At 64.2% G+C, this 53,940-nt stretch carries 61 protein-coding genes (2 of these 61 only partly in view); 39 read left to right on the forward strand and 22 right to left on the reverse strand.

Annotated features, from left to right (window positions below):
• A protein-coding gene (locus P9254_RS14770; protein ID WP_278056725.1) for an SMP-30/gluconolactonase/LRE family protein crosses the window boundary here: on the reverse strand, positions 1-10 show its beginning. The gene continues 890 nt to the left of window position 1, outside the view; only the first 10 of its 900 coding nucleotides appear in the window; its start codon is at positions 8-10; its stop codon lies beyond the left edge, outside the window.
• Between the two features lie 105 nt (positions 11-115).
• Between P9254_RS14770 and P9254_RS14775 the strand changes: the two genes are divergently transcribed.
• The 7 genes from P9254_RS14775 (at position 116) to P9254_RS14805 (ending at position 6,563) form a co-directional block, all read left to right on the forward strand.
• On the forward strand, positions 116-835 hold the full coding sequence (locus tag P9254_RS14775) for a FadR/GntR family transcriptional regulator (RefSeq protein WP_095778886.1): 720 nt from the start codon (positions 116-118) through the stop codon (positions 833-835).
• Positions 835-2,037 (forward strand): mandelate racemase/muconate lactonizing enzyme family protein, encoded by a 1,203-nt coding sequence (locus tag P9254_RS14780; protein WP_278056726.1) that lies wholly within the window; start codon positions 835-837, stop codon positions 2,035-2,037. Before P9254_RS14775 ends, P9254_RS14780 begins: the two co-directional genes overlap by 1 nt.
• Positions 2,038-2,076: 39 nt before the next feature.
• A complete protein-coding gene (locus P9254_RS14785) occupies positions 2,077-3,054 on the forward strand; it encodes a sugar ABC transporter substrate-binding protein (protein ID WP_278056727.1) in 978 nt (325 codons plus the stop codon).
• Between the two features lie 156 nt (positions 3,055-3,210).
• Entirely contained in the window at positions 3,211-4,188 is a 978-nt protein-coding gene (locus P9254_RS14790) for an ABC transporter permease (RefSeq protein ID WP_278056728.1), read from the forward strand.
• Positions 4,189-4,191: 3 nt separating this feature from the next.
• Positions 4,192-4,923, forward strand: coding sequence for an ATP-binding cassette domain-containing protein (locus tag P9254_RS14795; protein WP_278056730.1), 732 nt, complete (start codon positions 4,192-4,194; stop codon positions 4,921-4,923).
• A 10-nt stretch (positions 4,924-4,933) separates the two neighbouring features.
• A complete protein-coding gene (locus tag P9254_RS14800; protein WP_278056731.1) occupies positions 4,934-5,692 on the forward strand; it encodes an SDR family oxidoreductase in 759 nt (252 codons plus the stop codon).
• Positions 5,679-6,563: an aldose 1-epimerase gene (locus tag P9254_RS14805; RefSeq protein WP_278056732.1), complete on the forward strand. Its 885-nt coding sequence runs from the start codon at positions 5,679-5,681 to the stop codon at positions 6,561-6,563. Before P9254_RS14800 ends, P9254_RS14805 begins: the two co-directional genes overlap by 14 nt.
• Positions 6,564-6,798: 235 nt before the next feature.
• On the opposite strand, the gene dinB is transcribed toward P9254_RS14805, so the two are convergent.
• Together dinB and P9254_RS14815 are read right to left on the reverse strand one after the other, a co-directional pair.
• The gene (gene dinB / locus P9254_RS14810) at positions 6,799-8,061 is read right to left on the reverse strand and encodes a DNA polymerase IV (RefSeq protein WP_127403184.1); all 1,263 of its coding nucleotides are present in this window, start codon (positions 8,059-8,061) and stop codon (positions 6,799-6,801) included.
• Positions 8,062-8,457: 396 nt separating this feature from the next.
• Positions 8,458-8,838: a cupin domain-containing protein gene (locus P9254_RS14815; RefSeq protein ID WP_278056734.1), complete on the reverse strand. Its 381-nt coding sequence runs from the start codon at positions 8,836-8,838 to the stop codon at positions 8,458-8,460.
• A gap of 422 nt (positions 8,839-9,260) precedes the next feature.
• On the opposite strand from P9254_RS14815, the gene P9254_RS14820 reads away from it, so the two are divergent.
• Entirely contained in the window at positions 9,261-9,452 is a 192-nt protein-coding gene (locus P9254_RS14820) for a hypothetical protein (RefSeq protein ID WP_278056736.1), read from the forward strand.
• A gap of 127 nt (positions 9,453-9,579) precedes the next feature.
• Here the strand turns inward: P9254_RS14820 and P9254_RS14825 are convergent, their stop codons facing one another.
• A complete protein-coding gene (locus P9254_RS14825; protein ID WP_067001023.1) occupies positions 9,580-9,864 on the reverse strand; it encodes a hypothetical protein in 285 nt (94 codons plus the stop codon).
• Between the two features lie 483 nt (positions 9,865-10,347).
• On the opposite strand from P9254_RS14825, the gene P9254_RS14830 reads away from it, so the two are divergent.
• Positions 10,348-10,584: a hypothetical protein gene (locus P9254_RS14830; protein ID WP_067001071.1), complete on the forward strand. Its 237-nt coding sequence runs from the start codon at positions 10,348-10,350 to the stop codon at positions 10,582-10,584.
• A gap of 23 nt (positions 10,585-10,607) precedes the next feature.
• Here P9254_RS14830 and P9254_RS14835 read toward each other — a convergent pair whose 3' ends face one another.
• Positions 10,608-11,825, reverse strand: coding sequence for a TadE/TadG family type IV pilus assembly protein (locus P9254_RS14835; protein WP_278056739.1), 1,218 nt, complete (start codon positions 11,823-11,825; stop codon positions 10,608-10,610).
• A 280-nt stretch (positions 11,826-12,105) separates the two neighbouring features.
• On the opposite strand from P9254_RS14835, the gene P9254_RS14840 reads away from it, so the two are divergent.
• From P9254_RS14840 to P9254_RS14860, 5 genes are all read left to right on the forward strand, one after another.
• A complete protein-coding gene (locus tag P9254_RS14840; protein WP_127240499.1) occupies positions 12,106-13,341 on the forward strand; it encodes a pilus assembly protein TadG-related protein in 1,236 nt (411 codons plus the stop codon).
• A gap of 5 nt (positions 13,342-13,346) precedes the next feature.
• Positions 13,347-13,799: a TadE/TadG family type IV pilus assembly protein gene (locus P9254_RS14845; protein ID WP_278056744.1), complete on the forward strand. Its 453-nt coding sequence runs from the start codon at positions 13,347-13,349 to the stop codon at positions 13,797-13,799.
• Complete coding sequence (locus tag P9254_RS14850; protein WP_278056746.1) at positions 13,789-14,199, forward strand: TadE/TadG family type IV pilus assembly protein; 411 nt, start codon at positions 13,789-13,791, stop codon at positions 14,197-14,199. The genes P9254_RS14845 and P9254_RS14850 overlap by 11 nt, the downstream gene beginning before the upstream one ends.
• A gap of 430 nt (positions 14,200-14,629) precedes the next feature.
• On the forward strand, positions 14,630-15,568 hold the full coding sequence (locus P9254_RS14855; RefSeq protein ID WP_164896086.1) for a hypothetical protein: 939 nt from the start codon (positions 14,630-14,632) through the stop codon (positions 15,566-15,568).
• 757 nt (positions 15,569-16,325) lie between these two features.
• Positions 16,326-16,733, forward strand: coding sequence for a hypothetical protein (locus tag P9254_RS14860; protein WP_127240495.1), 408 nt, complete (start codon positions 16,326-16,328; stop codon positions 16,731-16,733).
• Positions 16,734-17,029: 296 nt separating this feature from the next.
• Here the strand turns inward: P9254_RS14860 and P9254_RS14865 are convergent, their stop codons facing one another.
• From P9254_RS14865 to P9254_RS14875, 3 genes are all read right to left on the reverse strand, one after another.
• Complete coding sequence (locus P9254_RS14865) at positions 17,030-17,377, reverse strand: hypothetical protein (protein WP_278056748.1); 348 nt, start codon at positions 17,375-17,377, stop codon at positions 17,030-17,032.
• Between the two features lie 389 nt (positions 17,378-17,766).
• Positions 17,767-18,018 carry a polymerase gene (locus tag P9254_RS14870; protein ID WP_127246733.1) on the reverse strand — a complete coding sequence of 84 codons (252 nt, stop codon included), beginning with the start codon at positions 18,016-18,018 and terminating at the stop codon, positions 17,767-17,769.
• A gap of 316 nt (positions 18,019-18,334) precedes the next feature.
• Positions 18,335-19,186: a DUF1236 domain-containing protein gene (locus P9254_RS14875; protein ID WP_095824574.1), complete on the reverse strand. Its 852-nt coding sequence runs from the start codon at positions 19,184-19,186 to the stop codon at positions 18,335-18,337.
• A 221-nt stretch (positions 19,187-19,407) separates the two neighbouring features.
• Between P9254_RS14875 and P9254_RS14880 the strand changes: the two genes are divergently transcribed.
• Both P9254_RS14880 and P9254_RS14885 read left to right on the forward strand, forming a co-directional pair.
• Positions 19,408-19,710, forward strand: coding sequence for a DUF1236 domain-containing protein (locus P9254_RS14880; protein WP_067001081.1), 303 nt, complete (start codon positions 19,408-19,410; stop codon positions 19,708-19,710).
• Between the two features lie 260 nt (positions 19,711-19,970).
• A complete protein-coding gene (locus P9254_RS14885) occupies positions 19,971-20,189 on the forward strand; it encodes a hypothetical protein (protein ID WP_067001044.1) in 219 nt (72 codons plus the stop codon).
• Between the two features lie 156 nt (positions 20,190-20,345).
• On the opposite strand, the gene P9254_RS14890 is transcribed toward P9254_RS14885, so the two are convergent.
• Positions 20,346-20,699, reverse strand: coding sequence for a DUF982 domain-containing protein (locus P9254_RS14890; protein WP_245322363.1), 354 nt, complete (start codon positions 20,697-20,699; stop codon positions 20,346-20,348).
• Positions 20,700-20,902: 203 nt separating this feature from the next.
• Between P9254_RS14890 and P9254_RS14895 the strand changes: the two genes are divergently transcribed.
• From P9254_RS14895 to P9254_RS14905, 3 genes are all read left to right on the forward strand, one after another.
• Entirely contained in the window at positions 20,903-21,202 is a 300-nt protein-coding gene (locus tag P9254_RS14895; RefSeq protein ID WP_067001089.1) for a DUF1236 domain-containing protein, read from the forward strand.
• Between the two features lie 72 nt (positions 21,203-21,274).
• Positions 21,275-21,484, forward strand: coding sequence for a hypothetical protein (locus tag P9254_RS14900; RefSeq protein ID WP_067001047.1), 210 nt, complete (start codon positions 21,275-21,277; stop codon positions 21,482-21,484).
• A gap of 104 nt (positions 21,485-21,588) precedes the next feature.
• On the forward strand, positions 21,589-21,840 hold the full coding sequence (locus P9254_RS14905) for a DUF2934 domain-containing protein (RefSeq protein ID WP_278056750.1): 252 nt from the start codon (positions 21,589-21,591) through the stop codon (positions 21,838-21,840).
• A gap of 93 nt (positions 21,841-21,933) precedes the next feature.
• Here P9254_RS14905 and P9254_RS14910 read toward each other — a convergent pair whose 3' ends face one another.
• From P9254_RS14910 to P9254_RS14920, 3 genes are all read right to left on the reverse strand, one after another.
• Positions 21,934-22,266: a hypothetical protein gene (locus tag P9254_RS14910; protein ID WP_082980647.1), complete on the reverse strand. Its 333-nt coding sequence runs from the start codon at positions 22,264-22,266 to the stop codon at positions 21,934-21,936.
• Positions 22,267-22,392: 126 nt separating this feature from the next.
• The gene (locus P9254_RS14915) at positions 22,393-22,740 is read right to left on the reverse strand and encodes a hypothetical protein (RefSeq protein ID WP_278056751.1); all 348 of its coding nucleotides are present in this window, start codon (positions 22,738-22,740) and stop codon (positions 22,393-22,395) included.
• 82 nt (positions 22,741-22,822) lie between these two features.
• Positions 22,823-23,911, reverse strand: coding sequence for a nucleotidyltransferase family protein (locus tag P9254_RS14920; protein ID WP_278056753.1), 1,089 nt, complete (start codon positions 23,909-23,911; stop codon positions 22,823-22,825).
• A gap of 464 nt (positions 23,912-24,375) precedes the next feature.
• Between P9254_RS14920 and P9254_RS14925 the strand changes: the two genes are divergently transcribed.
• Together P9254_RS14925 and P9254_RS14930 are read left to right on the forward strand one after the other, a co-directional pair.
• Entirely contained in the window at positions 24,376-24,519 is a 144-nt protein-coding gene (locus tag P9254_RS14925; RefSeq protein ID WP_164747276.1) for a hypothetical protein, read from the forward strand.
• A gap of 124 nt (positions 24,520-24,643) precedes the next feature.
• Positions 24,644-24,889: a hypothetical protein gene (locus tag P9254_RS14930; protein WP_278056755.1), complete on the forward strand. Its 246-nt coding sequence runs from the start codon at positions 24,644-24,646 to the stop codon at positions 24,887-24,889.
• Between the two features lie 88 nt (positions 24,890-24,977).
• On the opposite strand, the gene P9254_RS14935 is transcribed toward P9254_RS14930, so the two are convergent.
• Together P9254_RS14935 and P9254_RS14940 are read right to left on the reverse strand one after the other, a co-directional pair.
• Positions 24,978-28,880: a tetratricopeptide repeat protein gene (locus P9254_RS14935; RefSeq protein ID WP_278056757.1), complete on the reverse strand. Its 3,903-nt coding sequence runs from the start codon at positions 28,878-28,880 to the stop codon at positions 24,978-24,980.
• A 199-nt stretch (positions 28,881-29,079) separates the two neighbouring features.
• Positions 29,080-29,712 (reverse strand): S24 family peptidase, encoded by a 633-nt coding sequence (locus P9254_RS14940; protein ID WP_067321658.1) that lies wholly within the window; start codon positions 29,710-29,712, stop codon positions 29,080-29,082.
• 80 nt (positions 29,713-29,792) lie between these two features.
• On the opposite strand from P9254_RS14940, the gene P9254_RS14945 reads away from it, so the two are divergent.
• The 6 genes from P9254_RS14945 (at position 29,793) to P9254_RS14970 (ending at position 33,672) form a co-directional block, all read left to right on the forward strand.
• Positions 29,793-30,113 (forward strand): hypothetical protein, encoded by a 321-nt coding sequence (locus P9254_RS14945; RefSeq protein WP_245433098.1) that lies wholly within the window; start codon positions 29,793-29,795, stop codon positions 30,111-30,113.
• Complete coding sequence (locus tag P9254_RS14950) at positions 30,110-30,421, forward strand: hypothetical protein (protein ID WP_278056759.1); 312 nt, start codon at positions 30,110-30,112, stop codon at positions 30,419-30,421. Before P9254_RS14945 ends, P9254_RS14950 begins: the two co-directional genes overlap by 4 nt.
• A 103-nt stretch (positions 30,422-30,524) precedes the next feature.
• On the forward strand, positions 30,525-31,322 hold the full coding sequence (locus P9254_RS14955) for a GcrA cell cycle regulator (RefSeq protein WP_278056760.1): 798 nt from the start codon (positions 30,525-30,527) through the stop codon (positions 31,320-31,322).
• A 265-nt stretch (positions 31,323-31,587) separates the two neighbouring features.
• Positions 31,588-32,556, forward strand: coding sequence for a hypothetical protein (locus P9254_RS14960; RefSeq protein WP_278056762.1), 969 nt, complete (start codon positions 31,588-31,590; stop codon positions 32,554-32,556).
• A 277-nt stretch (positions 32,557-32,833) separates the two neighbouring features.
• A complete protein-coding gene (locus P9254_RS14965) occupies positions 32,834-33,433 on the forward strand; it encodes a DUF6456 domain-containing protein (protein WP_278056764.1) in 600 nt (199 codons plus the stop codon).
• A 71-nt stretch (positions 33,434-33,504) separates the two neighbouring features.
• Positions 33,505-33,672: a hypothetical protein gene (locus tag P9254_RS14970; RefSeq protein ID WP_164747022.1), complete on the forward strand. Its 168-nt coding sequence runs from the start codon at positions 33,505-33,507 to the stop codon at positions 33,670-33,672.
• Between the two features lie 644 nt (positions 33,673-34,316).
• Here P9254_RS14970 and P9254_RS14975 read toward each other — a convergent pair.
• Together P9254_RS14975 and P9254_RS14980 are read right to left on the reverse strand one after the other, a co-directional pair.
• The gene (locus P9254_RS14975) at positions 34,317-35,582 is read right to left on the reverse strand and encodes a DUF763 domain-containing protein (protein WP_278056766.1); all 1,266 of its coding nucleotides are present in this window, start codon (positions 35,580-35,582) and stop codon (positions 34,317-34,319) included.
• A gap of 120 nt (positions 35,583-35,702) precedes the next feature.
• The gene (locus P9254_RS14980) at positions 35,703-36,020 is read right to left on the reverse strand and encodes a hypothetical protein (RefSeq protein ID WP_095801564.1); all 318 of its coding nucleotides are present in this window, start codon (positions 36,018-36,020) and stop codon (positions 35,703-35,705) included.
• Positions 36,021-36,304: 284 nt separating this feature from the next.
• Here P9254_RS14980 and P9254_RS14985 point away from each other — a divergent pair, with 284 nt between their 5' ends.
• Positions 36,305-36,658, forward strand: coding sequence for a cupin domain-containing protein (locus tag P9254_RS14985; protein ID WP_095778861.1), 354 nt, complete (start codon positions 36,305-36,307; stop codon positions 36,656-36,658).
• A 257-nt stretch (positions 36,659-36,915) separates the two neighbouring features.
• Here the strand turns inward: P9254_RS14985 and P9254_RS14990 are convergent, their stop codons facing one another.
• Positions 36,916-38,928, reverse strand: a complete 2,013-nt coding sequence (locus P9254_RS14990; protein WP_278056767.1) for an acyltransferase family protein — start codon at positions 38,926-38,928, stop codon at positions 36,916-36,918.
• A gap of 361 nt (positions 38,929-39,289) precedes the next feature.
• Here P9254_RS14990 and P9254_RS14995 point away from each other — a divergent pair, with 361 nt between their 5' ends.
• From P9254_RS14995 to P9254_RS15020, 6 genes are all read left to right on the forward strand, one after another.
• On the forward strand, positions 39,290-39,832 hold the full coding sequence (locus P9254_RS14995) for a hypothetical protein (RefSeq protein ID WP_067322371.1): 543 nt from the start codon (positions 39,290-39,292) through the stop codon (positions 39,830-39,832).
• Positions 39,833-40,010: 178 nt separating this feature from the next.
• Positions 40,011-42,086 (forward strand): AI-2E family transporter, encoded by a 2,076-nt coding sequence (locus tag P9254_RS15000; protein WP_278056769.1) that lies wholly within the window; start codon positions 40,011-40,013, stop codon positions 42,084-42,086.
• A 400-nt stretch (positions 42,087-42,486) separates the two neighbouring features.
• Positions 42,487-43,419 carry a hypothetical protein gene (locus tag P9254_RS15005; RefSeq protein ID WP_278056770.1) on the forward strand — a complete coding sequence of 311 codons (933 nt, stop codon included), beginning with the start codon at positions 42,487-42,489 and terminating at the stop codon, positions 43,417-43,419.
• Between the two features lie 157 nt (positions 43,420-43,576).
• The gene (locus P9254_RS15010; protein ID WP_082953784.1) at positions 43,577-43,669 is read left to right on the forward strand and encodes a hypothetical protein; all 93 of its coding nucleotides are present in this window, start codon (positions 43,577-43,579) and stop codon (positions 43,667-43,669) included.
• A gap of 102 nt (positions 43,670-43,771) precedes the next feature.
• A complete protein-coding gene (locus tag P9254_RS15015; RefSeq protein WP_082953785.1) occupies positions 43,772-43,864 on the forward strand; it encodes a hypothetical protein in 93 nt (30 codons plus the stop codon).
• Positions 43,865-44,172: 308 nt separating this feature from the next.
• Complete coding sequence (locus tag P9254_RS15020; protein ID WP_156751039.1) at positions 44,173-44,310, forward strand: hypothetical protein; 138 nt, start codon at positions 44,173-44,175, stop codon at positions 44,308-44,310.
• 782 nt (positions 44,311-45,092) lie between these two features.
• Here P9254_RS15020 and P9254_RS15025 read toward each other — a convergent pair.
• The gene (locus P9254_RS15025; protein WP_278056773.1) at positions 45,093-45,986 is read right to left on the reverse strand and encodes a LysR family transcriptional regulator; all 894 of its coding nucleotides are present in this window, start codon (positions 45,984-45,986) and stop codon (positions 45,093-45,095) included.
• A gap of 134 nt (positions 45,987-46,120) precedes the next feature.
• Between P9254_RS15025 and P9254_RS15030 the strand changes: the two genes are divergently transcribed.
• Positions 46,121-47,554, forward strand: coding sequence for an MFS transporter (locus P9254_RS15030; protein WP_278056774.1), 1,434 nt, complete (start codon positions 46,121-46,123; stop codon positions 47,552-47,554).
• Positions 47,555-47,864: 310 nt separating this feature from the next.
• Positions 47,865-49,442: an alpha/beta hydrolase gene (locus P9254_RS15035; protein ID WP_278056775.1), complete on the forward strand. Its 1,578-nt coding sequence runs from the start codon at positions 47,865-47,867 to the stop codon at positions 49,440-49,442.
• A 95-nt stretch (positions 49,443-49,537) separates the two neighbouring features.
• On the opposite strand, the gene P9254_RS15040 is transcribed toward P9254_RS15035, so the two are convergent.
• Complete coding sequence (locus tag P9254_RS15040) at positions 49,538-49,939, reverse strand: low affinity iron permease family protein (RefSeq protein WP_278056777.1); 402 nt, start codon at positions 49,937-49,939, stop codon at positions 49,538-49,540.
• A 294-nt stretch (positions 49,940-50,233) separates the two neighbouring features.
• Here P9254_RS15040 and P9254_RS15045 point away from each other — a divergent pair, with 294 nt between their 5' ends.
• Together P9254_RS15045 and P9254_RS15050 are read left to right on the forward strand one after the other, a co-directional pair.
• Positions 50,234-50,425: a hypothetical protein gene (locus tag P9254_RS15045; RefSeq protein ID WP_278056778.1), complete on the forward strand. Its 192-nt coding sequence runs from the start codon at positions 50,234-50,236 to the stop codon at positions 50,423-50,425.
• Positions 50,426-50,528: 103 nt separating this feature from the next.
• On the forward strand, positions 50,529-50,840 hold the full coding sequence (locus tag P9254_RS15050) for a hypothetical protein (RefSeq protein WP_278056779.1): 312 nt from the start codon (positions 50,529-50,531) through the stop codon (positions 50,838-50,840).
• A 207-nt stretch (positions 50,841-51,047) separates the two neighbouring features.
• Here P9254_RS15050 and P9254_RS15055 read toward each other — a convergent pair whose 3' ends face one another.
• On the reverse strand, positions 51,048-52,016 hold the full coding sequence (locus P9254_RS15055) for an Lpg1974 family pore-forming outer membrane protein (protein WP_197504256.1): 969 nt from the start codon (positions 52,014-52,016) through the stop codon (positions 51,048-51,050).
• Between the two features lie 109 nt (positions 52,017-52,125).
• On the opposite strand from P9254_RS15055, the gene P9254_RS15060 reads away from it, so the two are divergent.
• Positions 52,126-53,034: a sulfotransferase domain-containing protein gene (locus tag P9254_RS15060; RefSeq protein WP_278056781.1), complete on the forward strand. Its 909-nt coding sequence runs from the start codon at positions 52,126-52,128 to the stop codon at positions 53,032-53,034.
• 10 nt (positions 53,035-53,044) lie between these two features.
• Here the strand turns inward: P9254_RS15060 and P9254_RS15065 are convergent, their stop codons facing one another.
• The gene (locus P9254_RS15065; RefSeq protein ID WP_278056782.1) at positions 53,045-53,500 is read right to left on the reverse strand and encodes a MaoC family dehydratase; all 456 of its coding nucleotides are present in this window, start codon (positions 53,498-53,500) and stop codon (positions 53,045-53,047) included.
• Positions 53,497-53,940, reverse strand: the final stretch of a protein-coding gene (locus P9254_RS15070) for an NAD(P)/FAD-dependent oxidoreductase (RefSeq protein ID WP_278056783.1). The gene runs 852 nt beyond the window's last position; 444 of the gene's 1,296 nt are visible here — the last part of the coding sequence; its start codon lies off the right edge, out of view; its stop codon occupies positions 53,497-53,499. The genes P9254_RS15065 and P9254_RS15070 overlap by 4 nt, the downstream gene beginning before the upstream one ends.

The following is a 53,940-nucleotide window of genomic DNA, read 5'->3' on the forward strand; positions in this document are numbered from 1 at the left end:
TCTCGTGCATGGGGCGCCTCGGGGCAGGGTGTCAGAAAATCAGCTTGACATATATCTTTAAGCCGAAATATGAGCAATTCAACATCAACCTGTCATACAGGTGTTGAGGAAACGCATGCAAGAGCAGACGGACCCACCGGATGAACCGAGTCCTGGCCTGGTCAGCACGGCGATTCAGGCGATAACCCAGCACATCCGCTCGGAAGGCCTGGCGCCCGGCGATCCGCTGCCCAGCGAGGCCGCCATGACGCGCCAGCTCAACGTTTCCCGAACGGTCGTGCGAGAGGCCTTCCGCTCGCTGTCGGCGATGCGGCTGATCGACATGAGCGCCGGGCGCCGCGCCACCGTCGCCAAGCTCGACACCGGCGCCATGTCGATGGTGATCGAGCATGGCATCACCACCCAGCAGATCAGCGTGCAGCAGGTCTATGACGTCAGGCGCACCATCGAGATGCGCACCGTGGCGCTGGCCGCGCTGCGCCGCACCAACGCGGAAGCCGCGGCGATCGCCCAGTCGGCCCGGCTGATGCGCGAGAGTTGCAAGAGCCCCGAGACCGTCATGGAGCATGACATCGCCTTCCACGAGGCGATCGCGGCGGCCTCGCACAATCCGGTCTTTTCGCTGATCGTCACCGCCTTCAGCGGCGTGACGCGGCGCACCTGGGTCATCGGCTGGCGAACCCGTTCCTCCGACGAGGACCAGCTCAAGATGATCAAGGGCCATGAGGACATCGCCGACGCCATCCTCAAGGGCGATCCGCGGCTTGCGGCCGAGCATATGGCCGAGCATTTCGACAAGAGCGTCAAGGCGCTGATCGACGCGGGGATAGCCTGATGAAGATCCGCGCCATCGAGACCGTCCGCATCGAGGAACGGCCCAACCTGCTCTGGGTCGAGGTTCATACCGACGAGGGCATCACCGGACTCGGCGAGACGTTTTATCTATCGCGCTCCGTCGAGGAATATCTGCACGAATATGTGGCGCCCAGGGTGATCGGCCGCGATCCGCTGGAGATCGATCTTTTGGCCGCCGATCTCGTCGGCTATCTCGGCTTCCGCTCCAGCGGCGCCGAGGTGCGCGGCAACTCCGCCTTCGACATCGCGCTGTGGGACATTTTCGGCAAGGCCACTGGCCAGCCGGTCGCGCAGCTGCTCGGCGGTTTCAGCCGTCGCTCGATCCGCACTTACAACACCTGCGCCGGCACCGAGTACATCAAGGACGCCAAGGGCCAGACGACGGCCAATTACGGCATCGGCGCCGGGCGCGATTACGACGATCTCAACGCCTTCCTCACCCGCGCCGGCGAGCTGGCCGAGGAATTGCTCTCCGACGGCATCACCGCAATGAAGATCTGGCCGTTCGACCACGCGGCGGAGAAGACGCGCGGCAACGACATCTCGGCGGCCGACTTGAAGGCGGCGCTCGAGCCTTTTGAAAAGATTCGCAAAGCCGTCGGCGACAAGATCGACATCATGGTCGAGTTCCATTCGATGTGGCAGCTCCTGCCGGCGATGAGGATCGCCGAGGCGCTCAGGCCCTACGCCACCTATTGGCACGAGGACCCGATCCGCATGGACAGCCTCGGCGATTTGAGGCGTTACGCCGCCGCCAGTCCGGCGCCGATCTCGGCCTCCGAGACGCTGGGCAGCCGCTGGGCTTTCCGCGATCTTCTGGAGACCGGAGCGGCCGGGATCGTCATGCTCGACATCTCCTGGTGCGGCGGTCTGTCGGAGGCGCGCAAGATCGCTTCGATGGCCGAGGCTTGGCGGCTGCCGGTGGCGCCGCACGACTGCACCGGTCCGGTCGTGCTCGCAGCGTCCACCCATTTGTCGCTCAACGCGCCCAACGCGCTCGTCCAGGAAAGCGTGCGCGCCTTCTACCGCACCTGGTACCGCGACTTGGTGACGGCGCTGCCCGAGGTGAAAGACGGCATGATCACCGTGCCGCCGGGGCCTGGGCTCGGGCTGGCGCTCAGTCCCGATCTTGGCAAGGCCTACACCGTCCACCGCCGCGTCAGCAACCAGACGGACATTTAGCCCAAGGCGCACATCTAAGATCCATAGGGAGGAACAAACATGAGAAAACTGACAGCAATGCTTCTGCTCGGCGCCGCCCTTATCGGCGGGCAATCGGCCGCCAAAGCCGACGGGCTCAACATCGTCTTTACCCATCATTCGTCGGCCTCCAACACATTCTGGCAGGCGGTGAAGAAAGGTTTCGATGATGGCTGCGCCAAGGTCGAGGCCAACTGCAACATGGTCTTCACCCAGACCGAGGGATCGATCGAGCAGCAGGTCGCGAACATGCGCGCGGCCCTTGCCGCCAAGCCCGACGCGCTGCTCACCTCCATCGTCGACGACCATGCCTTCGACGATGTCATCAAGGAGGCCCGCGACGCCGGCGTGGTGGTGATCGCCGTCAACGTCGACGACACCGAAGGCGCCAAGGGCAATGCGCGCCAGGCCTTCATCGGCCAGGGCTTCAAGCCAGCCGGATACTCGCTCGCCAAGGCGATTTCCGAGAGCTTCCCGAAGGATGGTCCGATCAAGGTGCTGGTCGGCATCTCGGCGCCGGGCCAGAACTGGTCGGAAACCCGCGGCGCCGGCGTCATGCAGTTTCTCGAGGAGTACAAGGCCGCTCATAAGGACCGCGACCTTTCGTGGGAGCGCATCGACAGCGGCACCGATCTCGCCATCACTTCCGACCGTGTCGGCGCCTATCTCAACGCGCATCCCGACACCACCGCCTATTTCGACACCGGCTTCTGGTGCGCCGGTGTGGCGCGCGTGCTGGCCGATCGCGGGCTCGCGCCGGGCAAGGTCCTGCTCGGCGGCTTCGATCTCGTGCCGGAAGTGCTGCAGCAGATGCAGAAGGGCTATGTCCAGGCGCTGGTCGACCAGCAGCCCTACATGCAGGGCTTCATGCCGGTGATGGAAGTCTATCTCAACAAGAAGCTCGGTCTTGCGCCTTCCGACATCGACACGGGGCAGGGCATCGTGCGCCAGAAGGACGCCGATGCGATCATGGCGCTGTCCGCGCAGGGTATGCGCTGAGGTCGCATGCCTTTGAGATTGGCCGAGACGCCCGTCACCGAAATGCTGGCGGGACATCACCCCCTTGTCCTGCCGGACCGTCCGGCAGGACAAAGGGGGGTGTGAAGGAACGCGGCGCCACAGTACCTTTCACAATCACCGCACCGGAGCCTTTCATTGAAGCGCCTGTTCAAGACCTATCTCGAGAAGCCGGAACTGGCCGGGCTGATCCTCCTGGTGCTGCTCATCGTCCTGTTCCAGGTCCGCTCCCACGGCGTGTTCCTGAACCAGGACAATCTGCGCGGCATCCTCGGCATCCTGCCGGAGGCCGGCCTCGTCGCCATCGGCGTTACCATCCTGATGATCAGCGGCGAGTTCGACCTGTCGGTCGGTTCGGTCTTCGCGCTGATGCCGATGACGATGGCGGTGCTGATGGTGCAGGGCTGGCCGTTCCCGCTGGCGCTGCTCGCCGGGCTGCTCGCCTCGGCGGCCATCGGCTTCATCAACGGTTACGTCACCATCCGCTTCGCCATCCCGAGCTTCATCACCACGCTCGGCATGCTGTTCATGGCGCGATCGCTCACCGTTGTCATTTCCGGCGGCTTTCCGCCGCTGTTGCCCGCCGACCTGCCGACTTGGCTGTTCACCTCCTTCGTCGGGCCGGGCAACATGTTCCGCATGTCGTTTCTGTGGTTCGTGGCGGTCGCGGTGCTGACCTCGCTGATGCTGTCGCGCACCAATTTCGGCAACTGGATCAAGGCTACCGGCGGCTTCCTGCCGGCCGCCGCCGCGATGGGCATCCCGACGGCCAGGGTCAAGATCGTCTGCTTCATGCTGTGCTCGGTGCTCTCGGGCTTCGCCGGCATGCTGCAGGTGCTGCGGCTGGGGTCGCCGCTGCCTTCGATCGGCGAGGGGATGGAGCTGCAGGCGGTGGCATCCGCCGTCATCGGCGGCGCCTCGCTCGCCGGCGGCATCGGCACCGTCATGGGCGGCATCATCGGCACGACGCTCATCCGCGTCATCGACAACGGCCTTGTGCTCAGCCATGTCGACGCCAACTGGTTCAAATTCGCCATCGGCTTCCTGACCATCTTTGCCGTCGTCGCCAATGCCTGGATGCGCAAGCGCGCCAAGGCCATCAAGATGGAGGGCTGAGCCGTGAGCGATGCCATCATCTCTGTGCGCGATCTGCACAAATGGTATTCCGGCGTGCATGCCCTCAAAGGCGTCACGCTCGACTTCAAGCGCGGCGAGGCGCTCGGCCTGGTCGGCGACAACGGCGCCGGCAAGTCGACCTTGATCAACATCCTGTCCGGCGTCCATCGGGCCGACCAGGGCGAGATCAAGGTCGAGGGCAGGGAGGTCAGCATCGCGACGCCGCGCGACGCGATGGATCTCGGCATTGAGACCATCTACCAGTACAATTCCATGGTCCCCACCATGTCGATCGCCCGCAACCTGTTCATCGGCCGTGAGCCGATCCGGTTCTCGATCCTCGGCGTAGGCATCCTCGACCAGAAGAAGATGGCCGAGGAAAGCGTGCGCGCCATCGCCAATGTCGACCTGCATCTGCGCTCCCCCGATGCGCTCGTCGGCGAGCTCTCCGGAGGCCAGCGCCAGGGCGTCGCGATCGCGCGCGCCATGCACTTCAAGTCGAAGGTGATGATCCTCGACGAGCCGACCAATCACCTCTCGGTCAAGGAGACCAACAAGGTGATCGGCTTCGTGCGCGGCCTCAAGGAACAGGGAGTGACGGGCGTCTTCATCAGTCACAACATGCACCACGTCTTCGAGTGCTGCGACCGCATCGTCGCGATGGCGCGCGGCGAGATCGTGCTGGACAAGCGCATCGGCGACACCTCGATCGACGAGGTCCATTCTGTCCTGTGAGGGTTAGGCAATGAAGGCGCTCGCTGGTCGTAAAGTGTTGCTGACGGGCGGCCTCGGCTCGCTCGGCCGGGCCCAGGCGGTGACGCTGGCGCGGGCCGGCGCGCGCGTGCTGGTGCTCGACCGCCCCGACATCGGCGATGCCGAGCAGACGGTGGCGGGACTTGCCGGGCAGGCCGCCGGGGGCGATATCGCCTTCGTCGGCTGCGATCTCAACCGGCTGGCCGAGGCGGAAGCGGCCGTTGCCGCGCTGGCGGCGAAGGAAGGTGGGATCGATATCCTGATCAACAACGCGGCGCTGATCATCAACCGGCCGTTCGAGCAGTTCTCGCTGGCCGAATATGAGGATCAGATCCGCGTCAACTCCTCGGCCGCCTTTGCGCTGGCGCGGGCCTGCGCGCCGGGCATGAAGGCGAGGGGCTACGGCAAGATCGTCAACTTCTGCTCGATCACGCTCAACGGCCGCTGGGACGGCTACGTGCCCTATGTCGCCTCGAAGGGCGCCATGCTCGGTCTCACCAAATCGCTGGCGCGCGAGCTCGGGCTGCATGGCATCCGCGTCAACGCCGTGTCGCCCGGCGCGGTGGTCTCGGAGGCGGAGGCGCGCGTCTTCGGCGACCGGTTGAAGCAGTACAATGACTGGATCCTCGAGAACCAAAGCCTCAAGACGCGCATCGAGCCTGAGAACATCGCCGACCTCGTGCTGTTCCTCGTCTCACCCGCCTCCGACATGATCAGCGGCCAGAACATCGCCATCGATGGCGGCTGGTGAGGATATGGCCGGCGCGGTCGAGCTGAACGACGGGCAGGCGAGGCTGGTCCTGGCGCCTGAGAAGGGCGCGGCGATCGCGCGCTATGACGCGCTGGTGATCGGCAGCGCGCCGGTTCCGCTGCTGAAGCCGGGCGATGGCACCGGCACGTCCGGCTGCCAACTCCTGGTGCCGTGGTCGAACCGCATCTCCGGCGGCGGCTTCACTTTCGACGGCCGCTTCCACGCGGTCGCGCCGAACGTTCCGGGCGAAGCCTTTCCGATCCACGGCGACGGTTTCCAGAAACCGTGGCGGCTTGCCCGCCGCACGGACACCGAGGCGGAGCTGGTGCTCGACGAGGGCGCGATCGGTCCTTACCGCTATGCTGCTACCGTGACCTATGCGCTGCGGGACGGCGCGCTGGAGGCGCGGCTGACGGTGGAGAACCGCGCCGGCATGCGCCTGCCTTACGGCCTCGGTTTCCATCCGTGGTTCCTGCGCGGCGACACAACCCTGCTCGAGGCCAAGGCCGGGCGTGTCTGGCTGGAGGACGAGCGCCATTTGCCGGTCGGCGTCGTGCCGGTGAGCGAGCGCCCGGCCTGGGATTTCTCGCGCTCCATCCCGCTGCCGTGGGACTGGGTCAACAACGCCTTCGACGGCTGGAATCGTCGCGCCTCGATCACGCAGCTCGAGGAGGGGATCGGGGTCACGCTCACCGCCTCGCCGGAGCTTGGCGTCTATATCCTCTATTCCCCGTCATCCGACGCCGACTTCTTCTGCTTCGAGCCGGTGTCGCACCCGGTCGATGCGCATCACGGCGAAGGGCTGACGGTGCTTGAAGATGGGCAAACGATGAGCGCGGCGATGCGGCTGGACTGGGCGGTGGCGGGTTGAGGGCAGCCGACCGAGCGCGTGATCTCAACCCTTGAGGGGGAGATGGCCGGCAGGCCAGAGAGGGTCGTCTCACATAGATCGCCAGCATTGTCTTCGTCGCCGACGACGCCGGCGTTTCACGCGCGGCGACGCCCTCTGTCGCCTTCGGCGACATCTCCCCACAAGGGGGAGATCGGACGGCGCGTCGGCTTTCGCCAATCTCCAGCGCCGCAGAGCAGATGCCGAAGCACCTCCCTCACAGCTCCTTCTCCGCCAGCTCCCTGAATTCATCCGGCACCGAGCGCGCTGCTTGCAGCGCGACGGTGCCGTAGCCGACGGCCTGCTTGCCGAAGCGCTGGCGGATCTTGTCTATGGCGCGGTCGGCGCCGAAGCGGGCGAGGCCTTTGCGGCTGCCGGGCTTCAGCTTCTCGTCCGCCAGGCCGAGCGGCAGTTCGAGCTGCAGCTCGGCATGCTCTTCCAGATGCGAGACCGAGATCGCCAGCAGCGAGATTTCCCGTTCGCCCGGGTGAGCGGCGAGCACGCCTCTGACCAGCTCTTCCGCGACGTCAGCGAGCATGGTCGTCGCCTGGATCGGCTGCTCCAGCGTCACCGAGCGCGTGACCGCGCGCATGTCGGCAAAGCGCACGCGCACCGTCACCGTGCGGCCGGGCCGGTCCTTGGCGCGCAGGCGGCTGGCAACGCGGTCGGCAAGATGTAGGAGCGTCGGCACGAAGACGCGCGGCAGCGCCGGTTTGCGGCCCAGCGCCGACTGCGCGCCGGCCGAATGCGCGCGGCGATGCGTCTCCAGCCGGCGCGGGTCGCGGTTCCAGGCAAGGGCCGCGAGCTTCTGGCCGGCGGCATGGCCGATCAGCCGCTCCAGCGCGCCGCTATGCGTGCGCGCCAATTGCCCGATGGTCTCGACGCCGATCTCGGCGAGCCGCGCTTTGGTTGCCGGACCGACGCCCCACATCAGCGACACCGGCAAATCGTGCAGAAAGGAAAGCTCGGTGCCAGGCTCGACCACCACCAGCCCGTCGGGCTTGGCCACCTGCGAGGCGATCTTGGCGAGATGCTTCGTCCGTGCCACCCCGATCGAGATCGGCAGGCCGAGCTCGCTCTTCACGCGGCGGCGGATGGTTCGCGCAATTTCGTCCGGCGGTCCGAACAGATGCGTGCAGCCGGCGACATCGGCGAAAGCCTCGTCGATCGAGATGCGCTCGACCAGCGGCGTGAAATCGTCGAGCACCTTGATCGCGGCGTCGCCGAGACGCTGGTATTCGCCGAAGCGGCCGCCGACGAAGATGAGCTGCGGACAGAGCTCGCGCGCCCTGCGGCCGGGCATGCCGCCGCGCACGCCAAAAATCTTCGCCTCATAGGAGGCGGCAAGCACTACGCCGCCGCCGACTGCGATCGGCTTGCCGCGCAGCGACGGGTCGAGCAGTTGCTCGACCGAGGCGTAGAAGGCGTCGAGATCGGCATGCAGGATCGTAGCGGCCGAAGCGGCGTTCGTGGCGGCCATCGCGCTCCCGGCTCCATCCATCCGCTTTGCGGCATCGCAGCATTAGCAGCAACTGTTGTAAGCGGTAATGCGTGTGAACATAAAGAGAACAAAAGGAGTTTCCTGTCAAGCGGCAAGCTGGGGATGAGAACATGTGCAACCCGTCACAACCAAGGGCTTTGACCGGTTGCGCCGGTGTGCTCCCCTTTGACGGGTTGACCGCGAGACCAGGGAGGGGCGCGAAGGATCGCGGCCCAAAACTGCGTCATGCTAGACGAAGTCAGGAGCCGAGCGACGCGCGAACACCAGGATGACGAAGTGCGGCCGAGCCGGAGATCCAGGTTCTGAGACGATGGCGGGACAGCGCCCGCTCTGATCGTCCCCATGGGGGATCGGCTGTCCCTTGGCCGACAGCCCCTAGACCGGCTTGGCGTATTGCTCGGCGCTCAGCACCTCGATGCATTGGAACGGCTCATTGCCTTCTACCCAGGCGTCATGCCCGGGCGGGATTGTATAGGAGGTGCCGGCCTCGAAGGTCTTCTGCGTCCCGTCGTCCATGCGTATGGTGATCGTTCCGGACACGACATAGCCGACATGCGAGACCTGGCAGCTGTCGGTCTTGACCACCGGCTTCACGCATTCGGACCATCTCCAGCCCGGCTCCATGTTGAGCCGCCCGAGCGTGTAGCCCGGCAGCCGCACCACTTCGACCCGGGTCTTGGCGGGCGAGCGAACCTCGTCGGGATTGTTATGCGACTTGGATGCGAGGTTGGTGACCTTCATTGCAGCTTCGGCCATGGCATCCTCCCATTTCCAAGGATTGCAAGCGGGGCCTGACGCGCGATCGTCGGCGACCGCTGCTGGATTGATACGACTTTCGATGAATGATTGCTAATGTAATTGCCGGGCGTGGCGCGAAATCGATTTTGCCGCGCAGGCCCTATTGCAAGCACGCTCTGCCGGTGTTTTGCTGTTCCTTGCGCCTGGCACGACGGTGGTTGAGGGGCCACCCCGTTTCTCGCTCCTTGGGGAGAATCCTGTGAACCCTCGGCAAGTGAATTTCGCCAATAGTGCGGCGGCAAAGCCAGGCCCCGTCCGCGATAGTCCATATTCATTTCCGCTCGCGGGCGCGCGCTCACCGCGCCCATCGAAACCGCCATAGGCGAGGCCAAGCCGGATGGAAGGCGATACTCGAAAAATCAGAAAAACTGGGAGGAATCATGCTTCATCAGGTAGGGAAAACGGAAACCCGTCCGCCGGTCGGGGCAGGGCGCCGCACTCCGCCGGCGCTTCGCCAGTGCTGCGACAACTATATCTGTCCGACCTGCGATCAAGTCGTCGAACTGACGGATTTCCGCCAGGTCGTCTGGCATCAAAGGCCGGGCCATCGGCCGATGGATTTGGATGACTGAGCGGACCTGCCCAAGAAAAGAGGGCCCGAGAGAAAAAGGGCCCGCGCCTTCCAGAGGAATGCGCGGGCCGAAGCTGGAGTAGCCATTCGATAAACGCGCAGCCGGCCTGCCGGTTGCGTCAGGCGGATCAGCCGCCGTTGGCCGGAGCCGGGGCCGGAGCCGGTGCGGCCGGTGCGGGTGCCGGCGTCGTCGACGGTGCCGCAGGCGTCTCCACCTTGGGCGCCTCGACCTTCGGCGCATCGAGCTTCACATTGACATCCGTCGATCCGCCACCGCCGGTGCGGCCACCGACATTGATGATGCCGGTAAAGAACAGCAGGGCCACGATCGCGATGATGGCAAGAACGATCGCCACTGCTGTGCCGGCGCCGCCCCCGCCACTGGTGTTTACAACTGTAGGTCTGTCGGCCATGGTTTCCTCTCCTTTGCCGATTGGGATGTCGTGGCAACGGCGCCAAAGCTGGAATGTTCCTGCTTTCGGGCCACGGTCCCTTGTCAGGCGGGACCTGAGGCCGCACCTTTGAGCGCAGAGGTCCGAATGGGCGATTTCTGGAAACAAGTAGGCCCACAACTCATTGTGGCACAACCGTCGAGTAACGTCCCTTCATCGGCGGTTTGAAAGTGGAGTTGCCCGCCATTTCCTGCGATGTGGCGGGCAACTCCCACAATCCCGCAGTCTGCCGAGATTCGCGAACCTGTTCGCCGCGCTTTTGCCGGTCGATCCAAACGACCACAGGCGTGCGCGACGTACTTTTAAGCCCTGCCTGCCGCTTCGCTCGATCTCAGCGCGGGCCGCCCAGGCTGTCGCCAAATCATGATGCACCACTCCGAGCGGAACCCGGCCGCCTGTCACGCCGTTGACTTCCGCGAAGGGATCCTGTGGGCGGAGGCCGCCATGGACAGCTTCGAACTGATCGATCTTCTCTGCGTCGTCGACGCCTGCGCCAGCGATGGCGCGGCTGGGCGCCTTGTTTCAATGTCGAGAGCCGTCGAGGAACTGCGCGTCTTGACCGGTGACTTCGTCTCGTCCGATGAAGCGGCGGCGAACGCGTTGAGCCAGGTGGCGCTGCAGCGCGGCTGCGCGGTGTTGTTCGACGAACAGCCCGGCGCCGATATCGTCGGCGAGTACTGATTTCCCCTTGAGGCAGAGCGGCGCTATTTCACCAGGGTGATCATCCTGCCGGCATACATCTCGCGATTGCCGAGCTCGGCCGCGCAGTCCGATTTCACCGCCGAGTTTCCGGTCATGCCTACGGTATTGCCGACCAGCCGCAGGCAATTGCCCTGCGCGTTCATGTCCGAATTGCCGGCATAGGAGATCGCCGCGTCGGGGGCATAGATGAAGCCGCTGACCACCGAGCCGGATCCGCCGTTGATCGTCAGCGCCGAGGTGTTGCCCTTGGCCTGGAAGATAGTGATGCCCGCATAGGGGCCACTGGTCGGCGGCGAGAGGTTCACCTGCTCATTGGCATTGATGTAGAGCTGCGAGCCTTCCATCAGGAAGATCGTCACGCCCTGGCCGGTGAGGCTACCGTTGCCGCCGGGCTTTATGGTGACATTGCGCAGGATGTAGACGCCCGGATTAAGCGTGATCTTTCCTGACCAGGTCTTGTCGCAATAGGTGCCGGGCGAAAGCGTGACCGTCTTGCCGTTCGGCATCGATTGGCACATGCCGTAAGCGGGCGGGGTGACATTGGCCAACGGGTCGAACGATGCGTACTGGTTTTCGAGCGGTGCGTCGCACGAGAGTGTTGCGTTGGGCGGCGTTATCCCCGAGGTCGAGCCGACCGTCGAGACGCATGCCGCGCTGAGCAGGGCCGAGCCGCCGCGGTCGATGGCGTCGGCCGCGTCCGAGTTTGCGGCGATCACGCAGCCGTTCATCGCGACATTGGTCGAGCCCTGCAGGTTGACGGCGGAGCCGACATGCGGATCGAGCGCCAGAACGCACGCTTGCGCCCCGGGTTTGACCTCGACGGAGGCGGAGCGGGTCGCCTGCCAGGCCGGCGCGCCGCTGATGAAAGCCGCACGGCTGATGCTCGACGACAGGGCGATGGTGTAGCCGCTCGGATCGCCGCTGGCCGCTGCCTGGAAGGCCCCGACGCTGCCCGAATATTCGCCGGCATCGGCGACGCTCAGATTGGCTGAGAAGAAAGTCAGGCCGAGCTGGCGCACATCGCCGGCCGACATGGTCGGTTGGTATTTCGTGCCCACCGCCAGCCCGGCTGCGTCCAGCGAGTTCTGCAGTTGCGCCGCGTCGTCGCTCGTGCCGGCCACATCGACGGCGCCGGCCACGACAAGCATCAGCGGCACCATGGCGATTGCGGTCGCCAGCGCGAAATTGCCGCGCGTCGAAGCCCAGAACCGTCTGATCATGGCAGCACCCCTCGCCGGAAACGGCAGAGACACTACTCCAGCCGTCTCTACGACCGATTTCCGAAAAAGATAAAATGCAGCAAAAGCTAAAATCGCTGATTTATCCGCAGCTTGACCTAACGTCCTATATAGAGTGGGACCTAAGTCTGAGTCGCGGCCGCGCAGGACGGTAAATATGCATACAAGGGTCTGAAAATCGCAAGTCGAGGAAAAAAATTAGCCATTCGTTTATCGCCGGGTGTTGAACGTGGTGGCTGGGATAGCTTGGGCGCGCTCGGCCATGAACACATTCGGTCGGATTTTCAGACAGTTCGTCTCCCGCCGCCTGCGACGCGGCGAGAGCGGCAATGTTGCGACGATCTTCGCGCTCACCCTGCCGATCGTCGTCGGCGGGGCTGGGCTCGGCGTCGAGACGTCCTACTGGTACTATTCGAGCCTGAAACTACAGGCGGGGGCGGATGCGGCCGCCTATGCCGCCGCGTTGGAGAAAGTCGCCGGATCCGACAAGCCCACGATCGTGGCGGCCGCGACGCAGTCGGTCGCCTCGAACGCATTGGCCGCAGCAACCGTCGTCGTCAATGACCCGCCGACCTCGGGGCCGAACACCGCCAAGAAAGCTGTCGAGGTGATCCTGACCCAACAGTTGGACCGGCTGTTCACCCAGATCTTCACGCAGGGCAAGGTGTCGGAGAAGGCGAGGGCGGTGGCGCTCATCACCGAAGGCTCCAATGCCTGCGTGCTGGCGCTCAGCAAGTCGGCTGGCCAGGCGGCGCTCTTTTCCGGCAGCACAAGCGTCAAGCTCAAGGGCTGCTCGGTCATGTCGAATTCGATCGCCAACGACGCCATCAAGGTGCAGGGATCGGCGGGGCTCCAGGCCGATTGCCTGATCTCGGTCGGCGGCATGGTGCTGAACAATCCGGTGACAACTGACCCCGTGAACTGCAAGGCCCCGATCACCCAGGCCCTGCCGGCATCCGACCCCTTTGCCAACCTGCCGGCACCCGCCGTCAGCAACCAATGCCAGAACGGCAACAAGACGGTGCTGAGTCCCGGGACTTACTGCAACAACCTGAGCCTCAGCGGCAACGTAACGCTTTCTCCCGGCGTGTATGTCCTCCAGGGCAATCTCAAGATAAACGCCAACGCCATCATCCAGGGCAACGGCGTGACCATCTATATGGCCGGCAGCAGCACCGTCAGTATGAACGGCAACGCCACGGTGACGCTGAGCGCGCAAACCTCTGGCCCTTATTCCGGCGTGCTGTTCTACGGCGACAGGACGGGCACCGCGGCGCAGAGCACCTTCAACGGTACAGCGAACTCGCTTCTGACCGGCGCCATCTACTTCCCAAGGCAGCAGGTCAACTATCTCGGCAATTTCTCGGGCCAGAACGGCTGCACCCAGGTCGTGGCCGACACAGTTCAATGGTCCGGAAATTCGACCATCAACCAGGACTGCACGGCCTACGGCATGGGGGGCATCCCGGCCGCCCCATCCGTGCGGCTCGTCGAGTAGCAATCATGGTGCCGCTGGCGATCCGCTTCCACAAAAACCGGTGCGGCGCGGCAGCGGTGGAGTTCGCGCTTGTGCTGCCGGTGCTGGTTGCCGTTCTCTTCGGCGTTGCCGACGGTTGGTCCTACGTCACCAACTCGCTCGCGATGCGGGCCGGCGTGAAGACGGCAGCCAATCTTGTGCTGGCCGGCGCCACCGACGAGAGCGCTACCCAGACCATCCAGAGCATTGCGCTCGCGAGCTGGGAAAAGAAGCCCGACGATGCGGCGGTAATCGTGAGCCGCAAATATATGTGCGGGGCAACGGAGGTCGCGTCAAGCTCCACTCCGTGCGCCGGATCGAGCATTCCATCGATCTACATCTACATACAGGCGTCGGGCACCTGGACTCCGCCTTTCACCTTCGGCGTCTTCCCGGGCAATAGCGCGCTCAGCCATCAGCAGGTGGTCCGTGTCCGCTAAGCAAAAAACCAGGCTGTTTGCCAGCAACGCCTCTGGCGGCGCCGCGATCGAGTTCGCGCTGATCGTGCCTTTCCTGATCATGCTTCTGTTCGGCATCTTCGCCTTCGGCTGGTCGATGAACAACGAGTCCAGCGTGCGCTATGCGCTCGAAGCCTCGGCGCGCTCCCTGCAGCTCGACAGGACGCTGACCCAGGCTCAGATCCAGACGATCGCGACGCAGAAACTACAGGCGCTCGGCTTGCAGAACGTGACAGTTACGATCACCACCGACCCGCCGAGCGGCGGCTTCAAGATGGCGCATGTCAGCGCCAGCTATGCCTTCGTCATCAACTTTCCCTATTTCAGCGATTTTCCGATCAATTACTCGACCACTGTCACCGTGCCGCTGATCAACAGCTGAAGCACGTCTCCCCAAAGTGGGACTTCGTTTCGGGTCAAAGCCAGGGCTAAGCTTAACAAGCTGTGTGGGCCGAAAGATTGCGACACGCTTCAGGGCATGCCGAGGAAGAATATATAAGTATATATCTGGGATTGGCCGCAAAGCGGGATAAGAACACCTCGGTAGCGCGCCCCAAGCGCTGGTGGCATCACCGCTCCCGCGGGTTGCCCGAAACGATGCCGCGCACGTCCGAAAATCGCCTTTATAAACAGGCGTCTTGTACTCCTCGACGGACGCTGGCCGCATAGCGTTGGGCCCATGGTCCGACGGGAGGTGGGCCTTCATTGTTCCAGAGGGCGGACCTGGCCTTAGCCCATTTATTTACGCAATAATTTCAGCAAGTTAACAGGTGTTCAGCAGGATTTCCGGAGCTGCTTCTCGGGATACTCTCTTGCCGCCACCGAATTTGTTTAAAAGTTACTCCAAGCCGTTAGGGAAATCTCATATGACGCGATCTAGCGGTTGGGCATTGGTGGCGATTCACCTGCGGAGAAACATGATGACAATCCGGAAAACACTTTTGGCTTCGCTTGCCATTCTGGCGCTCGCGGCTGCTCCCGCACTCGCCGGAGCCGGCGGCAATGGCGGTGGCAACGGCAATGGCGGCAGCCATGGCGGCGGCAACGGCAATGGCGGCGGTAACGGCAATGGCGGCGGTAATGGCAACGGCGGCGGCAACGGCGGCGGCAAGGGCCAAAGCAGCAACAGCGGCGCCTCGCACGGCAAGTCGGCATCGGCAAAGGCCGCCAAGTCGCAGGTCGACGATGCAACCGATGACGACACGACGGACGATACCACTACGGCCGCCACCCCGAAGGAGAAGAACATCCATGCCAAGCTCGGCCGGCTGAACTCGCTCCAGCGCAACATCAATGCCTACATGAATTCCAAGAGCAAGAAGTTCGCGGGCATTCAGGCTTATGTGACCCAGGCCGCCGTAGCCCAGAACGCGCAGGCCAAGCTTGACGCGGCAAACGCGAAGCTGGCCGCCGACCAGGCCCAGCTCGGCACGCTCACCCAACAGCTCGCCGACCTCAATGCAACAGACACGACCAACATGACGGCCGAGGAAAAGGCGGCTTTCGATGCGCAGGTTGCCGACGTTCAGGCGCAGATCGACGCCCAGAACGCCGCGATCGCCGCTGACACCCAGGCGGTCACGGATGCCCAGGCCGCGGTGACCGCTAACCCTGCCCCCGATGACGCCACGCTCGACGCCGCCCTGCAGGACATGGCCAACAAGCCGGTCGATCAGGAGGTGACGGACTGGGCCAAGGACGTGCTGGCCGACAAGATCGACCAGGCGGCCGCGGCGACGTCCACGCCATAAGGCACACGCGGCGAAGCTGCCGCAGTGGAGTGCATGCATGCCGCCGGGGCGACCCGGCGGCATTTTTGTTTGGCTTGACGGCAATGCATTCGCACACGGCAACAGACCAAGTGAGGCCAGGGGGAATTCTGGTTGCGGCGAGCAGAAACGCCACGCCGAGGCACAGGCGGAGTTCAAAAAAAGGCTCGCCGTTGAGGCGAGCCCAAAAGTAGCAAAAGCCGAGGTGGTCAGACGGCTTCTACCCGCGTCCGAAGGTTAACATGCGGGGGTGTACCGACCGAATAACATTAGTTAAGGAATAGCTAAAAATTCACGGCGTCCGCATCGCTGGAAGCCTTTCGTCGGTTTTGGTCGGCGTTGTGCCACGTGTTTGAAACGGTGGCAGAACCGACGGCGGTGACGCAGACCGGGTAGTCGAAAATCGGCGCGCCGAAAACGAGTTTGACCGGGAGCTGCGTGGTCAGCTCCCGGCCCCCGGTTGCCACCCCCGAGATCTCGCTGTGAATGTCGTACTACGATATAAAAGCCGGCGTTGGAATGGGAACGGGCAATTTCTTTTGCGAGCCGCCCTGCATTGGGGAAAACAACTGCAGGCCCGGGAGCGCTGCCCCGCCGCCGCCGACCTTGCGAGTCTTTTTGCCTCGCCTGACGCTGTGCGCAATGCACACCAAAACTTCGCTGTCGTGTGGCTAATATGCATTGCGGTGTGTAGACTTAGCGGGTGAGGGATTTCACAGGGCATTGGGAGGACAACAAAATGCCACGGGTTTCGGAGCTTTTCTTCAAGACGGCCATCATCTTTCTCATCCTGGGCATAGCCGCGGGGTTGCAGATGGCGATTTCGGGCGACCACGGCGCCTTCCCGGCGCACGCCCACATCAACCTTCTCGGCTGGGTGACCAGCGCGATCTTCGGCGGTTACTACGCGCTCAATCCGGCCAAGGCCGAGCGCCGCATCGCCATGATCCACTACGGTCTCTACACGGTTGGCCTCGTGATCATGCTGCCGGCGCTCTACTGGATGCTGGCCGCAGGCCATCCGGAGATCGAGCCGGTCGTGGCGATCGGCTCGCTGATCGTCGCCGCCGCGGTGCTGACCTTTGCCTTCATCGTCTTCTCGTCCGCAGAGACGGTGCGCTCGGCCACGGTCGCTCCGGCGCAGTAACGGTGCACCCAACAGCGCGTCGCCTGAACCGGCCCAGTGCGACGCGCTCAATTGCTCGATCGCACGCGGCCAAGATCGGCCGAAGCGCCTCTTCGTGTCCTGTGTGGCGGAGCAGGGAGCGAAGCGACGCGGCGCAAACTGCAGGCCGTAAGCTCAGAGCGTTACGACGGTGCAGGATTCTGCCGCGCTGCGTTCCTCGACGAGGTCACAGCGTGGGTTCTCGGGTCTTTGCTCCGCTTCGCGTCGCTACGCCCAACGATGACGGCGTTGGGGCTTCGGCCGGACGCTGAGCCGCCTTACGGCAGCAGCCTCGGGAACAGCCGCGAGATCAGCGCGTGGACGATGCCGTCGCGCTCGAAGGGGCCGGGCAGCTTGGCGGGGGCGCCGGCGTCGCGCGCCTTGCTCTCGTCCGTGGCCCGGCCTTCGGCTTGCACGAGCCACAGCACGGCCACGAAGTAGCCTGCCTGCAGCACCACGCCCGCCAGGAACGTCCAGCCAAGCGACTGCCAGACGGACCCGGTGGACATGAAGGTCCAGCCGAGAACCACCAGAAGCGTTGCCGTCATTCCCACAAGAAACTGCGGAAAATACATTTGCCCAACCGAGCGCCGCGACCAGTTAGGGTCTTCGACGATCTCGCCCATTGCTCTACCCATTTTGACCCTTGCACCTTTTCCGCCAGGATCGCAAGACTTCACGCAGACCCCTTGCCATAGGTCTTAATTCCGGCCCGCCGAAGGACCTACGCCTGAGGAACCCAGCCGAGGCCGATTCCGTTCCCTCGCGGAACAATGATCAGGAGTGGCTAATGGACGGCAGCGTCTACGAGGCGCGCTGGCTTGTTGCGCCTGCAACGCGCATCGTCTTCGCCGCTGCCGCAATGCTGCTGAGCTGACGCCCTCTGACGATCGCCGCAGTGCCCGCCCGCCGAGCACGTCCCTTCATCGGCGGGAGGCCGGCCTCTCCGCCTTTCCGCGAAAGGAGTGGAGGGTTAGCTCTGACTCCCATTTCGGCCGGATCACGTCGCGGCCGGCTAGGGGCTGGCCCACCGGCTATCGGGATTGGGCCTTGGCTGCACCATTCTTGTATCGAAGGCGTCGGGCAGGCGAACGTGCGCCAGTGCCCTGACCGATCCCGTTCTCAGGGCATCCGGCGGCAAGAGGATGACCATCTTGGCCTCGCGATCCGGCCAGAGTGGTCTGCCGCCGGTGAAGAACACAAGCGCCACAACGCAGATCAGAAGAACGGCGGCGAACAGGTTCGCAATGATCTCTCCGAGTTGCATGCAGCACCCCCCAAAAGGAGCACCCGCCGCATCGCAGGTAGCGGCGGGTGCAACAGCAACCGACGATGAAGGGACCTATGCTCGCCAGTCATGACTCCAACAAGATAACTGCCTGTATGTTTCGAGAGGGGGACCAATGCCCTGCCAAACCAGACCTCAGTCCGACGGCTGTGTTGCGGCGAGGGCGGGCGATAAGGCTTGGACGGGGCTGCCCCGGCCTCGGGAAGGGGCGTTTGCGCCCGCGGCTGAAGCGACATAAGAAAAGCCCGCCATGCCATGCGGCACGGCAGGCCTCCTGTCTGAAATGCTGTCTGGATCAGGCCTCCAGGATCACGACGATCTTGTAGGTGTCCGGATCCACGATCACGATGCGCCCGTCGGCCAGCACGAAATACATATAGGTTTCGTAAGCCGGGACGATCTTGACGATGCGGGCCGGCAGGCGATGCAGCCGGATCTTTTGCCGCGGAACCTCGACGCCGATCGAGATGTCGAAGCTGACATCGCGAACCGGTTGGACGTTGGTCTCGCGGATGATCTGCGTGATCTGCGTCCGCTGCTCGACCGTCACATTGGTGATCGAGGCCGTCTTGTCCTGGTCGGTCTGGACGTTGCCCTGAGCGTTCTGCTCAGTGGTCGTACCGGTCTTGCCCTGAGCGTTCTGCTCGGTCTGCATCTTGGTGGTGCCCTGGGCGTTCTGGTCGGTGGTGGTGCCGGTCTTGCCCTGAGCATTCTGCTCGGTCTGCACCTTTGTGTTGCTGTCAGCATTCTGTTCGGTGCTGGTGCCGGTCTTGTCCTGGGCCTGCTGTTTCTTCTTCAGCGTGGTATTGTCCTGAGCGTTCTGCTCAGTCTTTGTGTCGGCCTTGCCCTGCGCCTGCTGCTTCTTCTTCAGCTGCGTATTGTCCTCGGCGTTCTGCTCGGTGCTGGCGCCAGCCTCGCCCTGGGCATTCTGCTCAGTCTTCATCTTGGTGGTGCCCTGGGCATTCTGCTCGGTCTGAGACTTCATCTTGCCTTGGGCCTGCTCGCCAGCCTTGCCGCCCTTCGGGCAGTCGGCCTGGCCGGCGGCACAACTATCGCCGCCGCTCGGCTGCACGGACTCGGTCTGCGCCATCGCGGCGCCGCAACCAACGCCGAGCGCGATCATGCTCGTGATCAGAAGATGCTTCATCTGATTTCTCCTCGGAAAGTCGGTCCCTTCGTTGGTTTAACACGACTTGGAAGGCATTGTTCCGAGATTGTTTTGCCAAGCGGCGGCGGCGTTCTTACGCCGGCGGATGCGCGGAATTTTGCAGGAACAAGCCGCGGTCCTCGGCGTTAGGACGGTGCCGATCGGCTGTGGAAATCGCAGGCGCAGCAGAGGAGGCGATTGACCACACAAAGGAGACGACCATGAAAATGCACATCACCACCGCCGCCGCGGCCCTCCTGCTTCTCGCCGGCGCTGGCGCCGTCGCTGCGCAGGACACCGTCGTGATCGCGCCCGAGCAGGAAACCGTCATCAAGGAATATGTGCAAAAGCAGCCGCTGGCTTCGGTGAAGGTTCCCGGCATCGAGCTGAACATCGGCAGCACGCTTCCCGAGACGGTCGAACTGCACGAGGTGCCGAACGTCAAATATCGCTATGTCGTGGTCGATAACCGGACTGTGATCGTCGACCCCGGCACGCGCAAGATCATCAAGGTGCTCAATTAACCGATAGCGTAATCGGCCGAACGGATGGCCCGCCGCCGGTCACGGCGGCGGGCGGTTAACGGAAAATTATTAATTTACGATATGCTAACGGAACCTTTGACCCACACCCAAGTTGGGCGCTTTGGGTCAAATCTGTCTCATAGGCAACACAAACCAGTGGCAGAAACAAACCTGTCTCATAGGCAACACAAACCGGTGGCAGAAAGCAGAATCGGGCGGCGGCGAACAGGCATGGGCAGGGGCGAGGAGGACTAGTTAACATGTCGAAACGAGAAATCGGAACATCCCGCTCGCTCGGGATGCGCGTCGCCGAGTTGCGGGCCAGGATGGAAGACGCCCACATCACCGCACATGAAATAAAGACCTTCCAGAAGGTCGCGGCCATAATGGGGGGCGGCGATGGCTCCCTACGCATCGATGCGGACGATCTGATCGCCGCATCTTTCCTCACCGAGTCGTGCGAAGCTTCGCTGAACTGACAGCCGTCATCGATGTCGCCTGGCTGCCGTCCAGCACTGGGCGGCAGTGAGCGGCGCTACGCCGCTTGGCGCGACAAAAGCCTTCGGCCGCGAGGGCTTTTTCGATGATGCTTGGTTCGATAAGCCCGATCCTAAGGCCCGGACTTCAGCAGCCTGTCACGCCAGCGGCCATTGCCGGCGCTGCTGGCTTATGCTCCTGGCCTTGAGACGTCTGATCTTGGCTTCACGTAGCGCGGTGACCGGGTCGACGCCGGTCCACAGAATGCCGGCCTTCTGAGCGAATGCCACGAAGGCCTGCCGCGCTTCCCCAAGTTTCCTCTCGCCTGTCCGCGCTGCCTCGCAGGTCTGCACGGCCGCGGCATAACAGTCGCCGCGCATCGCCGGCGGCCATTCTTTGAGGAAATTCTGCATCGCCGCCAGGGAAGCGATCTCGCGCTTGAAACCGGCCCCGACTGCGATCGCCACCGGCGCGCGGAGCGGCATGTCGCTTGTGATGTGAACTGCAGTCATGGCGGGCCTTTGCTGGTCGAATTTATTCAATTCAAACAATGCGAAGCTGCCCCGGCGGTTCCGCCGGCAACAATCAATTAGGCGCCGCAGACGGAACAAGACCCCAATGCACGCGTTTGCCCCGGGAGCTCCTATGTTCGACCTGCCAGGTTTCCGCGACGGCGGAGGCGGGCGGAGCTCGCCAACACAACAGGAGACTTATGATGAAACGCACCCTTATTCCTGCTGTTGCCGGCCTTGCTCTGATCGCCGGCGTAGGCTTTGCCGCTGCGGACCAGATCATCGTCACGCCGGAGCAGCAGACTGTCGTCAAGGAATATGTCCACAAGCACCCGATCGCCTCGGTCAACATACTGGGGCTGGAACTGGGCGTCGGCTCGACGGTGCCTGACACGGTCGAGCTGCGGGAGGTGCCGGACGTTCAGTACAGATATGCCGTGGTCAACGATCGCACTGTCCTGATCGATCCTGGTACACGCAGGGTCATCCACGTCATCGAGTGATTACGCTTACGAGCCCCGATCCTCCCGCCATGCCGGCGGGGGGATGCCGGCTCCTAGGAAGGAGTCGCAGCCATGCATCACCCCCATGTCGAATCAGTCGACTGTGCAAAGGCGGTCGACCAGCTTCTGGCCGAACGCCGCACTGGCCTCTTATCGATGAAGGAAGCGATTGGCCTGCTGCGCAGGCGCACCGGAACCGAACGCTCTGACGCCGATTTAGCCGCATTGATTACAAAGAAGGCGGCGTATCTGGGCGTTGCGATCGTCTCCGACGTGCACTGAATCGCTGCCGAAGTTCAGGCACCTACGCGTCGATGCGCAAGACGCCACCGGAAAATTCAGCTAATGTTTCCGTCGGGGAGCGGCCCCACTCAAAGGAGGCGACAGTGACGGACGACAAGCAGGAACGCATTCGCCGGCGGGCGCACGAGATCTGGGAGCAGGCCGGCCGGCCAGAAGGCGCGCATATGGAGCACTGGGACCAGGCGGCCGCCGAGATCGACGCCGAAGTAAAGCCGAAGTCCAAGGCCGCGCCCAAAAAGACGGCCGCCGCCAAGCCGAAGTCGGCCAAGGCCGAAACGCCCGCCAAAGGCCCCGCCAAGGCCAAGGCTCCTGCCAAGCCGAAAGCCAAGACCTGACCCCAGCGGCCGTTCCGCCGCTGCCATCCGCACAATCGAAATGTAGCAAGCCCGCGCCCGAAGATTTAGGGCGCGGAGGTGGAGGCTAAACGGCTATCGCCTCCCTTGCTTTCTGGCGTATTGCGCAACGGCGCAGAGGAAAGCCAGCGCGGCGGTATCGCAGGCCGCCCGCGACGGCGACGGACCCTTGGCAAAAAGCACCGCGTCCGCGATCGGGATCGTCAGCCCATGCTTCCTGGCGAATGAGGTGACTTCGTAAGGCTGATCGTCGGCTGGTGCGCCGATGTCGATTTGCTGGTCTATCAAACGAGTTCCTCCCTGGTACGCGACTATGCCTTCCTTCGCCCGAAAGGAATTAACTACCGGCCGCTCGCCCGCGTCCACCAATTGGCAATTGTGTGAAACGATACATTTGTCGAGGTGCATCCGAAGGTTGCAAAATGGAATCTCTGCACCCGGCGCGGGCGGAAACCATTCCGTCGCCGCGCTCCTTCGCGCCCCTCTGGTTTCGTCGCGTTTGGTGGTTCTTCCTCCGCGAAGAAGGAAGACATCTCACTCCCAGGCATCGCTCGATTTTGCGAAGCGCACGCCCGCCGCAGTCATCGCGCACTCGCATTCGCTGACCAGCCTGAGGTTCCTCAAATATCGCGCGATCGTTTCGGGCAGCCAGGCCTCGCAGGCTTCGACATAGGCGCGGCCGTGCACCAGCGTGCCGGTCGAAAGCCGGTCGTCCTTCTCCGCGATCACCTTCAGATATTGCCGGATGAAGCGGACGTCGTCGGCGATGTCCTGGCTGGCCATGCGCCACGCGCCGGCCAGGCGTTCGCGCTCGGCGAGCGGCAAAGGCGAGAGCAATGGGCGGGAAAGGTCGGCGAAAGCGGCATGGTTCGCGGTGTTCAAGGATATCCCCTCAACGAAGGGCAATATCGTACTTTATGTACGAAAAGTAATCAAGCGCCTTTCGTACAATTTGAACGATAATTCACTTTGACCGCATCATGAAACCGTCGAGCTCGATGCGCGCTTCGTCGAGCGCCTTGCCGAGGACCAGGTCCACCACCTCGCGCCTGTCCGGCTGAAGCAGTTGCAAGCCTTTGCGCAGCGCCTCACGCCATGCTTCGCCCCGGTTCCACGCTTCCGCGAAGGCATGGGCGAGGTCGTCTCGCCGACGCGTATTCTCGAGCGCCTCGACCAGCAGGCTAGCTTGATGCAGGTCCTTCTCCCGCTTGGCGGCAGCGCTTCGCTCGCGTCGCGCCGCGACGATCAGCTTGTGGACCGCAAAGCGTTCGGGCGAGGGGACCAGCACCGGCACGCCGGAGCGGTGGAGCAGCACTGCCCGCACCGGGTCGCGGATCAGGAAATCGAGGAAGCGCAAGGGCTGCGCCGAGGCGCCGCCCAGCGACGGCATCGGGCTGGCATGGTCGGCATGCTCGTCGCTGCCTCGGTTCGGGGTGAGGAGTTCTATGCGATAGCGCGAAGCATTCTCGAACTGCGTCGTGCGCCCCGCATCGGTTCGGTGCGGGATTTCCCGGAATGTCGGGTCGACCGCCTTCAGCACCTCGATGAGCGGCGGCATGCTGTCGTCGACTTCGGCCGAGACGGAATGGAACTGGGCAAAGTCGGCATCGCCGGTCTGCAGCGCGGCTCCTGGCAGTTTGACGCCGAGATGCCCTGCATAGGTCTGGAAGGCGACGGTGCCGACGAGCACCGCGCGCAGGCGGAAGAGCCCGGCCTTTTCCAGCGCCTCGACGACGTCGCCATTGAAAGCATCGGGCCCCGCCAGGCCGGCGTCGCGAACCAACGTGGAGACCAGCTTGCGGCGAGCTCTGAGATCGTCCTTGATCTCCTTGAAGGCCGCGACCCTTTTGGCGATCTCGGGATCTTCCGCCGGGCCGACATAGCGCCTGGACTTTTGCGGCCGCGTCTCTTCGAAATACCAGTAGTCGCGGCCTTTCACCGGCACGCGCACGAAATTGCCTGCCGTCGAGAAATCGGTCTCGAAGGAGGCATCCAGGCTGCGCTGCACCAGCTCGGCATAGAGGGTACGATAGGCAAGATCGATGGTCTTCATGGCCGCTCCCGGGCGTGCGCAGCGTTATAAGAAACCTGCAGTTTTCTTATAACTGGGCCTTATTCGGCGAGATTTCAAGAGCGTTATAAGAAACTGGTAAAAATCTTATAACGACCGGCATCTCCTAAGAGAGATGGGCCACTCTTCTGCGGATTGGGGAAACGGTTTGCCCGGTGCGGTCGACGTCACGCCCGAAGACTCGACCTGGAAGGCGTTGAGGCCGGGCTTGGAAGCTTGGAGCAGCGCAGCTTCCGTTACGTCGATTACGGCTGCCGGACGAGCACACTACCTTGATCATTTCCGGAAACGCGTTCCTTGGCGCCAACCGACAAGCCGCCGCTGCTTTTTTCGAGGGACGCGGGCCGGCTACGCCTTCGCCGTCGACCGCGCGAAGCACGCAGGCGACCCGCTGATCGCGGCGAACAAGGACACGCTCACAACCCGGCGCTGAACGACCGGCATTTTTGAAGGGTGCTAACGGCGCCATCGGCACCATGGACATGGCGAAGATGGAAGCGATGGGCGGGTATTTGTTTGCCTCGGGAATACTGCTCGACCGCAACGGCAAGGCGTTGAAGGAAAGGCCATACTTCGAGACCTACCCGTAGCGCAGGTAATTGTTGCAGTGGCCGGCGTTTCGCGCGCCATGACATGATTGAGCATGTCGAGTTGCGCCGAAAGCGCTTGCGAGACCGCGCTGTCCGGAGCTGAAAGCAGGAGCGGTGCATATCTGTGCCGCAGATCGGCGACCGCCTGTCTGCTGGTATTGCGCACTTCTGTTTGGCTTCCGGTCTGGGCGGCGGCAGTGATCTTGCGCAGCATCGCATCGTAGTTATCCGGAAATTCGCGTGCGATAGCCTCAACGATCTGGAGATCCTGCTTCCGGATCTAGGCATCGATGTAGGCGGTGGTCACAGGCTGGGGCGGCTTCGCCACCGACTCATGGTGATATCTGCCGCCGCCGAACATCGCTGGTAGCACTTTTGCCTCAACGAAGCTCAAAGGGGACGACCGCCTCCACCTGCAACCATTTCCAACGCGACATCCGCCCCTCTAAAATGCCTGTCTAGTTCAGTCCGAGGCTCAGCGCCTTCTTGCGGTCGGCCTCGGCGCGCTTCAAATCGCCCTTAGCTCTCCAGGAATGTGCCCTCAAATCGTAGGCGTCGGCATATGTCGGGTCGATCTCGATAGAGCGGCTGTACTCGGCGATGGCGCCATCGTGGTCGCCTTGGCTTTCCTTGATTGCACCTAGACCGAAATGGGCGCCAGCGCTCTTCTTCCGGTCCAGGCTGATCGCCTTGTTGAAGTCTCGCGTTGCGCTGTCGATGTCCTTTTTTGCCGCATAGGCAAAGCCGCGATCGATGTAGAAGCGCGCGACTTTGGGATCCAGTTCGATCGCCTTGTCGAAGTCTGTCATCGCACCCTCGTAATCGGCCTTCTCCAGCCTTTTGGTTGCCCGTCCGTAGTAGGCCATGCTCCAACTCTGATCGATCTCGAGGCCTCGGTCATAGTCGGCTAACGCCCGGTCAAGCTCGTTTTTTTTCCCCCACAAAGCGGCACGCCCAAAATAGGCATCGCTGCTCTTCGGCGCGAGTTCGATGACCTTGCTGAAATCTGCAATGGCGCCATCATAGTCATGGGTGTCGGTGCGGACCATCGCCCGTCCGCGATAGCCGGCGGGGTTTTTCGGATCGAGCGCGATGGCCTGTTCGAACGCGGTCGTGGCGCGTGCATACTTGCGTTTCTTGTACCAGACGTAGCCGTGGTCGACGATGGTCTTCAACTTGCTCTGGTCAGAGCCGACAGGATCGCTTCCGGCTGACTTGCGTTTGGCCGCCACGGCGAGCTTGCGGCCCTCCTCGGCTAGGGCCAGCCTTGGATCCAGCTTGAGCGCCTGGTCGTAGTCCGCAATCGCCTGGTCGTAATCGCCGTTGGCGAGCCAGGCGCTGCCACGCCCGAAATAGATTGGCGCAGAACTGGGGTCGATCTTGGCCGCGCGGCTGAAATCGGCGATCGCTCGATCCAGTTCGTTCTTCTTGCTCCAGGCGACGGCGCGGCCGAGGTAAGCTTCGACGTAGGCAGGATAGAGTTCGATCACCTTGCCGTAATCATCGATGGCCGCGTCATACTTGCCCTTCGCTACCAGCGACATGCCGCGCCCCAGATATGCGGACGCCATTTTCGGATCGAGCGTGATGGCTTTGTTGTATTCGGCAATGGCGCGATCAAATTTGTGCCTCTTGTAGAGGGCATCGCCGAGATCGGTGAAAGCCTTGAGCTTCTTCGGATCAGGCCCGCCGGCTTCGGCCGCGACATCGCCTTTTCCTCTTGCCGCGTCGGCCGCCTTGCGGCTGACCAGGTAATCCGGATTGTGCGGGTCGAGGTCGATTGCCCGGTCGAAATCGGCGATGGCGCCGTCATAGTCCTTCCTGTCGGCCCGTGCCATGCCGCGCCCATAATAGCTGGCGGCGTCTTTCGGATCGATCGCGATCGCTAATGAATAGGCGGCGATCGCCCGCCCGCCGTCGCCCTTGGCGTGCCAGGCCATGCCCTTGCAAAAGAACGCGTCGCGCGCCTTCGGGTCGAGCGTGGCGGCATGGCCGCAATCGGCAAGCGCGCCCTCGACATCGCCCGACATGGTTTTGGCCATCCCCCGGCGAATATGGGCCGAGACCAGATCCGGAACGAGCTGGATCACCCGATCGTAGTCGGCGATCGCTAGGTCGTAGGCGCGCTTGGCGGCCAAGGCCTTGCCGCGGCCGAAATAGGCGAATGGGCTACTGGGGTCGAGCGCGATCGCCTTCTCATATTCTGCGATGGCATGGTCATATTTGCCCGCGTCCGAAAAGGTGTCGCCGCTCTGCACCGCGCTCAGGACACGTGGGTCGGTCGCCTCGGCCGCCTCCAGCATCTTTGAAGCGGACAGTATTCGCGTTGGGCTCGCTTTGCCTTGGCCGAGTTGCTTGGCCAAGGTTTCAACGGCGGCCGCAACAGAGGGCTGCAACTGTTGCATGCCCACTGGCGGCGCCGGCCTGTTTTCGCCAACGGCAGCCTGCTCGTCACAGGTTCCAGTCCGCTTCAGGTCGAGTTCGATGGCACGCCGGCAATCGACTGCCGCGCCGGCCTGATCGCCCTTGAGCATCCGGGCGCGGCTGCGACCGAAATAGGCGTCGGCGTTTTCGGGATCGAGGCTGATGGCCTTGTCGAAATCGAGCAATGCGCCGTCGACGCCATATTTCGACAGCCGCATCTGGGCGCGCTCGAGCAGGATCCTGGCGGTCGCCGGATCCCTGCCTGGCTTCGCGGCGGTCGGCTTGCCTTGCTCGCCGGGCAGGTGTTCCCTGCACGTGGCTGCCCGCTTCGGGTCGAGCTCGACGGCTCGCCGGCAGTCGCCGACGGCGAGGTCGAAATTGCCAAGCAAAGCCTCCGCGATGGATCGGTGGTAGTAGGCATCGGCGTTGTAGGGATCGAGGCCGATGACAAAGCTGAATGTATCTATCGCGCCCTTGGGGTCGACCTGCATCTGCTGCAACCCCGATTTCATATTCCAGTCGATGGCGGCGGAATTGTCGCGCTTGGCATAGAGTTGCGGCGGCTCATACGTGGGAGGCGCGATAGGCTTGGCCGCCTGCGGCTCAACTGGGATTGGGACATGAGCCTGACTGGTCGTAGCGCCCGGTGACTGCAGCACGGGTTGCCCCTCGGCCCTGCGCTTGCCAATCTGGACGCTCAGTCTTTCCTTTCGGTAGTCCGCGTTGGCCGGGTCGAGCGCGATTGCCTTGTCCAGGTCCGCTATTGCCTTATCAGGATCGCTCGCCTCCCAGACAAGCGCCCTCTCGAAATACGATTTTGGATCGTCGGAACTGATGGAAATCGCTTTGTCGAGATCGGCAAGCGCCTCTTTCGAATTGCCGACTCGAGCCATAGTCATGCCGCGCACGCGGTAAGCCGGGGCGTTGGCCGGGTCGCGGCGTACGGCTTCATCCAGATCGGCGATAGCGCGGGCATAATTCTTCTTTAAGCCCCAGCTCTTGGCGCGGTTGAAGTAGAATGCGGAACTTGCTGGATTGAGCCGGATCGCCTCGTCGAATGCGGCGATGGCGCGGGTATGGTCGCCCTTTTCCTGCCATTCTATGCCGACCGCATTTTGGGCGGTGGCGGTTTTCTCGCCACCTCCGTCGCGCGGCTCGCCAAAAGCCTCGGCGATCCGGCGTGAGCAATCACGCCCTTTGTCTGCATCGACGCCGGCGATGTGCTTGCAATCGGCTTCCGCGCGCCTGCGCTCGCCCTTGGCGATCCATGAAAGTGCGCGGTCATGGTAAGGCGTGATGGGGTCCGCGCGGACGCTCTCTGCTTTGTCATAGTCGGCTTGGGCCCGCGTGGCGTCGCCCTTGTCCTCCCAGGCGACGCCGCGCACGCCATAGGCCATCTCGTTGGCGGGATCGATGTCGATCGCCTTGTCGCATTCGACAATCGCACGGTCGTGCTCGCCTTTCTTGTTGAGTGCCCTGGCGCGGTCGGCATAGAGGTTGGCATCGTCCGGCGTGAGCGCGATTGCGCGAGTGTAGTCCGCGACGGCTCGCTCGAAATCTGCCTTGCTCTCCCAGGCAATGGCGCGATTGGTAAAGGCGGGCACGTATGTCGGATCAAGCGCGAGCACGTCGGTCATGTCGGCGATGACGCGGTCGATATCGTTCTTCTGCGTGTAAGCCAGGCCACGCCAGAAATAGGCGTTAACGCGAAGATCGGGAATCTCGGCGCTGTCCTCGGCGATGGGCGTGCAGGCGCTAATCTGCTGGTCGGCGGAGAGGGCGCCGTCGCTGAAGCAAGTAGCGTAATCCTTGCTCTCTGCGAGGGCCGGACTGCGAAGCCCGCCAAGCGTCACCACTATTCCCGCCGGCGCCAAAAGCGGGCCAAATGAAAGCCATGCAACGAATGCGCGGGTGAACGCGCCGGTGCGGCGTGACATGTTTTGATCCTCCCCCCGGAGTTGCCGCGGCAGCGGCTGCAATTGCCTATATAGTTCCGTTTTTGTTCCGAAATGCAAGCAGAAATTGCGAACGCTATCCTGTGTTCGCTCTCGGCCAAAGAACGCAACCCTCAAAGCCTGGCAACGCGAAGTTCTTCTTGTTCTTCGTTGAGCGACGGTTTCTCAGCGAGATTGTCTCTCACATATCGATCATTGAGCGCTTGACCCGCCCGATGATGGTGATCGCGCCTTCGAGCTCCGGCGGCGGGATGTCGAGATAGGACGCCGGCTGGAAGGGCGGGGTGTCGTTCGGGCGGTAGCGCTTGTAGGTGGCGCGGCCGGTTTCGTCGGCGATCACATAGCAGCCATTGGTCACCAGCCGCTTGTCGCGCAGGTTGACGAAGATGATCGAATCCGGCGGCGAGATCTTGTTCATCGACGGTCCGTCGACGCGCAGCGCAATCCACTCGCCTTCCTCGAGATCGGCGGTGGGGATGGTCGGGTAGTCCGAAAGGTTGACCACGCTGTCCTGGCTGCCGAGTTCGCCGGCGCTGATCCACGATACGATCGGCACGTCGATGGTGATGGGCGAGGCGGCGAGGTGCACAGGCGCGGCTTCGACGCCGTCGGCGTCAAACAAGAGCCAGCCCGGGTCGACGCCGAACAGCCGGCCGTATTTCTCCGCCGCCTTGCGCGACAGCGGCCGGTTGCCGTTCTCATGGCTGATAAGCGTGTTCTTGTTGATTTCGCGCAAGGCCCGAGCGGCATCGCTGGGCGAGGCATAGCCGGCCTGGGCGCGCGCCTGCTGCAATCTGTGCCGAGAATCCATCATCGTACAAAATGCCTGAAAATTATCGTCCAAATTGTACGATTTCGTTTGCGCGTTATTCGTACATAACGTACGCTTAGCGCATGAATGAGCCTACCGCAAGCGTTTCCGCATTCCCTGCGAGCATCTCCGCCGCGAATGTGCCGGGGCCGCCCACGAGCATCTCGGGGCTGCCAACAAGCATCTCGGGGCTAATTGATTCCTGGCAGAGTATCGGCGCCTTCGCCGCAGATGTCGGCTGCGGCTATGAAGCCGCCCGCCAGATGCGCCGTCGCGGACGCATCGCGCCGCAGCACTGGCCGCATGTGGTGGCCGCGAGCCGCAGGCGCGGCATTGCCGGTATCAGCTACGAATGGCTGGCGGGCCATCGCGCCGCTGCCGCCATGCAAGGGGAGGCGGCATGAACGCGCTTGCCTCGCCTGTCGAATTCCAATCGTCCGGACCGTCCTCCTCACCGGTCCGGACGCTTTCCGGGGCTTCTGCCTCGGATCCGGTCGAACCGCCCGCACCCCGGTTCACCGGAACGGCCGGAGCCGCTCCTCCCCCGGCTCCGGCCCCCAATTCGGGCCGGCTCGTCTCCTGCATCCGCACCGAGGACGGCACCGTCATCCTGTTCGACCGCAAGGCGGGCCTGGCGGTGTCGGGCCTGACCCGGGCCGCCGCCGAGGCGGCCCTTCTTCGCCTGCTTGGTGCGGCGCCCGGCGCCGCCTGATCCCAACCGTTTCCCTGACCTGACCAACGGCCCCGCGGCCGAACCCTGGCGCTTGGCCACATGCCGAGCGCTTCGCAACCCTTCGCAAGCAATGGAATGAGACATGGCTGCCGCCTACACCGAAAAGGAAATCGACGAGATCGCCGCCTGGCTGAAGGAGGGGCTATCGGCCTCCCGCATCGCCGGCCGCTTCAGCGCGCTGCGCGGCAGCCCGGTCTCGCGCAACGCCATTATCGGCATCGTGCACCGCAACGCCGGCCTTCGTGCCATCGGCTTCGCCAACCCGAAGGGTGGCCGCGCCGGCGGCAGGCCGCGGAAACATGCACGGCCGGACCGGCCGGGCCGGCGGGGCAGGGTGGCGGCCGGAGGTGTCACGCTCTCCGAGCCGGCAGCGCTTTCCAGGCATGCCGAACTGATTGAGGGCGCCGGCGCCGCAACTGCCAATCTCCCCCCTTGCGGGGGAGATGCCCGGCAGGGCAGAGGGGGGTGCTGTCCCGCCAACCTATCGGCTGTTGAGCTATCCACGGAGCCGGATGCCCGCACTCCATCCAAACCCAAAAAATCCAAAGCCCGCAAACCCGCGCGCAGCATGCCGCCCGCCTGGCTTTCCCCCGGCACCCGCGAAAAGTCCGACGTCCAGCTCTACAAGCTCCCCGCGCCGCCGCCCGCGGTAAACCCCGGGCGCCAGCCGCATGTCGCGGCGATGCGCTTCCTTGATTGCCTGTTCAAGCGCTGCCGCGCGCCGATCGATCTCGCGCTGCGCGAGGAGGCGGACGAGGATCCTGTCGGCGCGCGCCCCGGTCCCGACATGCTCTGCTGCGGCCTGCCGACGTCGGCCACGCGCTCCTACTGCGCGCATCATCATGCGCGGTTTCACGGCCATCGCGGGAGGGGGATGTGAGAGTGGCAACAATGAAGGCGCCGGCGGCGGAGTGCTCAATCTCCCCCCTTGCGGGGGAGATGTCCGGCAGGACAGAGGGGGGTGTGAAGGAACGCCAGCCTCGCCAATCCTTTCAAGGTACGACAGCAGTACAATGGGCAAAGTGGAGGACAAGCAGAGCGGATAGGCTGGCGGGACAGCACCCCCCTCTGGCCTGCCGGCCATCTCCCCCGCAAGGGGGGAGATTAGCCACCTGCCGCTGCCCGGCCTCTCATCAGGCAATCCCATGAGCGGTACGACCTGGTCGAAGTTTTTCTGGTCGGATTGGGAGTCGGATCCAAATCTGCGCCTCTGCTCGCTGGCGGCCCAACGCCTGTGGATGCGTATGCTTTGCATTGCCGCCGCGCACGAGCCGGTTGGCTATGTCGCGATCGCCGGCAAGGGGCTGGATGAGTCAGCGCTCGCAGGCCTCGCCGGTTGTCGCGAAGCTGAGCTTGCGGCGCTGCTTGCCGAGCTCGAGCAGAACCGCGTCTTCTCGCGAGACCGGCATGGCCGCATCTACTCCCGGCGCATGATCGCGGATGCGCGTAAGGCGCGCGTGGTGCGCCGCAACGGCCTCAAGGGCGGCAACCCAAGCCTTTCGAAAGAAAGGGCGTTTTCGCGCTTGGATAAGCGGCGGGTTAAGTCAGGGGATAAGGGGCAGGATAAGCCCCAGAGTCCAGAATCCAAGAATCCAGAATCCAACAATCCAATAGCCATAGATCCATCGGGAGAAGCGCCCTGGCGTTTTCTTCCCGGGCTGCCGCTCCGCGGCAAAAGAACGAGAAATCATTTTCGGGCCGTTCAGCCGGACAGAACTGGCATCGCCGCAAGACGCATGTCGATGCCGCCAACGCCATCATCAAGGAAATCAATGACCGCAGCCGAATTGCAGCAGGCGGCGAAAGCTCTGGCCGCGATGTTCAGTTGCTTCCCGCAATCCGCGCTCGCTGATGCCGAGATGCAGCTGCGCGGCTATCTCGCAGCCGTGCAGGATGCCGAGCTTGCCGATGTGCAAGCCGCGATCCAGCGCTTCATCCGCGGCGAGGCGAAGGTCGACAACGCCCAGTTCTGCCCGTCCAGCGCCCAGCTTTCGATCGAGGTGCGGGAACGGCGGCTGATGCGGGAGCTGTTGGCGAAGCGGGCGCTCATTTCTTCGCCGCCGCGAAGTGGGGGGTCCGAAGGACGGGCGAGACCCGTGGTTCGCCCCGGCTAGTGGCGCGGCGCAGCCGCGACGGAGGGGGAGCCGACAATGATCGATATGCCGGCGGGACAGCGCCCCCCTCTGTCCTGCCGGACATCTCCCCCACAAGGGGGGAGATCAGACTTCGCCACCGCTTTCGCCAACCTCCACCCTCGCAGGTCTGAGCGGGGGCGCCCAAGCTGCCAATCTCCCCCCAAGTGGGGGAGATGCCCGGCAGGGCAGAGGGGGCGCGAAGGAACGCAGCCTCTCCCGTTGGCCACTCACACCACCCACCACAAAGGACCCGCCCATGCCCCGCAAAGCCGCCAAGAAACCGCAACCCCCGAAACTCCCCAAGGGCGAGGCCGAGCAGGTGCGCATCCGCCGCGAGATCGGCCATGATTTCGCGTTGAAGTCGGACCACTTCGGCCGCCAGCGGCTCACTCCCGGCACGGCCGAGGCGCGCCGCGTCTACGAGGTGTCGAACGGTGGCTACACCTCAACCGGCGGCATCGTGCGCCTGCGCAATGTCGATCCGCTCACCGGCATCACCTCGCTCACCCGTCAGCAGCGCGAAGCCGGCCAGCGTTTTCGCAACGATTTCGAGCGCTCCGCCCGCGAGGGCCTGCAGCCGCAATCCTGGAGCGAGCGCATCGACGGCGGCCGCCTCGGCGGCGGCGTGCCCGACCGCGTGCTCTCAGCCGGCCGCGCCCACGCCCACGCAGCGGCCGCGCTCGCCCACTGGGAGGTGGCGGAGGTGGTGCGCAAGATTTGCCTCGAAGGCCAGTCGGTGAAGGCCATCGCCGAACGCACCGGCGACGGGCGCGACGTGGTGGTCAAGCTGCTGAAGCTCGGGCTGGATTTGTTGGCGGTGCATTACGGGATGATGATGGGGAGGAAGGTAGGGTGAGGGGAAAGCGATGTGCCTAGCTTGTGCCGGATCGAAAGCTGCTTATCTGACTATGCAACTGGAGTGACTGAATGCGTTTCATTAGACTTGTTTTCGGTTCAATGATGTTCATGATCGGCGTCGCTGCAGTAATTGCGACCGTGTTTAGCGCCCATCCTGTTCTCAACACCGCAATGTTGATGACACTGCTGTTTGTGCTTAAGGCCGCCTGGGGGCACCTAAAATCGAGCTGGCGATGACCGTTAATCCACTGATCTCCGGATTGAAGATGACCCGGCCAGCCGACCACGACCACCTCGCTTCGCAGTGACCATCCAGTCTAGAAGAGGCGGATGCGATTTACTGGTTCCGTCGGCTTGGCTCGTGGGGCCTGCTGGTTGTCGAGGAAGGCGCCGATCCAGCAACACCCTACCAGCTTATGGTTGCAAAGCCTATGCCACTGGGGCAGACGGGGTGAGAGCCGACGCCGGCGAAAGTTTGAAGTGGCTGAAACTGGCCGCTGAAGCTGGAAGCAGGAGGCGGCTGCGGCTCTCTCCCAATCCCAGCACTGATTAAACCACGTGCCGAAGGACAAATTCGCATTGTTATTCATTCCGACGATTCACTGCGAAGAGCGTATTGAAAGACGACCGCGCAAAAACTTCTGGCCTCGGCGCTGCCCCTCATCCGCCTGCCGGCACCTTCTCCCCGTATAGTGACGGGGAGAAGGGGATGGCCGCGACGCTGGCAGCTATTCCGCGACGTTGGCGGTTGGCGAAAGCGGCGGTGACAGCATCTTTCTCCCCGTCACTATACGGGGAGAAATGCCCGGCAGGGCAATGAGGGGCAGCGCCGATCGATGCGGTTATCTGCGCGCTTTGCGTGACGCCGTTTCAGCCGTGTCTCAAGCGCCTTTCTTCAGCGGCTTCGGGTCGCTATCAGGTGGTGGTTCCCACCCAAACACGCTCCGCCCTCCGAGCAAATGCGACTGGTCCATTTCCCCCGCGACGATCTCCTTCAGGCTCGGCCCCGTCACATAGCGCTCCATCCGGCGTGACTCCCCGTCCAGCCGCTTGAGCGCCTGCAGCTCTTCCTCGCGCCCGAGCCTGGCCTTGCTCACCGCCGATTTCAGCACCGAGATCGTCTCGTCATAGACCTTAAGCGGCACGGGGAAGGGGTGGCGGTCCTTGCCGCCGTGGGCGAGCGAGAAGCGCGCCGGGTCGGAGAAGCGGCAGGGCGCGCCGTGCACCACCTCGGAGACCATGGCGAGCGCGCGCACCGTGCGCGGGCCGACGCCGGGCACCAGCAGCAGTTCGGGAAAATCCTTCGGGCCGCTCTCGATCGCGGCGGCAATGTTGCCGTGCAGACGGCGCATGACGATGTCGCTCTCGCGCACGTCGTGATGCGCGGGCATGACGAGGTTGGGCAACAGCGGCTGCGCGGCCGGCTCCGGCGCCGCGGCAGGCTCCAGAACGGCAAGCTCGCTCAGGATCTTTTCCGGGCTCATCGTCTTCAGAAGCGCGATCTGCCCCCCGCGGGCTTTCTCGGCGCGGTGGTCGGTGAGGTTGACGATCTCGCCTTGGCGTTCGCCCTCGATCGCCGCATGCGGCTGGTCGACGAAGCTTTCCAGCCCCTCCGACAGCCAGTGGTAGCGGCGCGCCTGGCGGGCGTCGCCGTTCATGCCCTGCTGCACCACCACCCAGCGCCCGTCATCGCTGACGATGAAGCCGTGCAGGTAGAGGTCGTAGCCGTCCTGCACGGCGGCGCTGTCCACCTTGGCGACCAGCCGGCTGGCAGTGGCAAGAGCTTGGCCGTCGAGGCCGACATGGTCGCCGATCGCCAGCAACTCGCCCGGCGTCTTGCGCGAATGTGCGCCGCGCCCGCCGCAGACATGGATGCCAAGCTCGCCGGCCATCGGATTGAGGCCCCGCTTCAGCGCGCCGATGACGGAAGTGGTGATGCCAGAAGAATGCCAGTCCATGCCCATCACGGCGCCGAAGGACTGGAACCAGAAGGGATGGGCGAGGCGCCGCAAAAGCTCGTCGCGGCCGTAATGATGGATGATGGCTTCGCACAGCACCGCGCCGAGCCTCGTCATGCGATCGCCCAGCCATTTCGGAACCCGCCCGCCATGCAGCGGCAGGTCGGCGCTGCCGCTTCGCTGCGTCACTTTTTGCTTTCCCTTATGAATGCCGGCTTCTAGATGGCATTTTGGCGGGAATTTGCAAGGCGGCGCAGCCGCAGCCGGACATCTCCCCTCGCCGAGGGGAGATGTCCGCTCGCTGGTCGGTCAGCGCCGGCAGATGCGGATCTTTTCGATGACGCGGTGGCCGTGGCGCCAGTGCTTCACGATCTTGATCCGGCAATGATCGCGATAATACCGGTTATGATAGCGCACCACATAACGCTCGCGATAGGGAGTGTAGTAGTCGTCACCGTAGACGTGTCGGTAATAGCGGTGAGGGTAATACCCGCCATAGTAGTCACCATAGTAATCGCCGTAGCTGGGGCCGACGCCGATGCCGAACTGAACGCTACCGGCACTCGCCGGCGCGATCGCAAACGCCGAGGCGATGGCGATCATCGAAGCAAGCAGAAGCTTTTTCATCGCTGCCTCCTTGAGGTCGATGGTTGCCCCTTCGAGGCACAAACGGTTTCGGGACGGGTGGTGTTCCGAGAAAGTTGGGCGGCGATCCTGGGCCCAGCAAGGAGCGAAGCGGCGCCGAAGCTGACGATCTTCGCCCTTGCGGGGAAGGTCACGCTTTTCTTCGCCCCGCTGTTTTCGATCTTCGGAGTCGCCATATCGCCACCTGCTGTCGCCGTGCAGCGCGTGCGCGCTCGGCGTCGTCGTCTATTGCCACGTCCAGCCAATCCCAACCGCAGGAGCCTGCCATGACCAAGCCCACTATCCTGAAATTCGGCCCCGTCGAGCATGGCGATGGCGGCGATCTGCCGGGCTGGATCGCGGTCGAGGGATCGCCGACCATGCAGACCGCCGTCCAGCACACCAGCGAGGACGGCAAGGTGATGTCCGGCACCTGGCGCGCTTCGCCCGGCACCTACCACGCCACCTACACCGACTATGAATTCGTCCACATGATCGCCGGCCGCATCCTCATCACGCCCGATGGCGGCGAGCCGGTCGAGGTCGGCCCCGGCGACGCCTTCGTGGTCGAAGCCGATTTCAAGGGTACCTGGAAGATCCTCGAGCCGGTGACTAAGCATTTTGTGGTTGTGGCGGAGTAAGCAGAAGCTGCTGATCTCCCCCCTTGCGGGGGATGTCTGGCAGGACAGACGGGGTGTGAAGGAACGCCGACGCTCGCACGGTCGCAATCCTCGGGCTTGACCCGAGGATCCATGCCGTGACCTTCGGCGTGAAGCGCTACGGTGCAGAATTCTGTCACTGGTGCAACGCTTTAGCGTCACGGCATGGTTCCTAGGGTCTGCGCGCGTCGCTTCGCTCCTTGCTCCGCCCTAGCATGACGAACGACAGGGGCGGCGCCCTACCTTCCCACCTTCGAGATCACGCGTCTTTCCACCTCCGGTTCCAGCGATTCCGCGAACGGCGTCGCCAGATGATGCTGGTCGCGGAAGGCGAGCTGGCCGTCGATGAAGACGTGGCAGGTGGTGGCGTTGCAGAAGCGGTCGGTGAGGTCGACGTAGGTGGCATTGGGCACGCTGGTGACGATCTCGCGCTCGACCGCCGCCATCTGGTCGTTGGCGGCATAGGCGCGGCTCTGGTCGCAGAGCGAGGGCGCCTTGTCGCGCCACAGCGCGCGCGACACGCAGGTGTCGATGTTCTCGTCGTTGAAGGGCACGTCGCGGATGAAGGCGATCTTCAGCCCAGCCTTGCTCAAGCTGGTCAGTGTCGAGCGCAGGCCGGCCCGCCATACGGCGTCCGGCGTGTCCGGCTCGCCCTTGCCCGCCGCCATCTTGCGCGAGGAGGTCAGCGCCAGTTCGGAGATCACCACCAGCGAAGGCCTGGCCGCGATGATCTCCTTGATCGCCTGTTCGCGCCATTGGTCGCATTCGCGGTAGTCGCGGTTGAGCTTCGTGACAAAGTAGGAAAACCGTGAGGGCCGGCACGAGCTCTTCAGCCAGGTCTCGACGCGGTAGCCGTTCTTCTTTCCTGCCTCGATCAGCGGTGTCGACCAGTGATCGGCGTGCGAATCGCCGAACAGCGCGATCACGCGCTGGCCATTGCCGAACACGCAGGGTTTCGGCGTTACCGTGTCGTAGCCCTCGACGCAGGCCTTGGCGCGCGCGGTGGCCGGCTCGGCCGCACTTGCCGCGATCGCGCGCTGCTCGGGGTCCTCGGCGCGCACGGCAAGCGCTGCGTTGCCGTAAGCGGCTGCGACGCCGGTGCCGGTCAGGAGGAGGGCCGGCACCAGCGCCCGCGCCGCATTGGCCATAAGCCAGCCATTGCGGCGGATTGGATTCTCGATGAAATGATAGCTCAGCGCAGAGAGCGCCAACGTCAGCCCGAGGCAGGCGAGGCGTTGCGCAAAAGTCAGCTCCTCGACCAGCATGCCGGCGTAGACGATCACCGGCCAGTGCCAGAGATAGAGCGAGTAGGAAACCTTTCCGATCCACTGCAAGGGCGGCAGCGCCAGGGCGGCATTCACGCAATTCGAGGAAAAGAGCCCCGCGTTTTTCCGTTCGAAATTGCGTGAAAGAATGCCGTCCCCGACGCCGGCCGCGCCCGCCAGCAAGAGAAGGACAGTACCGGCCACGGGCACGAGCGCCAGGAAACCGGGGAAGGGAGCCTCCTCGCTGAAGGTGAGGTAAGCGAAGGCAATGAGGACCAGCCCGCAGAGGCTGAACGCCGTCCCGAGCCGCGGGCGGTTCTGGAGCAGCCATGCCGGCGCCATCGAAGCCAGCCCGCCGGCGGCGAATTCCCAGGCGCGCAGCGGCGAGAAGTAGAAGGCCCAGGGCTGCGAAATGGGGGTCAGCCAGGCGCAGACCGCGAAGGAGACCAGGCTGGCAATGCCGATCGCAAGCATGATCGTCCGCTTGCCGGGCCTCAGCCAGGCCGCCAGCATCAGCAGCGCCGGCCAGGCGAGGTAAAACTGCTCCTCCACCGACAGCGACCAGTAGTGGATGAAGGGATTGTTGGCGGCGTCGTTGGCGAAATAGTCGAACGACCAGCGGATCAGCCACAGATTGATCATGTAGGCGGAGGCGAACATCGCGCCCTTGGAATAGAGCGCCTGCTCCTCCGGCGACAGGATCAGCGTGCCGACGGCAAGCGTGGCGGCGATGACGAACAGCGCCACCGGCAGCAGGCGCCGCGCGCGTCGGGCATAAAAGCGAAGGAGGTCGAGCCGGCCGGTGAGCGAAATCTCGCTGACCAAATGGCGGGTGATGAGGTAGCCGGAGATGACGAAAAAGATGTCCACGCCGGCAAAGCCGCCGGGCAGGGCGGTGAGGCCGAAGTGGAAAGCGACAACGCCCGCCACGGCGAGCGCCCGCAACCCCTCAATGTCGGGCCGGAAGTCCGGCGATGGTGCTGACACGAAGGCGAACCTCGCAACGGTCGTTCGTATCCCGCCTTGGGAAAGCCTCGCGCCTATGGGCTCATACCGCAATGCAACAAATCTAACGCAGTGCAACATAAAGGGAGGCGGCAGCAACGCCGGTGGCAGCCGACGCTTCGGCACGCCAGGGTCTGCGCGCCTCGTTTCGCCCAGGATGACGAAGGAGCTCAGCCGCCGGTTTCGCCAGCGTTCGAGAGCATGGAAGGACATTGGCGAACGCTAAAGGCAAATTGTCCGCCTGCAGGTAATCTGGTAGGATCAATGCACCGACGAACGGCTCTGGGACGCCGTGACGTCCGACATCATGCACAAAGACATCAACTCGAACCGGAGAACGGCCATGAAACGGCTTCTGACGGTCGCTGCGCTGTTGGCAGCGGGCAGTTTGATTGCGATCCAGGGCGCAGCTGCCGACGATGCTGCGCTGATCAAAAGCGCCGAGTCCGCCGCACCCGCCGCAGTGGCGAGTGGCGCTGCGGTCTACGCCATGGATGAAAAGGGGAACATGCGCACCCTGCGCGAGGGCAAGACCGGCTTCTGGTGCATGCCGGACAATCCGGCCTCGCCCGGTCCGGATCCGATGTGCGGCGATGCCAACTCGATGGAATGGGCGATGGCCTGGCTGGAAAAGAAGGAACCGCCCAAAGGCAAGGTCGGCTTCATGTATATGCTGTCCGGCGGCACCGACGGCAGCAATACCGATCCTTATGCGACGAAGCCCGAGGCAGGCAACAATTGGATCGAGACGGGGCCGCATGTGATGATCGTCAACGCGATGGACATGATGAAAGGCTATCCGACCGATGCCAAGCCCGACACGTCCAAGCCTTACGTGATGTGGCCGGGCACGCCCTACGCGCATCTCATGATCCCGGTAAAATAGCCGGGCAAGAGCCTTCTGGTGCGGCGGCGAGCGCTTCAAATCTCCCCTTGTCCGCAAGGGGAGATTTGCATCAGCCGCTTCGTCCTCCCTCCAACTGATCGCGCCTCGCAACCATCCTCCGATCCGCGCGTTGCACGCCGGCGAAAGCCAATCATGGCGGGCAGGGTGGAGACTCACGGTGGCGGATAATCGTCAGAACGGCACGCGCGAGCCGGAACCGGGGCTGGCGGGCCTGCTTGCTGCCTCGCGCAGCCATCCGCGCACGGCGCTGCCGACGGTCGCAACCGTCGTCGCGTCGGTTGCGGCGCTCTATTTCGGGCGCGAAGTGTTTTTGCCGATCGCAGTCGCGCTGCTGTTGACTTTCGCCATCGCGCCGCTCGTGTCGGCGTTGAAACGCGTCGGCATTCCGCGCCTGCCTGCCGTGATTGCCAGCGTTTTGGGCGCCTTTGCCGCGCTTGCGCTGTTCTCCTTCGTGGTGGCCACGCAGGTCAGCGACCTCGCCCAGAACATCCCCGTCTATCAGATCAACATCCTGACAAAGATCCGCGCGCTGAAGGAAAACGGGCTGGGCAACGGCATCATCTCGCGCTTGAGCGGCGTGATCGAGCGCGTCGGCCAGGAATTCGAGCGCCAGGAGCCGCAGCTGCCGTCCGCCGCCCAGACGCCGAAGCGCGATCCGATCCCGGTCGAGATCGTCGCGCAGGAAAGGCCGCTCGAAGTGTTGCAAAAGGTCATCGAGCCGCTGCTCAGCCCGCTCGGCTCGGCCGGCCTTGTGGTCGTCGTCGTCATCTTCATGCTGATGGAGCGGGAGGATCTGCGCGACCGCTTCATCCGTCTCGTCGGCTATGGCGATCTCCACCGCACCACCCAGGCGCTGCAGGATGCCGGCAAGCGGGTCGGCCAGTATCTGTTGATGCAGCTGGTGGTCAACGTCATCTACGCCATCCCGGTCACCATCGGCCTGTGGGTGCTGGGCATCCCCAACGCGCTGCTTTGGGGCCTGCTGGCGCTCGCCTTGCGCTTCGTTCCCTATATCGGCCCGATCATCGGCGCGCTGCTGCCGCTGTTCCTGGCGCTGGCGGTGGCGCCCGGCTGGTCGCTGCTTCTGTGGACCGCGGCACTGTTCATCGCCATGGAGCTGATCACCGGCAACGTCATCGAGCCATGGCTCTATGGCTCGCGCACCGGCCTCTCGCCGCTCGCCATCATCGTCGCGGCGATCTTCTGGACCTGGCTCTGGGGGCCGATCGGCCTGGTGCTGTCGACGCCGCTCACCGTCTGCCTCGTCGTCCTCGGCCGCCACGTTCCGCAGTTCGAGTTCCTCGACGTGCTGTTCGGGAACGAGCCGGTGCTCGAGCCTCATGCGCGTCTCTATCAGCGGCTGCTTGCCGCCGATCCGGACGAGGCGACCGACCACGCCGAGGAGATGCTCGAAGAAAAATACCTGTTCGAGTTCTACGACCAGGTGGCGATTCCGGCGCTGCTGCTTGGCGAGCAGGACCGCATGCGCGGCGTCATGGATGACGAACAGCGCAAACAGGTCGCGGCGAGCGCGCTGACGCTCGTCGCCAATCTGGACGCCAGCGCCCAGGAGGAAGCGGAGGAGGCGGAAGCCGAGGAGGAAGAGGACCAGCAGGCAGCCACTGCCTCGGCCGAGGCCTTGCCGGGCAAGGCAGCCTCAGCCAAGATCACCGCGGGCAAGGCTGCTGAAGGCAAGGCGAACGATCGGAAGGCCGGCGACGGCAAGGAGCCTCTATCCGAGGAGGTCGATCTTCCGGATGGCGTGGGCTTCTCCGTGCTTTGCGCCGGCGGGCGGGGCGAGCTCGACGACGCCGCCGCCGCGATGCTGGCGCAGGTGCTGGAGGTGCAGGGCGCCGAAGTGTCGAGAGCGAGTTTCATTGACCTCGAACCTGCCGGGATCCGCCGCCTCGACCTGAGCGGCGTCGATACGGTGGTGATCGGTTTCCTCAACCGCGACTCCACCAAGCACGCGCGCTTCATGGTGCGGCGGCTGAAGCGGCTGAAACCGCGTCTCAGGGTCGGCATCGTGTCCTGGTCGGAAATCGGCAACAGCGACGCCAAGGCCGCGGCCGAACTTGCCGCCGGGCTTAACGCCGATTTCGTCGCCCATGGCATGGTCAGCGCCGTGACGGGCGCCCTGTCGAGCGAGCCGCCGGTGATGCTGAAGCTTGCGCCGCAACGCCGGCCACGCCGCCGGCCGGCCCGCAAGAAGGAGCTGCAGGCGGCTGGATGAGGGAGGCGACTTTCCCCCTCAATTGACCGGCCCGAAGGCCCGCGCGAACCGCGCGGCTTTGCGATCCGCGCGGGCAGGCGCCGGCCCCGCCGGCGGCGCCACGCCCCAGCCCTCAGGCTGGCCGGGTGGCTGTCTGGTTCGGCCCTTGTCCGGCCGTTTCTGTTCTGCCTCGCCGATCCGGGCAGAAGCCCGGATCCTTCGGAGCGCGCTAGAAATGCAGGTCCAGTGCAGGCGGATGGCTTGGCCTGGATCGTCCTGCGGCGCTGCTGCGGAGCCGGCGGGACGGCTTGCCTGCTCCTGGTTGCCCTGCCCAGTGAGCTTGCGGCGGCCGTGAAAGCATGATCTTCGCTCGAACAAGAGGCCAATCCCGATTCTGTCGGGACGGAACAGGTGCAGCCGGATGGCACTGAACATCGCGCAGAAGTTACGACTGACTTCGGTCGTGCTGGGAACCGCCAGCCGCAAGGATCTGGCGGCGGCGTTCCGAGCAGTCAATCCGAAGACGGCTTTCGATATCGGCCGCGCCGACAAATGGCTGCAAGGCCGCGCCCAGCCTCGCGAGCACAGCGTCTACGAAGACTGGGCGAAAGTGCTGCGCCTCGAGCGACCCGGCGCCTGGATCGCCGAGAGCGATCTGCCGAGCTTCACGGCCGCGATCGCGGCCCGGCACGGCATCGACGCGACGGAGCTCGAACGCCGCGCCCACGCGCAGGCCGAGGCCTCGCCCGGACATGACGACAAGGGCACCGGGCTGGCGCTTGCCGGGACCTATGCCTGCTATTCGCGCGCCTGGTCGCCTTACTATCGCGGCCAACTCATCAGGGGCCGCCTGTCGATCGAGGCGGGGCCCGGCGCGCATGCGTTCACCGCCACATATCGCGAGACATTGCCGACCGGGCAGTTGCAACTCGGCGGGCCGGTCACGCCGGCAAAGCGCAGCCTCTACCTGCATCTGAAGGAGGTGGGCGGCGAAGCGCAGTTCTTCCTTTGCCTGTTCCCGCAGACGCAACCGGTGAGCGTGCTCGGCGGCTATATGGTTGGCACCGCCATCATCGGCCCGGAGGCGCAGCCCTCGCTGACAAGAATCCTTCTGGTGCGCCTGCGCGATGCGCCAGCCGCCGAGCAATGGGGCGGGTACCTGCCGCCGGGCACCTCGATCGCCGCCGATCTCGCGAGCCTCGGCATCGTCATGGAGCACCCGGAAGCGGTCGACCGGCAGCTCGGCCAGTTCCTCAGTGCCGGCAGCGACGGCGGCGTCAACCAAATCCCGCCGTCCGAGTACCGCGCCATCCTCGACGTGTTCGACCGCCATTGGCTGCAGCACGCGGGCTAGGAACGAACCTCAGCAGGCTCGATGTTGCCGGCTGACCACAGCCTGCCCGTATTCGGTTGCAGCCGGCTCGCTTTGCACGCATCTCACGAAAACGTTTTTTGACAAAACGGCACTTCCCCTGCGTCTTGAGGCGGCAAATTGGGCAAGGGGCATATCCATGAAGAAGATCTATGAGAAACCGGTGCTGGTGAAGCGCCAGAAGCTGTCGAGCGTCGTTGCCGGGTCGTCGGCCCCGCTCCCGCCGCGCTGACCTAAGCAACAGCCAAAAGGGCAAACATTCCCGGGCTAAGCTTGACAGGGCGGCCGCATCGCGTTCACCTGCGCCGGTCGTTGACCCGCCCAGGAATGGACGATGAAGAAGACTTACGAAAAGCCGCGGCTGCAAAAGCGCGGCAGGCTGTCGGCCGCGACCGCCGCCGCGCCGTCGTCCGGCTTTACCTTCTGAGGCGAGCCAGGCCGCCCTGCGGCACTCCTTTGCGGCGGTCCGAGATCGGTCGAAACTATTGGCTTTGCCACGGCGCACCAATCGGCGTACCCTGCCGTATCGCTGGTAACCACCCACCGGACACCATTGGCGACTGAGAGACGTTGATCCGCGCTCCCGTCTGAACAGGGAGAGCGGCATGCTCGAGAACAAGAATCCCCACTTGCCCGCGCGGGCACGCGGCCGCAGATTTCCAGGACCAACTGATTGAGGAGAGCAGAAGGGCGCTGATCCGCTCTTACGACCTGTTGCGTCGTACGGAGCGCCTGGTGAACGCTTCCGGCCGCAAGCTTGATGGTCGCTCCCCGGCGGCGCTCGCCCACGCGAAGCGTCTTCAGGTGGGAATTGCGATCAAGAAGACGTACAGCAAGCCGACGCTTGAAAAGCTGGCAACGGTTCGTCAGTAGCGGTCTGGGCACCCTTTCTGAGCCTCGTACGCGAAACCTCGCGCCGCTGCCGGCCAGGAGCGGGCGGTACACTACGCAAGTGCCCGCCCGTCCGGCGCCGCCGCCAAGCTGCTGAAACCCCGTCCGTCCCCAACAGCAACGGTCATGACGTGACCAGTCACTGCGGATTGCCATTGGCCCGGCTGGCTGTCAACGTCGGCGGCGGCGCCTCCGGAACAGCGTTTTTTTCCGTTGTGCAATGCCGAAATCGGGCTGCCGCATTTCCGCGGTTGCCGCGCCGGCAGGCTCCGAAATGGCGGATTTCCGGGCTTTTCGGCCGTTGCGGCAAGCGACACGAATGTTGCCGCCTACACGTTTGAATAGGCTGGTTTTTCACTGGTTGAGGCGTTTTGAGGTCCGGTTGTCAACCTGACTTTTTTTGGGCGCATTTCGGCAACGCAGCATTGGCGGGCAAACGGCAGTGAATTACCCGTCGCGCTAGCGGTTTCGTCGCCCCTCAAAGGCTGGGGAGAGGAACGCTGCCGCTCTGTGAACCGCTTCATGATGCGCACATGCAGGGATGCTAAAATTCGCCATCCGATGAGGGTGGGCGATCGGTTGCTCGAAGTGTCCCGGCGCAGGTCCTGGCGGGCAGATCGGGCAGAGGTGCTCGCGCAGCGACGGAGCGGGGGTTCTTGTTGGGCGTCCCCCCGCTCCGTCCCGGCGTGTCGGTCTGTCGGCGCGGCGTTCCTTCGCGCCTCGCCTGCCTGCGTGCCGGTCGCCGCGAAAGGAGATCGGCTGTCTCACCGCCCTCCGCACACCTCCCTTACCAGGCCCCGCAGCCACCGATGCGCGGGGTCGGCGTCGAGGCGCGGGTGCCATAGCAGCGAGATGGTGAGCCCGGCGAGCTTCACCGGCAATGCGAAGGTGAGCAGGCCTTCGCGCAGCTTGCCGGTATAGCGCTCGGGCACCGTGGCGATGAGATCGGAGCCGCGCGCCAGCGCCAGCGCTTCCGCGAAGCCGCCGACCACGGTGGCGATCGTCCGCGTCAGCCCGGCGAGTTCCAGCGCGTCGTCGATAGGCCCGCGATCCAGCCCGCGGCGCGAGATCAATATATGCCGGCCGGCGGCGAAGCGGGCGGCGGTGATCTTGCCGTCGCACAGCGGATGGCCGCTGCGCACCACGCCGACGAAACGGTCGCGGAACAGCGCCTGCGCCCGCACCTCGGGGCCGGTCGAGCCGCCGATAACGCCGGTCTCGAGATCGACACTGCCTTCGCGCATCGGCGCGCTGTCCTTGTCGGGCTTCGGCACGAAGCGCAGCTGCACGCCCGGCGCTTCCTCGGCGACGCGCGCGAGAAGGGCAGGGCCGAAATTTTCCACAAAACCATCGCTGTTGCGCAGCGTGAAACTGCGCGTAAGCCGCTTCAGATCAAGGCGATCGGCGGGGCGCAGCACAGCCTCCGCCTCCTTCACCAGCCGGCCGACATCCGTCCCGAGCTCGATGGCGCGCGGCGTCGGCACCAGGCCGCGCCCGGCGCGGACCAGAAGCGGATCGCCGGTCACCTCGCGCAGTCTTGCGAGCGCGCGGCTCATTGCCGACGGGCTGAGCTTCAGCCGCCGCGCGGCTTTCGCGACACTGCCTTCGGCGATGAGCACGTCCAGCGTGACGAGCAGGTTGAGATCGGGTCGGGACATGGCGCGATCTTAGCACGTCCTCGATGCAGTGACAGGGCGTTTCATGCACTATTCGAGTGCAAATGCTGCGCATTCCGCCATATTGGCGAGGCACCTATTGTCCCGGCAAGTTCCACCCGAGCCGGAGAAGAACCATGGCCGATATCGCAGATCCACGCGCCGCTCCCGCAAGGCGCTCGGCAAGCGGCGCGCTGGCCAGCCTGTCGCTGGCGATGCTTTTGTCCTCGCTCAGCACCAGCATCGCCAATGTCGCGCTGCCGACGCTGAGCACCGCCTTCGCAGCATCCTTCCAGGCGGTGCAATGGGTGGTGCTTGCCTATCTGCTTGCCGTCACCGCGCTCATCGTCAGCGTCGGGCGTCTCGGCGATCTCGTCGGCCGCCGGCTGCTGCTGGTCGCCGGTCTTGGCCTGTTCAGCGCCGCGTCGCTGGCGGCCGCGCTTGCGCCGTCGCTGCCGCTGCTGGTCGCCGCCCGCGCCGCTCAAGGCCTCGGCGCCGCGGTGATGATGGCGCTGACCATGGCCTTGGTCGGCACGACGATGCCGAAAGTGCGCACCGGCAGCGCCATGGGCCTGCTCGGCACCATGTCCGCGATCGGCACCGCGCTTGGGCCGTCGCTTGGCGGCGTGCTGATCGCTTCCCTCGGCTGGCGCGCGATCTTCCTCGTCACTGCCGGGCTGGGTGTCGTGGCGATGATCCTCGCCCGGCGCTTCCTGCCGGGCGATCAAACCGCGACGTTCCTCCGCAATGAGGCGCAGGGCGTTGGCCCGCGCTTCGACGCGCTGGGCACACTGCTGCTTGCCTTGACGCTCGCCGCCTATGCGCTGGCGATGACGGCAGGACGCGGCCATTTCGGCGGCACGAACATCGCGCTGCTCGGCATGGCCGGTCTCGGCGCCGCTCTGTTCCTCTATGCGCAGCGGAGAGTGGCGTCGCCTCTGGTCAAACCAGCGCTGTTCAGCGATCCGGTGCTGGCGCCGAGCCTTGCCATGAACGGGCTGGTCTCCACCGTGATGATGGCGACGCTTGTCGTCGGGCCCTTCTTCCTGTCGCGCGCGCTGGGCCTGGGCGAAGCGCAGGTCGGCGCCGTGCTGTCGATCGGCCCGGTCGTCTCGGCGCTGTGCGGCGTGATTGCCGGCCGCATCGTCGATCGCCTGGGCGCGTCCGCCATGGTCGTTGCCGGGCTGGTGCTGATGACCATCGGCTGCGCCGCGCTCACTCTGCTGCCGGCGCTGTTCGGCATCGCCGGCTACGCGGCGGCGATCATGCTGCTGACGCCCGGCTATCAGCTCTTTCAGGCGGCGAACAACACCGCCGTCATGGCCGATGTCGATAAGAACGAGCGCGGCGTGGTCTCGGGCATGCTCAGCCTGTCGCGCAATCTCGGCCTGATCACCGGCACGGCGGTGATGGGCGCGGTGTTTGCCTTCGCGGTGGGCACTGGCGAGATCGGCGCCGCGACACCGGAAGCAGTCGCGGGCGGGATGGGGTTTACGTTCGCAGTGGCGGCTGGGCTGGTGATCGTGGCGGTGGCGATTGCGGCGGTTGGAGATTTGCGAAAGCGTTGGTGACATCCAATCTCCGCCCTTGCGGGGGAGATGTCCGGCAGGACAGAGGGGGGTCGTCTCACTTGGATTGCCAACGCCGTCTGATGTCGGGGGGAGCGCTGGCGCTTCACGCGAAGCGCCCCCTCTGTCACCTTCGGCGACAGCTCCCCTCGAAGGGAGAGTACGCATCGCCGCCAATGTAACCCATTGCACATTCCCCGCGCCCGTCTTGCCGTATCGGCTTCCGTAAATTAGCCGATTTTGATATTCCGTTGCGGTCTTCTCCCGCCGCATCGACGAGGAGCCAGATGGCAGTGGAAGGGTGCCCGGCCGGATGACCGACGCTCCGCATAAGGGGCTGCTGGACCTGTGCGTGCTCGGCGATTTCCAGGTGGTCCGCGACGGCGCGCTGCTCGACCTGCCTCCGTCGCGCAAGACGAGAGCCTTGCTTGCCTATCTCGCCGTCACCGGCAAGGCGCATCAGCGCGAGCGGCTCTGCGAAATCTTCTGGGACATTCCCGACGATCCGCGCGGCGCCTTGCGCTGGAGCCTGTCCAAGATCCGCCAGGTGCTCGGCGACGACGAATCCGCTCTGGTCGCCGACCGCAACACTGTCTCGCTGAAACTTGGCACGGACTATGCCCGGCTGCTGCCGCTGGTGAAGGCCGATCTTTCCATGGCGTCCACGGAAGAGCTGGAGGCCGCGGCCGGTTCGATCCGCGGCGATTTCCTTGCCGATCTTTCGCTCGAGCGCTGCTTCGAATACGAGGCCTGGCGCGCGGGCGTCGCCAGCGAGGTCGAGATCGCCGAGCTCGGCATGTTGCGCGAGCTGATCGAGCGCCTGGCCGGGGAGCCGAGGCGTGCGCTGCCGCTTGCCAGGCGCCTGCGCCGGCTGCTGCCGGAGGATATCGGCCTGGCGGAAGAGATCGCGGCGCTGGAAGAGAAGGTGAGGGCGGCAGCCGCCCAGCCGACGGGACGCTCCGCGCAACGCGGCGCCACGGACGTGGCCCAGATGCAATCACCTTCCACTCAGCTTGCCAACCGCCCGACGCCCGCGCAGGATCCCGGCCGCGCCGTCCATTTCTGCCGGGCTCGCGACGGCACAAGGCTTGCTTTTGCCAAGACCGGCAGCGGCCCGCCCATCCTGCGCGCCGCGCATTGGATGTCGCATCTGACCTTCGACTGGGACAGCCCGATCTGGCGGCACTGGATGAGGGAACTGTCACGCCGGAACCAGTTGGTGCGCTACGACGAGCGCTGCAATGGCCTGTCGCAACGCCACGTGGCCGACGTCTCGTTCGACACGATGGTGTCGGATCTCGAATGCGTCGTCGAGGCCGCGGGGCTCGATCGCTTCACGCTTCTTGGTCTGTCGCAGAGCTGCGCGGTTTCGATCGCCTATGCCATACGCCACCCCGAGAAAGTCTCGGGCATGATCCTCTACGGCGGCTACGTCAAAGGCTGGCGGGCGCGCGGCGACCCCGGCGAGATCGCCACGCGCGAGGCCGTATCGACGCTGATGCGCGAGAGCTGGGGCAAGTCGAACCCGATGTTCCGCCAAGCCTTCTGCTCCATGTTCATCCCCGGCGCCACGCACGAACATTTCGGCTGGATGGACGATCTGATGCGGCGCACGGTTTTGCCGGACGACGCCTGGCGCCTGCAGACCGCCTTTTCCGTGATCGATGTCAGCGAGCTGCTCGAAAAAGTGCGAGTGCCGACCCTGGTGCTGCACGCGCGGGAAGACAATGTTGCCCCGGTCGAGTCCGGCCGCACCATGGCGGCAGGCATTCCCGGCGCCAGCTTCCTCGAGCTGGAAAGCCAAAACCACATCCTGCTTGAGGGCGAGCCGGCCTTCGACGAGTTCGTCGCCCACGTCCGGGCCTTCGTCGCCGGTACGGCAGGGTCGTAGGAAATCTCCTACCGCGATCGCGTAATTTAATCTTGGCGTGGGAAGATTATCTTTGGGTGGCGGCGGTGCCCATTCCGCCCCCTTCGGCCGGTGCTTCAGCTACCCCAACGCCCCCCGTCCGCTGCGGCACCGGCCTCATTCGTCTCGTTCTGCGATGCCGCCTCGGCCGAGCCGGCTTCCGCTTCGCGCTCCAGCTCGACCAGCTTCGACTTGATCTCTTGCGTGTCCGCATGCTCGAGCCCAACCACGTCATTGCGTGTCTGCCGCAGCGCGATCACGATCTCGTCGAGTTTGGCGTGGATGGCCGCCGTGTCCCGGTACCCCTGGATAAGCACGATCCCCGTGATGATGATGGCCGCTGCCGACAGCGCATAGGTCACCGTGTTGGTAAGTCCGAAGGGTACGAGCAAGGTGCACGCAACCATCGCGATAACCATCGCATAGAAGCCGGGCGGCCTAGACAGAAAATCGGCGAGGATGAAGAGGAGCCGATTCATGGGCGACGCTATGAAAGCAGGAACCCGGCTATCAGCACGGTGAGGACCATCGAGGCCGGCACGGCAAGCAGCCAGCGAGCCTCCAGGACACTGTTGGTCGGGTCTTCCATATTTATCCTCCCATCGGCGAATTGCTTGCCGGCAAACGGCGACCAAGAGCGTTCGTTCCACTCATCGGCCAACCGTCCGAAGCGCCGTCGGACTGAAGTCCGGAAAGCAAAGAAGAGGATCGACCGCCGCAACCTAAGTCATGCTTCCGCATTTCTGACGCGCCATTGCATCGGGAGGCGATATATGACCGACGGACTCGCGCACGATCTGGAAGACCAGCCCTATGAAACAGCGTCCTTCGCCAGCAAATACGGGCTCTCCGACAAGCTTGCCAAGGCCATGTTGATCGCGAACGGACCGTCGCGACGCGCCTGCGACGCCGCGGCGAGCACTTACCTCAGATATGTTGCGCTGCGGCGCGAACGCCCGAAATGACCTTCGCTGCGTTGCTGCCTGGCAGCCCGATCCAGGCCGGAACCAAACAGCCCGGCAGGGGTTTATCCGGCGAAGGGACGCTCCACCAACCAGGAATATTGCAATGAAAACAGTGCTTCTCGCAGCGTTGGCGCTTTGCGTCGCGGCACCCGCCGTCGCATCCGCCGCCGAGGCCGATGTGGTCATCACGACGCATCACAGGCACCATTACCATCACCGTCCCGCCATCGTCATCAATGAGGAAGGCCACCGCCTTCATCACCGCCATCACGGCACCGCCGCATTCTATGACAACGGCCGCCGCGCCTGGCATCGCCATCACCGCTCGGACGCCGTCGTCGTCACGAACTCAGTCGAGCGCCATCACCGCTACCACCGTCGTCCAGTCACCGTCGAAAGCGACACCGACTATTAACCGCTATCGGCCCGGCTCCGGAACCCACAGCCGGGCCGAGCCGTCGCCGGCGGTCATTTGTCCGCCTCGCCCCCGGCAAGCGGCACGGCGACTTGATCGCCGAAACCGCGGGCCGGTAACAGCGGCTTGCCGAGACGGCGCCACAACTCACCCGATACAAAAGCCCGCCGAACGCGCGGCGGGCTTTTCCTCATAAATCTGAGATGATCAGAAGGCGGTCGTCAGCCTCAGGAACGCCCCGTGATAGACGCGGGTCGAATCTGCGCCTCCGCCCACTTTCGTGAAGTCGATCCCGGGCAGGGCGTCAAAATAGGCGTCGGCCCGGTAGCCCACCGCCACCTTGGTCGTCGACGTGAAATTATAGGTCAGCGCGAGCGAGGCATCGAGATTGAACACACCCTTCTTGTCCGACTGCGTGATCATATCCCCGCTCTCGACTGCAAATGTCCGGTCTCGTTTGAGAGCGAACAGGTAAGCGGCGCCCGCGCCATAGTCGACGCCCCACTGGCCGGATATGGGCATGCTGCCTTCGACAGCCACGCGGGGGCCGAGGCCCTGGAACCGACTCTTCAGATAGGCGTCGCTGGTGGAATTCAGCGATGTCAGGTCGGAGCCGATGTAAGCCGCACCGGGGCCGCTGATCTTCTCACTCAGATCCGCATAGCGAAGCCCGAGCTTGACCTGCGCATCCCCGGATCCGATGCCCATGTCGCGGCCCACCGCGAAATCAGCAACTAGGTGCGACGAGCGGACATGAACGGTACCTGCCGGGGCACCGGTGGTATCGAATGAACGGTTAGGCCCAGACGTTCCATCGCCCGGCGGCCGCGCGAAAGTTACAGTTTCGCTCGAGTCGTGATGTTTGTTGCGTCTGCTCCACCCATAGCGGAAGCTTGCGCTGGCATGCCATGTGTCGTTGAAGCGGTAATCGAGACCAGCCGCAACTTCGCCGCCGGCTCCCGCGAAGGGGGAGAAGAAGTCAGGCAGCGGCGTGTTCGGATAGAGGCGATCGCCGCTCGCCCAGTTCACGCCCCCTTCGATGAACACAGTGAGCGCCGGCAACGTGGCCGCAACCGGCACTGAGGTATCTGCGAGGTCAGCTGCGCGCGCCGCCGGTGCCAAGGCCGCCAACGCAATGGATGAAACGCCCAAAAGCAGTAGTCTTTTCAGATGCATGATATTTCCCAAGCCCAAATCATTCCGCCACGTCACATGCCCGCCCGATCGTGGAGATTTCAATTCACACCCATGTGATGGAATTGGATTGCACGCATATGTTGCAAAAATGTCGAATGCGCTATCAGCGGCGGCGAACGGCAACAGGGCCGGCCGAGGAGGTACATTGTCCCATCAATCCGGAATAGTTTGGCTGGCATCGTACCCGAAGTCGGGCAACACCTGGACGCGGCACTTCCTTCACAGCCTGCTCAAGGTTCTGCATGGAGAAGCCGGCGCGCAGTCCATCAACAACATGGGGCGGTTCTCCAGCGGCGAGGCCGGCAGGTGGCGGTATTCCGCCATGGTCGGCAGGGAGATCACGAAGGACGATAAAGAGCTTATCCCCACACTCCGTCCCAAGGTCCAGGTCAAGCTGGCTGAGGAGGCGGGCGGCGTCGCCTTCATCAAGACGCACAATGCCTTGCTGATGGACGAGGGCCAGCCGGTCATCAATCCCGCCGCAACGGCGGGCGCGGTCTACATTGTGAGAAATCCGCTCGACGTCGTCATTTCATTGTCGCACCATCGCGGCAAGCCCATCGACGACACGATCGATTTTATGGCCTGCGAGGGGATGCGCACGGTGATCGGCGAAAAGCAGGTGTATGAAATCTGGGGTTCATGGAGCGAACATGTGTACAGCTGGACGCGTTCGCCGCATCCGGCAATCTACGTCATGCGCTACGAAGACATGCTGGCCGAGCCGGGCAAGACCTTCGGCGGTCTTGCCCGGCACCTCAAAATGAACCCGTCGGCGGCCGAACTCGACTGCGCGATTGAGATGTCGTCATTCGACAGCCTCCAGGCACAGGAGAAGGAGGACGGATTCCGCGAACGGCCCGAGGCCGCCACGGCGAATTTCTTCCGGTCTGGTAGGGCCGATCAATGGCGCGACGTGCTGACAGCGAGTCAGATCGACCAGATCGCCTCCAAGCACGAGGCGCAAATGCAGCGGTTCGGCTATTTGCCCAACTGATGCGTTTGCGTCAGCCCCCGGCGAGCGGCACGGTGAACACCGTCGCGGTGCCGGTGAGGCAAAGCTCGCCGGCCTCGTTGCGCACCGAGGTCTCCAATTTCGTGATCGGCTTGTCGGCGCGCACGTCCTTGACCTCGACGCGGCCGGTGATCAGTTCGCCGACACCGACCGCCTTGACGAATTTCCAGGAGACTTCGAGGAACACCGAGCCGGGCCCGGGAAGGTCCTCCGCGACCACCGCGTTCAGGATGCCGGAGGTGACGCCGCCCTGCACGATGAGCTTGCCGAACACCGAGGCCTCGGCCAACGCCTTGTCGTAATGCAGCGGATTGCGGTCGCCGGTCATCTCCGCGAAGGCGTCGATATCCTGCGGTTGCGTGCGCCGCGAACGCTCGGCGACGGCGCCGACCTGCGGCCGCCCCTTGATGACGCCGATCCACCCGTCCTTCATCAAATGTACGGTCATGGTCTTACTCCCGTTCGGTTGCGATAGAGGCTCGAGCCCGCCATTGCCTGCGGTTCGTCCTTGTTTGCCGGCGCTCGATAAGTCGCCAGCCCGCTCATGTCGGGCACGGCGCGGCGGACCGGCATCGGCTGTGCGGCGAGCGCCCGGACCTCGGCCTTCATAACCGCGCTGAAGCGGCGGTGCCGCTCGCCGATATCGGCCAGCGACCAGTCGAAACCGGCAATGGCGTCAGTGGTGTCGAGAATCTGATGGGCGAAGAGATCGCGCTCCTGCTGCCAGGTCGCGAAGGCTGCTTCCGATCCGTCCAGGATCGCCCGCGCCAGGCTCTCGGCGTCGCGCAGCGCGTCGGCAATGCCATGCGAGGTGAGCGGGTCGCGGAAGAAGCCGGCATCGCCGACCAGCGCCCAGCCTGGGCCGTGGGCGTGGCGGATGTAGCCCGG

Source organism: Mesorhizobium sp. WSM4983, from assembly GCF_029625765.1.
Taxonomy (GTDB): domain Bacteria; phylum Pseudomonadota; class Alphaproteobacteria; order Rhizobiales; family Rhizobiaceae; genus Mesorhizobium.

What these genes read in the sequence shown, in the direction of transcription:
- P9254_RS14960 (WP_278056762.1), top strand. Translation starts at nt 31,588, where the DNA reads ATGAGCGGTACGACCTGGTCGAAGTTTTTCTGGTCGGATTGGGAGTCG.
- P9254_RS14835 (WP_278056739.1), bottom strand. Translation starts at nt 11,825, where the DNA reads ATGATCAGACGGTTCTGGGCTTCGACGCGCGGCAATTTCGCGCTGGCG.
- P9254_RS14815 (WP_278056734.1), bottom strand. Translation starts at nt 8,838, where the DNA reads ATGGCCGAAGCTGCAATGAAGGTCACCAACCTCGCATCCAAGTCGCAT.
- P9254_RS14805 (WP_278056732.1), top strand. Translation starts at nt 5,679, where the DNA reads ATGGCGGCTGGTGAGGATATGGCCGGCGCGGTCGAGCTGAACGACGGG.
- P9254_RS15065 (WP_278056782.1), bottom strand. Translation starts at nt 53,500, where the DNA reads ATGACCGTACATTTGATGAAGGACGGGTGGATCGGCGTCATCAAGGGG.
- P9254_RS14780 (WP_278056726.1), top strand. Translation starts at nt 835, where the DNA reads ATGAAGATCCGCGCCATCGAGACCGTCCGCATCGAGGAACGGCCCAAC.
- P9254_RS14985 (WP_095778861.1), top strand. Translation starts at nt 36,305, where the DNA reads ATGACCAAGCCCACTATCCTGAAATTCGGCCCCGTCGAGCATGGCGAT.
- P9254_RS15010 (WP_082953784.1), top strand. Translation starts at nt 43,577, where the DNA reads ATGAAGAAGATCTATGAGAAACCGGTGCTGGTGAAGCGCCAGAAGCTG.
- P9254_RS14910 (WP_082980647.1), bottom strand. Translation starts at nt 22,266, where the DNA reads ATGCACCTCGACAAATGTATCGTTTCACACAATTGCCAATTGGTGGAC.
- P9254_RS14845 (WP_278056744.1), top strand. Translation starts at nt 13,347, where the DNA reads ATGGTGCCGCTGGCGATCCGCTTCCACAAAAACCGGTGCGGCGCGGCA.
- P9254_RS14890 (WP_245322363.1), bottom strand. Translation starts at nt 20,699, where the DNA reads ATGACTGCAGTTCACATCACAAGCGACATGCCGCTCCGCGCGCCGGTG.
- P9254_RS14995 (WP_067322371.1), top strand. Translation starts at nt 39,290, where the DNA reads ATGAAACGGCTTCTGACGGTCGCTGCGCTGTTGGCAGCGGGCAGTTTG.
- P9254_RS14885 (WP_067001044.1), top strand. Translation starts at nt 19,971, where the DNA reads ATGTCGAAACGAGAAATCGGAACATCCCGCTCGCTCGGGATGCGCGTC.
- P9254_RS14980 (WP_095801564.1), bottom strand. Translation starts at nt 36,020, where the DNA reads ATGAAAAAGCTTCTGCTTGCTTCGATGATCGCCATCGCCTCGGCGTTT.
- P9254_RS14940 (WP_067321658.1), bottom strand. Translation starts at nt 29,712, where the DNA reads ATGATGGATTCTCGGCACAGATTGCAGCAGGCGCGCGCCCAGGCCGGC.
- P9254_RS14935 (WP_278056757.1), bottom strand. Translation starts at nt 28,880, where the DNA reads ATGTCACGCCGCACCGGCGCGTTCACCCGCGCATTCGTTGCATGGCTT.
- P9254_RS14860 (WP_127240495.1), top strand. Translation starts at nt 16,326, where the DNA reads ATGCCACGGGTTTCGGAGCTTTTCTTCAAGACGGCCATCATCTTTCTC.
- P9254_RS14950 (WP_278056759.1), top strand. Translation starts at nt 30,110, where the DNA reads ATGAACGCGCTTGCCTCGCCTGTCGAATTCCAATCGTCCGGACCGTCC.
- P9254_RS14840 (WP_127240499.1), top strand. Translation starts at nt 12,106, where the DNA reads ATGAACACATTCGGTCGGATTTTCAGACAGTTCGTCTCCCGCCGCCTG.
- P9254_RS14865 (WP_278056748.1), bottom strand. Translation starts at nt 17,377, where the DNA reads ATGGGCGAGATCGTCGAAGACCCTAACTGGTCGCGGCGCTCGGTTGGG.
- P9254_RS14945 (WP_245433098.1), top strand. Translation starts at nt 29,793, where the DNA reads ATGAATGAGCCTACCGCAAGCGTTTCCGCATTCCCTGCGAGCATCTCC.
- P9254_RS14965 (WP_278056764.1), top strand. Translation starts at nt 32,834, where the DNA reads ATGCCCCGCAAAGCCGCCAAGAAACCGCAACCCCCGAAACTCCCCAAG.
- P9254_RS15045 (WP_278056778.1), top strand. Translation starts at nt 50,234, where the DNA reads ATGACCGACGGACTCGCGCACGATCTGGAAGACCAGCCCTATGAAACA.
- P9254_RS14880 (WP_067001081.1), top strand. Translation starts at nt 19,408, where the DNA reads ATGAAAATGCACATCACCACCGCCGCCGCGGCCCTCCTGCTTCTCGCC.
- P9254_RS15030 (WP_278056774.1), top strand. Translation starts at nt 46,121, where the DNA reads ATGGCCGATATCGCAGATCCACGCGCCGCTCCCGCAAGGCGCTCGGCA.
- P9254_RS14955 (WP_278056760.1), top strand. Translation starts at nt 30,525, where the DNA reads ATGGCTGCCGCCTACACCGAAAAGGAAATCGACGAGATCGCCGCCTGG.
- P9254_RS15055 (WP_197504256.1), bottom strand. Translation starts at nt 52,016, where the DNA reads ATGCATCTGAAAAGACTACTGCTTTTGGGCGTTTCATCCATTGCGTTG.
- P9254_RS14775 (WP_095778886.1), top strand. Translation starts at nt 116, where the DNA reads ATGCAAGAGCAGACGGACCCACCGGATGAACCGAGTCCTGGCCTGGTC.
- P9254_RS14785 (WP_278056727.1), top strand. Translation starts at nt 2,077, where the DNA reads ATGAGAAAACTGACAGCAATGCTTCTGCTCGGCGCCGCCCTTATCGGC.
- P9254_RS15040 (WP_278056777.1), bottom strand. Translation starts at nt 49,939, where the DNA reads ATGAATCGGCTCCTCTTCATCCTCGCCGATTTTCTGTCTAGGCCGCCC.
- P9254_RS15015 (WP_082953785.1), top strand. Translation starts at nt 43,772, where the DNA reads ATGAAGAAGACTTACGAAAAGCCGCGGCTGCAAAAGCGCGGCAGGCTG.
- P9254_RS14895 (WP_067001089.1), top strand. Translation starts at nt 20,903, where the DNA reads ATGAAACGCACCCTTATTCCTGCTGTTGCCGGCCTTGCTCTGATCGCC.
- P9254_RS14920 (WP_278056753.1), bottom strand. Translation starts at nt 23,911, where the DNA reads ATGAAGACCATCGATCTTGCCTATCGTACCCTCTATGCCGAGCTGGTG.
- P9254_RS14970 (WP_164747022.1), top strand. Translation starts at nt 33,505, where the DNA reads ATGCGTTTCATTAGACTTGTTTTCGGTTCAATGATGTTCATGATCGGC.
- P9254_RS14870 (WP_127246733.1), bottom strand. Translation starts at nt 18,018, where the DNA reads ATGCAACTCGGAGAGATCATTGCGAACCTGTTCGCCGCCGTTCTTCTG.
- P9254_RS15050 (WP_278056779.1), top strand. Translation starts at nt 50,529, where the DNA reads ATGAAAACAGTGCTTCTCGCAGCGTTGGCGCTTTGCGTCGCGGCACCC.
- P9254_RS15025 (WP_278056773.1), bottom strand. Translation starts at nt 45,986, where the DNA reads ATGTCCCGACCCGATCTCAACCTGCTCGTCACGCTGGACGTGCTCATC.
- P9254_RS15060 (WP_278056781.1), top strand. Translation starts at nt 52,126, where the DNA reads ATGTCGAATGCGCTATCAGCGGCGGCGAACGGCAACAGGGCCGGCCGA.
- P9254_RS15005 (WP_278056770.1), top strand. Translation starts at nt 42,487, where the DNA reads ATGGCACTGAACATCGCGCAGAAGTTACGACTGACTTCGGTCGTGCTG.
- P9254_RS14830 (WP_067001071.1), top strand. Translation starts at nt 10,348, where the DNA reads ATGGACAGCTTCGAACTGATCGATCTTCTCTGCGTCGTCGACGCCTGC.
- P9254_RS14825 (WP_067001023.1), bottom strand. Translation starts at nt 9,864, where the DNA reads ATGGCCGACAGACCTACAGTTGTAAACACCAGTGGCGGGGGCGGCGCC.
- P9254_RS15035 (WP_278056775.1), top strand. Translation starts at nt 47,865, where the DNA reads ATGACCGACGCTCCGCATAAGGGGCTGCTGGACCTGTGCGTGCTCGGC.
- P9254_RS14800 (WP_278056731.1), top strand. Translation starts at nt 4,934, where the DNA reads ATGAAGGCGCTCGCTGGTCGTAAAGTGTTGCTGACGGGCGGCCTCGGC.
- P9254_RS14820 (WP_278056736.1), top strand. Translation starts at nt 9,261, where the DNA reads ATGCTTCATCAGGTAGGGAAAACGGAAACCCGTCCGCCGGTCGGGGCA.
- P9254_RS14875 (WP_095824574.1), bottom strand. Translation starts at nt 19,186, where the DNA reads ATGAAGCATCTTCTGATCACGAGCATGATCGCGCTCGGCGTTGGTTGC.
- P9254_RS14900 (WP_067001047.1), top strand. Translation starts at nt 21,275, where the DNA reads ATGCATCACCCCCATGTCGAATCAGTCGACTGTGCAAAGGCGGTCGAC.
- dinB (WP_127403184.1), bottom strand. Translation starts at nt 8,061, where the DNA reads ATGGCCGCCACGAACGCCGCTTCGGCCGCTACGATCCTGCATGCCGAT.